The organism is Providencia sp. PROV202, assembly GCF_028479565.1.
GTDB classification, from domain to species: Bacteria; Pseudomonadota; Gammaproteobacteria; order Enterobacterales; family Enterobacteriaceae; genus Providencia; species Providencia zhijiangensis.
In genome coordinates this window covers 1-57,671 of sequence record NZ_JAMPNV010000008.1, presented here as the reverse complement: position 1 = coordinate 57,671, position 57,671 = coordinate 1, and the positions used below count along the sequence as shown (strand labels likewise).

36 protein-coding genes (1 of these 36 running past the window's edge) are annotated in these 57,671 nt (G+C 42.1%); 13 read left to right on the top strand and 23 right to left on the bottom strand.

The genetic code is table 11. The features are described 5' to 3' along the window. The 4 genes from copA to ybaK all read left to right on the top strand — a co-directional run. Positions 1 to 2,138: the 3' portion of a copper-exporting P-type ATPase CopA gene (gene copA, locus PR799_RS05085; RefSeq protein ID WP_272521400.1), read on the top strand. The gene continues 601 nt to the left of window position 1, outside the view; the window shows 2,138 of its 2,739 coding nt (coding positions 602–2,739); its start codon lies beyond the left edge, outside the window; the stop codon is at positions 2,136 to 2,138. Between the two features lie 144 nt (positions 2,139 to 2,282). Next, positions 2,283 to 2,855 carry an HdeD family acid-resistance protein gene (locus PR799_RS05080; protein ID WP_036952163.1) on the top strand — a complete coding sequence of 191 codons (573 nt, stop codon included), beginning with the start codon at positions 2,283 to 2,285 and terminating at the stop codon, positions 2,853 to 2,855. A 189-nt stretch (positions 2,856 to 3,044) separates the two neighbouring features. Beyond that, positions 3,045 to 3,851 carry a TraB/GumN family protein gene (locus PR799_RS05075; RefSeq protein ID WP_272521399.1) on the top strand — a complete coding sequence of 269 codons (807 nt, stop codon included), beginning with the start codon at positions 3,045 to 3,047 and terminating at the stop codon, positions 3,849 to 3,851. 35 nt (positions 3,852 to 3,886) lie between these two features. Beyond that, complete coding sequence (ybaK, locus tag PR799_RS05070) at positions 3,887 to 4,366, top strand: Cys-tRNA(Pro)/Cys-tRNA(Cys) deacylase YbaK (RefSeq protein WP_036952167.1); 480 nt, start codon at positions 3,887 to 3,889, stop codon at positions 4,364 to 4,366. A 46-nt stretch (positions 4,367 to 4,412) separates the two neighbouring features. On the opposite strand, the gene ushA is transcribed toward ybaK, so the two are convergent. After that, on the bottom strand, positions 4,413 to 6,083 hold the full coding sequence (gene ushA, locus PR799_RS05065; protein WP_154602445.1) for a bifunctional UDP-sugar hydrolase/5'-nucleotidase UshA: 1,671 nt from the start codon (positions 6,081 to 6,083) through the stop codon (positions 4,413 to 4,415). A 268-nt stretch (positions 6,084 to 6,351) separates the two neighbouring features. Here ushA and PR799_RS05060 point away from each other — a divergent pair, with 268 nt between their 5' ends. Next, positions 6,352 to 7,566, top strand: a complete 1,215-nt coding sequence (locus PR799_RS05060) for an MFS transporter (RefSeq protein ID WP_154627543.1) — start codon at positions 6,352 to 6,354, stop codon at positions 7,564 to 7,566. 296 nt (positions 7,567 to 7,862) lie between these two features. Next, complete coding sequence (gene ybaL, locus PR799_RS05055; RefSeq protein WP_272521398.1) at positions 7,863 to 9,611, top strand: YbaL family putative K(+) efflux transporter; 1,749 nt, start codon at positions 7,863 to 7,865, stop codon at positions 9,609 to 9,611. A gap of 74 nt (positions 9,612 to 9,685) precedes the next feature. On the opposite strand, the gene PR799_RS05050 is transcribed toward ybaL, so the two are convergent. From PR799_RS05050 to PR799_RS05035, 4 genes are all read right to left on the bottom strand, one after another. After that, a complete protein-coding gene (locus PR799_RS05050; protein ID WP_154627545.1) occupies positions 9,686 to 10,039 on the bottom strand; it encodes a DUF1937 family protein in 354 nt (117 codons plus the stop codon). 114 nt (positions 10,040 to 10,153) lie between these two features. Further along, on the bottom strand, positions 10,154 to 10,930 hold the full coding sequence (locus PR799_RS05045; protein ID WP_154602441.1) for a DeoR/GlpR family DNA-binding transcription regulator: 777 nt from the start codon (positions 10,928 to 10,930) through the stop codon (positions 10,154 to 10,156). 35 nt (positions 10,931 to 10,965) lie between these two features. Continuing rightward, positions 10,966 to 12,195, bottom strand: coding sequence for an NAD(P)/FAD-dependent oxidoreductase (locus PR799_RS05040; RefSeq protein ID WP_154627546.1), 1,230 nt, complete (start codon positions 12,193 to 12,195; stop codon positions 10,966 to 10,968). Next, the gene (locus PR799_RS05035; protein ID WP_154627547.1) at positions 12,192 to 13,592 is read right to left on the bottom strand and encodes an NAD(P)/FAD-dependent oxidoreductase; all 1,401 of its coding nucleotides are present in this window, start codon (positions 13,590 to 13,592) and stop codon (positions 12,192 to 12,194) included. Before PR799_RS05035 ends, PR799_RS05040 begins: the two co-directional genes overlap by 4 nt. A 242-nt stretch (positions 13,593 to 13,834) precedes the next feature. On the opposite strand from PR799_RS05035, the gene PR799_RS05030 reads away from it, so the two are divergent. Both PR799_RS05030 and eutH read left to right on the top strand, forming a co-directional pair. Then, complete coding sequence (locus PR799_RS05030) at positions 13,835 to 15,274, top strand: FGGY family carbohydrate kinase (RefSeq protein WP_154627548.1); 1,440 nt, start codon at positions 13,835 to 13,837, stop codon at positions 15,272 to 15,274. A gap of 35 nt (positions 15,275 to 15,309) precedes the next feature. Then, positions 15,310 to 16,560 (top strand): ethanolamine utilization protein EutH, encoded by a 1,251-nt coding sequence (gene eutH, locus PR799_RS05025; protein ID WP_036952538.1) that lies wholly within the window; start codon positions 15,310 to 15,312, stop codon positions 16,558 to 16,560. Positions 16,561 to 16,646: 86 nt separating this feature from the next. On the opposite strand, the gene PR799_RS05020 is transcribed toward eutH, so the two are convergent. The 9 genes from PR799_RS05020 to apt form a co-directional block, all read right to left on the bottom strand. Continuing rightward, on the bottom strand, positions 16,647 to 17,960 hold the full coding sequence (locus PR799_RS05020) for an inosine/guanosine kinase (protein ID WP_154627550.1): 1,314 nt from the start codon (positions 17,958 to 17,960) through the stop codon (positions 16,647 to 16,649). A 108-nt stretch (positions 17,961 to 18,068) separates the two neighbouring features. Further along, entirely contained in the window at positions 18,069 to 19,196 is a 1,128-nt protein-coding gene (wzz(fepE), locus tag PR799_RS05015; protein WP_272521397.1) for an LPS O-antigen length regulator Wzz(fepE), read from the bottom strand. Positions 19,197 to 19,307: 111 nt separating this feature from the next. Then, positions 19,308 to 20,282, bottom strand: coding sequence for a ferrochelatase (gene hemH / locus PR799_RS05010; RefSeq protein WP_272521396.1), 975 nt, complete (start codon positions 20,280 to 20,282; stop codon positions 19,308 to 19,310). A 302-nt stretch (positions 20,283 to 20,584) separates the two neighbouring features. Continuing rightward, positions 20,585 to 21,229: an adenylate kinase gene (gene adk / locus PR799_RS05005; RefSeq protein ID WP_036952549.1), complete on the bottom strand. Its 645-nt coding sequence runs from the start codon at positions 21,227 to 21,229 to the stop codon at positions 20,585 to 20,587. A 192-nt stretch (positions 21,230 to 21,421) separates the two neighbouring features. Continuing rightward, positions 21,422 to 23,296 carry a molecular chaperone HtpG gene (gene htpG / locus PR799_RS05000; protein WP_272521395.1) on the bottom strand — a complete coding sequence of 625 codons (1,875 nt, stop codon included), beginning with the start codon at positions 23,294 to 23,296 and terminating at the stop codon, positions 21,422 to 21,424. 317 nt (positions 23,297 to 23,613) lie between these two features. After that, positions 23,614 to 24,213, bottom strand: a complete 600-nt coding sequence (recR, locus tag PR799_RS04995; RefSeq protein ID WP_036952553.1) for a recombination mediator RecR — start codon at positions 24,211 to 24,213, stop codon at positions 23,614 to 23,616. Continuing rightward, a complete protein-coding gene (locus PR799_RS04990; protein WP_006659291.1) occupies positions 24,213 to 24,542 on the bottom strand; it encodes a YbaB/EbfC family nucleoid-associated protein in 330 nt (109 codons plus the stop codon). Before PR799_RS04990 ends, recR begins: the two co-directional genes overlap by 1 nt. A gap of 43 nt (positions 24,543 to 24,585) precedes the next feature. Further along, positions 24,586 to 26,532 (bottom strand): DNA polymerase III subunit gamma/tau, encoded by a 1,947-nt coding sequence (dnaX, locus tag PR799_RS04985; RefSeq protein WP_272521394.1) that lies wholly within the window; start codon positions 26,530 to 26,532, stop codon positions 24,586 to 24,588. Positions 26,533 to 26,650: 118 nt separating this feature from the next. Then, positions 26,651 to 27,202, bottom strand: coding sequence for an adenine phosphoribosyltransferase (gene apt, locus PR799_RS04980; RefSeq protein ID WP_036952557.1), 552 nt, complete (start codon positions 27,200 to 27,202; stop codon positions 26,651 to 26,653). Positions 27,203 to 27,345: 143 nt separating this feature from the next. On the opposite strand from apt, the gene priC reads away from it, so the two are divergent. Beyond that, positions 27,346 to 27,894 (top strand): primosomal replication protein PriC, encoded by a 549-nt coding sequence (gene priC / locus PR799_RS04975; RefSeq protein WP_154627555.1) that lies wholly within the window; start codon positions 27,346 to 27,348, stop codon positions 27,892 to 27,894. A 10-nt stretch (positions 27,895 to 27,904) separates the two neighbouring features. Further along, entirely contained in the window at positions 27,905 to 28,075 is a 171-nt protein-coding gene (locus PR799_RS04970; protein WP_154602431.1) for a DUF2496 domain-containing protein, read from the top strand. A 6-nt stretch (positions 28,076 to 28,081) separates the two neighbouring features. On the opposite strand, the gene mscK is transcribed toward PR799_RS04970, so the two are convergent. The 3 genes from mscK to acrR form a co-directional block, all read right to left on the bottom strand. Next, positions 28,082 to 31,477, bottom strand: coding sequence for a mechanosensitive channel MscK (mscK, locus tag PR799_RS04965; RefSeq protein ID WP_336298631.1), 3,396 nt, complete (start codon positions 31,475 to 31,477; stop codon positions 28,082 to 28,084). A 158-nt stretch (positions 31,478 to 31,635) separates the two neighbouring features. Beyond that, positions 31,636 to 31,989: a DsrE/DsrF/TusD sulfur relay family protein gene (locus PR799_RS04960; protein WP_006659297.1), complete on the bottom strand. Its 354-nt coding sequence runs from the start codon at positions 31,987 to 31,989 to the stop codon at positions 31,636 to 31,638. A gap of 12 nt (positions 31,990 to 32,001) precedes the next feature. Continuing rightward, positions 32,002 to 32,652, bottom strand: a complete 651-nt coding sequence (acrR, locus tag PR799_RS04955; RefSeq protein WP_132496735.1) for a multidrug efflux transporter transcriptional repressor AcrR — start codon at positions 32,650 to 32,652, stop codon at positions 32,002 to 32,004. A gap of 134 nt (positions 32,653 to 32,786) precedes the next feature. Between acrR and PR799_RS04950 the strand changes: the two genes are divergently transcribed. Further along, complete coding sequence (locus tag PR799_RS04950; protein WP_154627558.1) at positions 32,787 to 33,977, top strand: efflux RND transporter periplasmic adaptor subunit; 1,191 nt, start codon at positions 32,787 to 32,789, stop codon at positions 33,975 to 33,977. Between the two features lie 15 nt (positions 33,978 to 33,992). Next, complete coding sequence (locus PR799_RS04945) at positions 33,993 to 37,151, top strand: efflux RND transporter permease subunit (RefSeq protein ID WP_272521392.1); 3,159 nt, start codon at positions 33,993 to 33,995, stop codon at positions 37,149 to 37,151. Positions 37,152 to 37,233: 82 nt separating this feature from the next. Here PR799_RS04945 and PR799_RS04940 read toward each other — a convergent pair whose 3' ends face one another. After that, positions 37,234 to 43,545, bottom strand: coding sequence for a TcdA/TcdB pore-forming domain-containing protein (locus tag PR799_RS04940; protein WP_272521391.1), 6,312 nt, complete (start codon positions 43,543 to 43,545; stop codon positions 37,234 to 37,236). A gap of 274 nt (positions 43,546 to 43,819) precedes the next feature. On the opposite strand from PR799_RS04940, the gene PR799_RS04935 reads away from it, so the two are divergent. Beyond that, positions 43,820 to 44,446, top strand: a complete 627-nt coding sequence (locus tag PR799_RS04935; RefSeq protein WP_272521390.1) for a hypothetical protein — start codon at positions 43,820 to 43,822, stop codon at positions 44,444 to 44,446. Positions 44,447 to 44,534: 88 nt separating this feature from the next. Here PR799_RS04935 and PR799_RS04930 read toward each other — a convergent pair whose 3' ends face one another. From PR799_RS04930 to mazG, 5 genes are all read right to left on the bottom strand, one after another. Next, on the bottom strand, positions 44,535 to 45,920 hold the full coding sequence (locus tag PR799_RS04930) for an SLC13 family permease (RefSeq protein ID WP_272521389.1): 1,386 nt from the start codon (positions 45,918 to 45,920) through the stop codon (positions 44,535 to 44,537). Positions 45,921 to 46,289: 369 nt separating this feature from the next. Further along, complete coding sequence (locus PR799_RS04925; RefSeq protein ID WP_272521388.1) at positions 46,290 to 53,126, bottom strand: TcdA/TcdB pore-forming domain-containing protein; 6,837 nt, start codon at positions 53,124 to 53,126, stop codon at positions 46,290 to 46,292. A gap of 224 nt (positions 53,127 to 53,350) precedes the next feature. Continuing rightward, complete coding sequence (gene eno, locus PR799_RS04920; RefSeq protein WP_006659306.1) at positions 53,351 to 54,652, bottom strand: phosphopyruvate hydratase; 1,302 nt, start codon at positions 54,650 to 54,652, stop codon at positions 53,351 to 53,353. A gap of 64 nt (positions 54,653 to 54,716) precedes the next feature. Next, positions 54,717 to 56,354, bottom strand: a complete 1,638-nt coding sequence (gene pyrG, locus PR799_RS04915; RefSeq protein ID WP_154602423.1) for a glutamine hydrolyzing CTP synthase — start codon at positions 56,352 to 56,354, stop codon at positions 54,717 to 54,719. A 365-nt stretch (positions 56,355 to 56,719) separates the two neighbouring features. Further along, positions 56,720 to 57,514 carry a nucleoside triphosphate pyrophosphohydrolase gene (mazG, locus tag PR799_RS04910; RefSeq protein WP_154627564.1) on the bottom strand — a complete coding sequence of 265 codons (795 nt, stop codon included), beginning with the start codon at positions 57,512 to 57,514 and terminating at the stop codon, positions 56,720 to 56,722. Positions 57,515 to 57,671 lie beyond the last annotated feature (157 nt).

Here is a 57,671-nt window from a genome sequence, read left to right as displayed (position 1 = left end):
GTGTACCTGGCGTGGAAAACGCGCGAGTGAACTTAGCGGAACGCAGTGCGTTAGTCACCGGAACTGCGAAGCCCGATGACCTCGTTGAAGCGGTCGTAAAAGCAGGTTATGGCGCGGAAATCATCCAAGATGAAGCGAAGCGCCGTGAACGCCAGCAAGAAGTGGCGCAAGCCAATATGCGTCGCTTCCGTTGGCAATCTGCGCTAGCTCTTGCTTTAGGTGTGCCCGTGATGATTTGGGGAATGATCGGCGACAACATGATGTTAAGCGCTGATAACCACAACATTTGGCTCACTATCGGGGTCTTAACGCTGCTGGTGATGATTTTTGCAGGTGGGCATTTTTATCGCAGTGCATGGCAAAGCTTAAAAAATGGCAGCGCCACCATGGATACCTTGGTTGCCTTAGGTACTGGAGCGGCTTGGCTCTACTCCATCGTCGTCAATATTTGGCCTGAACTGTTCCCTGAGCAAGCTCGTCATCTTTATTACGAAGCTAGCGCCATGATCATTGGTCTGATTAACTTAGGTCATGCCCTTGAGCAGCGCGCACGCCAGCGTTCCTCCAAAGCCTTAGAGCGGCTGTTAGATTTAACACCACCAACGGCCCGCGTTGTCACCGAACAAGGGGAAGTCGATATGCCCCTCGCTCAAGTGAAACAAGGCATGGTTTTACGCTTAACCACTGGGGATCGTGTCCCTGTCGATGGCGAAATCATTGAAGGCGAAGTGTGGCTGGATGAAGCGATGCTAACGGGTGAGCCTATCCCGCAGCAAAAAAGCCGTGGCGATGCCGTGCACGCAGGAACTGTTGTGCAAGATGGTACCGTGTTATTCCGCGCTGCCGCTGTGGGTAGCCAAACCACGTTAGCGCGTATTATTCACTTAGTCCGCCAAGCGCAAAGCAGTAAACCGCAAATCGGGCAATTAGCGGACCGTATTTCGGCAGTGTTTGTCCCTGTTGTGGTAGCGATTGCAGTGATTTCAGGGGCAATTTGGTATTTCGTGGGCCCGGCGCCGCAAATTACCTACGCGCTGGTTATCACGACCACGGTACTCATTATTGCCTGCCCGTGTGCTTTAGGTCTTGCAACGCCAATGTCAATTATATCCGGTGTCGGTCGCGCTGCGGAGTTTGGGGTATTGGTGCGTGATGCCGATGCCTTACAGCAAGCGAGCGAACTAGATACTATCGTCTTTGACAAAACGGGCACCTTAACGGAAGGCATGCCGCAAGTTACCGACATCCACCTATTTAACGGCTTTAGCGAGTCACAAGCTCTGCAATTTGCGGCGTCCCTCGAAAGTGGTTCTAACCACCCACTAGCTCGAGCAATTGTTAGCCGAGCAAAAGGTCTGGATATTGTTGCCAATCAGCAATTTAGGACTTTGGCTGGATTAGGTGTCACCGCAGTTGTTGAGGGTAAAACAGTTTTACTCGGCAATCAAAAACTGCTGGCTGAAAACCAGATTGATACCCGTGAAATCGATGAAACGCTCCATCAACAAGCATCTCTTGGGGTTACGCCGGTGCTATTGGCGGTTGATGGTCAGATTGCAGCACTGCTGTCTATTCGCGACCCATTGCGTGAGGACAGTGTTAGCGCCCTCGCCCGTCTGCACAAACAAGGCTTCCGCTTAGTAATGTTAACCGGAGATAATCCAGTCACAGCCAAAGCAATCGCCAAAGAGGCAGGCATTGACGAAGTGATTGCGGGTGTGATGCCAGACGGAAAATCTGCGGCGATTGAAGCTTTGCAAGCCAAAGGCCATAAAGTGGCAATGGTGGGTGATGGTATCAACGATGCTCCCGCTCTCGCTCGTGCTGATGTCGGGATTGCCATGGGTGGCGGCAGTGATATTGCGATTGAAACTGCGTCAATTACCTTGATGCGCCAGAGCCTACATGGTGTTGCCGATGCAGTGTCTATCTCCAAAGGAACTCTGCGTAATATGAAACAGAACTTGTTTGGGGCCTTCGTGTATAACTCGCTAGGTATTCCGATTGCTGCCGGTATTTTATACCCAATTACTGGTACGTTATTGAACCCTGTTGTGGCAGGAGCCGCCATGGCGCTCTCTTCCATTACCGTCGTCAGCAACGCCAACCGTTTATTACGTTTCAAACCTGAAAAATAGCCGCATCAAGCCACCTTTATTCTTTAAAGGTGGCTTTTCCAACATTTTGACTCAACGCAATAAATCGCCCGAATACCTCAGTGACTTCATCATTCCTGTTCTATAATTAAGTGATTTTAATTATTTTCACTGTTTGAGGGTTCCATGTTAAATATTAATCGCGAAAAACTCACCAACTTAGCCAATGGTGATGTGAAAAAGCAACGTAATATTTTGGCGGTTCTCGCCGTGTTATTACTGCTAGGTGGTATCGCCTGTTTAGCTAATCCGGTTGCCTCTGGTATTGCCGTCAGTGCTATTGTGGGCGTGTTATTAATCTTAAGTGGCGTCGGTGCCATTGTGAGCATCCTGAGCACCACTATCTATACAGGTTGGTCTCGTCTCTTTGGATTTGTCATCGGGATTATTTACTGCATCGTCGGTTATGCTTTTATCAAAGAGCCTTTACAGGGCTTAATCGCCATGGCAATGGTGATTGCAGCGCTGTTTATTATTGGCGGGGTAATGCGCCTATATGCCGGTATCCAGCAAATTAAATCTGCGGGTGGTTGGATGCAGATTATTATCGGGGTTCTGGACTTCTTTATTGCTTACTTATTAATTGGCAATGGTCCGATTACCTCAATTGCGCTGTTAACCGCATTAATCGGTATCGAATTAATTTTCAGTGCGTTTGGTTTATTCTCTCTATTAAGCCTTTTAAAGCGCAAAGACTAATTTGCATAATGGCTCACGTAATATAATAAATAGCGCCTAATGATGAGGCGCTATTTTTTTATCTGCAATTCGTCTGCTTAGTAATAGACATTATTTTAGTAATAGACAATATCGTGCGGTGTAATTCGCAAATTCCCACAAGATTGTTTACTCTGTTTGTCTCAGTCGTTAAATCAGGATAAATATCAAATGGGAAAACTACTCGAAAACTTAAAGAGTTGGCTACATCGGGGAGTGGCACCGAATTATCCTTACCCTGCTGTTGATGTTCGCTTACCTAATAATATAAAGCTGCACATTGTTGGCAGTATTCATATGGGAACTGAAAATATGTTTCCCTTATCCGCAACCTTGCTCGATAAAATCAACCACGCAGATGGGCTGATTGTTGAGGCGGATATCACTCAAGCAAACTCCCCTTTTCCAACGTCTACAGCCTTGATAGCACCAATTTCACAGCGATTAACGGACGCCGAATTTTCCCTGTTTTTGCAGTACTGCCAAGAGATACGCCAACCCCCAACTCAATTTGACCACCTTCCCTCTTGGCAAGTCGCCCTGACCATGCAAGCCACCCAAGCGCAGTTATTGGGTTTACGAGGTCACTACGGGATTGACTACCAACTGATCCATAACTCGTTAGCCCAAAATAAGCCCATCATCGAGCTAGAAGGTGTAGACTCCCAAGTGCAATTACTTCTCGATTTACCCAATGATGGTTTGCCATTATTGCAAGATACCTTAATCCATTGGCGTGCCAATGCCCGCTCCTTGCAAACCATGATCAGCTGGTGGCTGGATTTTCAACCGGAAAATTGCGTTACATTACCCAATACCTTTAGCGAAGGGGTTTATAATGTGCTGATGACCCAGCGTAATCAGGAATGGGCGAGCAAGCTGAAAACCTTGCCTACGGGCAATTATGTTGTCGCCGTGGGGGCGCTGCATTTATTTGGTGAACAGAGCTTAATTGATTATTTACGAAACGATAATTGATAAAACCCAGTCATGAAAAAAGAAAAGGAATAATTATGACTCCGGCAGTTAAATTACTGGAAAAACAAAAAATTAAATTCACGCTACACCCCTATGATCACGATCCTAATGAGAGTAATTTTGGTGATGAAGCCGTCCAAAAATTAGGCTTAGATGCCAAGCAAGTCTTCAAAACCTTATTAGTCGCGCTTAATGGCGATCAAAAAACCTTAGCCGTGGCTGTCACTCCAGTCTCTGGGCAGCTCGATCTCAAATCTGTCGCCAAGGTATTTAAAGTCAAAAAAGTCGAAATGGCCGACCCGCAAATTGCCCAAAAAACTACGGGGTATTTGCTGGGTGGGATCAGCCCATTAGGTCAGAAAAAACGCCTTCCGACCGTAATTGATAGCCAAGCCCAAGAATTTACAACTATGTTTATTTCCGGCGGCAAGCGTGGTTTGGATTTAGAACTCGCCCCAAGCGATCTGGCGAGTGTACTAAATGCCAGCTTTGCGGATATTAAGAAAGAATCGTAAAAACAAAAAGCCCCAATCAAGGGGCTTTTTTCACACTCATTACCGACTATTTATTTTTATAAACAATCTCGCCTTTTGGCTCGTAATCAGCAGCTTTTAATGGGGAATGTTTCTCAATATAGCCTTTGAGCACTTCCGCATCCACAAAGCCAGTGTTCACGTAGTTTGGATGAGTATCGATAGCTGGATAACCATCGCCGCCAATCGCGTTAAAGTTTAATGTCGCCATACGGTAAGTTTTGTTCTTATCGACTGGTTTGCCATCAATCTTCACGTCGCTGATTGTGCCATCCGCATTCAGAGTCAGGCTCACATTATAGAACTGACCGTAAGCACCAGAATCAGGTTTCATGTTAGCGACCGCTTGCAGGTACGGCAGAACTTCTTCGCCTTTAAAGTCCACATACACTAATTCGTTAGCAAATGGCTGAACTTTCAGGACATCTTTATAGGTGATATCGCCGCTTTCGATGGAATCACGCACGCCACCGCCACTCATGATGGCAAAATCCGCCCCTGCACGCTCTTTTTGAGCCGCCAGCAGTAAGTGCCCCATATTGGTTTGCTCAAAGCGCACTTTATTACGGTCGCCCATCAGCTTGCCTTCCACTGAACCGACTTTCACGCCTAATTGCTGGTCACCTTTATCTTGATAAGGGGTTAGCAATTTTGTCATTTCAGGGTTATGTGCAATTTCCTGTGTGTAGTAGACGTAATCCGATGAACCGTCGTCTTTCTTCACTTTTTTCTTCAGGTTAATTGGGATCAGCTGATAGTGTTTTAAAGTGAATTTACCGTTTTTGAACTCAAAGTCGGCACGACCCACATATTTACCCCACTCATGAGCTTGGACAATCCAAGTACCATTTTGGTTGTCTGGCGCACACGGCGTTCCCGGCACATAGTCTTCTTGTTTGTAGTTTTTATTCTCTTGAGACATACAAACAGGGTCTTGTGAGTGACCACCCACTATCATATCTAAATAGCCAGCAGGTAAGCTGCGCGCCATTTCAACATCACCCGGTGCGTTAGAGCCATGTTTGCCGTCATCGTAATGCCCCATATGGGTTGCTGCGATAATAATGTCCGGTTTCTCAGTTGCGCGTAACTCTTCCACCACTTTTTTAGCTTCAGCGGCAGGAACACGGAATTCAACATCAGGGAAGTTTGCCGGATTACCGATTTTTGCCGTGTCATCTGTGGTTAAACCCAGAACTGCAATTTTCACGCCTTGCTTATCAAAAACCTGATAAGGCTTAAACAGACGTTTACCTGTGCTGGTTTGATAAATGTTGGCAGATAAGAATGGGAATGTTGCCCATTTTTCTTGCTGCTTCAGAACTTCTAGCGGGTTATCAAATTCGTGGTTACCAAGCGCCATCGCATCGTAGCCCACTAAATTCATCCCTTTAAAATCAGGCTCAGCATCTTGTAAGTCAGACTCTGGTACACCCGTATTAATATCCCCACCCGAGAGTAATAAAACGCTGCCGCCTTGCTTCGCAACTTCGTCACGAATTTCATCAACCACGGTTTTTTGTGCCGCTAAGCCATACTCACCTTTTTCATTGTGCCAAAAATGGCCATGGTGATCGTTAGTATGCAAAATAGTGATGTTGTAGGTTTTATCTTTTTCCCACGCATTTGCCATTGCTGCGGGTAGCAGCGCTAACGAGACAGTTAATGCGCATGCGGATGCCTTAAATGTCAGTTTCATACATTCTCCCTGCTGGTATAGAAATCTCTACCGATTACGTAGTTTGTTATGAGGTAATAAGCCATGTGTTAATAGACTCAGTCTTATAGCATAAAAATAACGGCAAGATCTGAGTGGCTATGCACAAACAGAACGCTGTTACAAAGAAATGAGATCTGGATCGACTAATATTTTCCATCAATTTACCTATGCCACTCATATTGCCATTTAAATAATTTCTATATTAGTTATATTGATTACAATTACGCAACAAACTAAAGTGACGATGATGAGCGAGCAAACAGCAGCGAATGGCGGCGCCAAACCCGCCAATAAAACGGGAAAAACCGTTTTCAGTATTTTGACGGCAATCAGTGTCTCCCACTTACTAAATGACATGATCCAGTCGCTAATATTAGCGATTTATCCCCTATTACAATCTGATTTTTCCCTAAGCTTCGCTCAAATTGGTATGATCACCCTCACTTACCAAGTCACGGCATCACTTTTACAGCCGATTATTGGCTATTACACAGATAAACACCCACAACCCTACTCTTTACCGATAGGCATGAGCTTTACCTTGTCGGGCTTACTGTTATTAGCGATGGCAGAAACCTTCCCAACCATATTGATAGCCGCTGCATTAGTGGGTACAGGCTCTTCTGTCTTCCACCCCGAATCGTCAAGAGTCGCGCGGATGGCATCCGGTGGACGCCATGGTTTAGCTCAATCCTTTTTCCAAGTGGGTGGTAACCTCGGCGCATCATTAGGCCCTCTACTCGCGGCACTGATTATTGAACCTTATGGCAAAGGCAACATCGGCTGGTTCTCGTTCGCAGCACTACTCGCCATTATTATTCTTTTGCAAGTTAGCAGTTGGTATAAACAGCAGCATCGCGCAGCAAAGAAAAAACCCGTTATTCACGGAGAAATTAAAGTACTGCCTCGCAAAGTGGTGATTGGCTCTCTCAGCGTTTTATTAGTTTTAATTTTCTCAAAATATTTCTATTTAGCGAGTATTAGCAGCTACTACACTTTCTATTTAATCGATAAGTTTGGTGTTTCGGTACAAAACGCCCAAATTCACCTGTTTGTATTTTTATTCGCCGTTGCGGCGGGTACCATGATTGGTGGCCCTATTGGCGATAAAATTGGACGCAAGTATGTTATCTGGTTTTCTATCCTTGGCGTTGCCCCATTTACGTTGATTTTACCTCACGCGTCACTCTTCTGGACCGGCGTCCTGACAGTGATCATCGGGATGATTTTAGCTTCAGCATTCTCGGCTATTCTAGTGTACGCACAAGAATTGATCCCAGGTAAAACGGGGATGGTTTCAGGGCTATTCTTTGGTTTAGCCTTTGGTATGGGAGGCGTTGGTGCTGCTGTCTTGGGTCATATTGCAGACCAAACCAGTATTGAGCAAGTTTATCAATATTGTGCCTTTCTACCATTATTGGGTATTTTTACTGTGTTATTACCAAATATAAACAATAAATAGCCTTATTACCTTATTTTATCCATACTTATGTTTTTATAAGTATGGATAACACTTCCTTTATTTTACAAAAGACTTCCATAAAAACGACTAAAATAAAAAGCTTGTAACGATTTAGCCCTATCAGCTCGATTTTTTTTTAGAAACCAGCCAATTTTTTAAAGAAATTTGTTTTCAAAACCGCTAAAATAGATGAACACGCAATTTGTATTTCAAAATGGTGATTAACGTCATCAACATTTTGAAAGCCAAAGGCATGTACCCACCTTTCTATTCATAAACAAACCAGAGGAGACTTAATGGAGCATTCAACGCCCTTAATTACAACCATTGTTGGTGGTCTCGCCCTTGCATATATATTAGGCATGCTCGCGCAGCGCTTAAAAATTTCGCCACTTGTCGGTTATCTTGCCGCGGGTGTGTTAGCGGGTCCTTTTACCCCCGGTTTTGTTGCAGACACCACCCTAGCCCCTGAACTCGCTGAAATTGGGGTTATTCTTTTGATGTTTGGTGTTGGTCTACATTTCTCATTAAAAGATTTATTAGCCGTAAAATCGATTGCCATCCCCGGCGCCATCGCTCAAATAGCCGTCGCGACTTTATTAGGCCTTGGCTTATCGATGTTATTCGGTTGGGGCGTATTTACGGGAATTGTCTTCGGTCTGTGTCTCTCAACCGCCAGTACCGTTGTATTACTACGCGCACTTGAAGAGCGACAACTGATTGAAAGCCAACGCGGGCAAATCGCTATTGGCTGGCTGATCGTTGAAGACTTAGCCATGGTTCTCGCCTTGGTACTGTTACCTGCTGCCGCAGGGATCATGGATAGCAATGAAGCCAGTTTTGGCGAATTAGCCATGAGCCTTGGATGGACAATAGGTAAAGTCATTGCCTTTATTGTCATTATGATTGTCATCGGGCGAAAAGTTATCCCATGGATTTTATCTCGCACGGCATCAACAGGTTCCCGTGAACTGTTTACGCTTGCGGTTTTAGCGCTTGCATTAGGTATCGCCTATGCTGCTGTCGCGATTTTTGACGCTTCCTTCGCACTAGGTGCATTCTTCGCAGGCATGGTGCTAAATGAATCAGAGCTGAGCCATCGTGCGGCTCAGGATACTTTACCGTTACGTGATGCATTTGCGGTACTGTTCTTCGTGTCTGTCGGGATGTTATTCGACCCTGTGGTTCTCATTGAGCAACCGTTAGGGATCCTCGCTGTTCTCGGTATCATTATCATTGGTAAATCCGCCGCCGCGCTGGTGCTCGTACGAATGTTTGGGCACTCACGCCGTACCGCATTAACCATTTCTGTCAGTTTGGCACAAATTGGTGAGTTTGCCTTTATTTTGGCCGGTATGGGTCTAGCACTCGGAGTCATGGATAAAGACGCGCAAAACTTGGTATTAGCCGGTGCGATTGTCTCTATCATGTTAAACCCAGTGTTATTCAGCCTATTGGATAAATATCTGGAAAAAACCGAGACCATCGAAGAACAGCTTCTGGAAGAAACACTGGAAGAAGAGACTCAGATCCCTGTGGATATTTGTGGTCATGCAGTGATAGTTGGTTACGGTCGTGTTGGCGGCATGCTGGCTGATAAACTGCGTCGTCGTGAAATCCCATTGGTTGTGATTGAAGATACCCGTGCACGCTTTGAAGAGCTGGCTGAAAATGGTTTCTGTGCCATCTTAGGTAATGGTGCAAGTAAAGATATCCTAAGTCTGGCCCGTATTGAATGTGCAAAATCCCTGTTACTGACCATTCCAAACGGTTATGAAGCAGGTGAAATTGTGGCTACCGCCAAAGAGCTGAACCCGAATATCACCGTGGTCGTACGCGCCCACTATGATGATGAAGTCAGCTTTATTAGAGAGCGCGGTGCAGACCACATTATTATTGGTGAACATGAGATTGCAAAATCTATCACCACGTTAATGTGCAATGATGTGGCCGAATTTGGTTGCTCTATCCCGGATGATAAGGATAAAGATAATCACAACTCAGAGGGTAAAAATTTGGATGAATATCTAAAACCGAGCCACTAAGTTCATTATCAATTAAGTTTATTTTTAATTGAAAACAAAAAAGCCGTAACTGATTAACGTTACGGCTTTTTTTATTATGAATTCAGCATTTGTTCCGCAAATTCACTGTCAGTCCACACGGGTAAACCTTTATCTTTGAAGAATTGAATTTCTGCGGCAACACCACTGCTTTTTTCCCATCCCGCCAGCGTCAGAACAATCAAACCATCACAGCGCTTTAAAAACGCCATATCAATCTCTGACCATGCCACTTTTTGCCCTTGAGAGGCTAAGTACTGGTTGATTGGATGAGTCATAGTAATTTGGCTATAAGTTGCAATTCCTTTAAGCGCTAATTCCGCGGCATATTGGGTACAAGCTTGGAAACGCATTTCCACAACATTACTATCAGAATCAGAGTATGGGCACGCAATAAAATAGAGTTTCATTTTAATTCCTAGTGTCGTATTTAACGAATTTTAAGCAAAGTAATCCTATGAAAAATAAATGAATTATTTTCCATAGGGTATAAATTAAATGAGTAATACTTTGATTTTTATGGCTTACAGAATATCTGCAATAATAATTTTGGTTTTCGGGCGCTTTTTATTTTCAGCTAATTTAAAGTCTTTAGTGGTAGTAATGAGATAATCGATATTCTCCCATCCTGCCACAAAATTAATCGCATGCTTATGGGCTTTTGTTCCATCAGCTAACACCATCAGCTTATCGCTATTTTCCTGCATTTTTTGCGCAATGGCTGCCTCATCAACGTGTTGATCCATTACACCATGCTGAGGATGAAAAGCACCAGCGCCGATAACCGCATAATCCGCGAAAAATTCCGTAATATTCTTTAATGCGATTGCGCCTAAGCAGGCATTTTGTGCCGCATTAAATTGCCCACCAATCAAAATCGTTTCGATGGTCGGGTTTTCCTGCAATGTGCTCGCTAACAACGGTGAGTTTGTTATCACCGTAATATTATCAATCGACTTAATGCGTTGGCTAAACTCAAAGGTCGTCGTACCAAAATCAATAAACAGTGTGTCTCCGGGCTTAATTAATTCCGCTGCTTTTGCTGCTATCGCTTTCTTTTCATCAACAGCAGCTTGCGCTCGTTCTGTAAAATTACGCTCAAATTTGGACTGAATATTGACAGCCCCACCGTGAACTTTCTTCAATAATTTTTGAGTTTCAAGCTTGCTCAGATCACGGCGGATAGTTTCTTGCGCCACATTAAAATGCGTTGCAAGCTCCTGTACATACACCTGACCTTGAGTCGATAACATCTCAATGATGGTTTGGTGTCGTACTTTTGAGGAGCGTCCCTCACACATAGTTTAATCCTTCTGACCATTTAACATTTCCAGCACTATACAACAGTGACAGTAATTTCAGTAGCACTCGCTTGGATTTTTGTTAAATCGATATTTTTCAGCAAAATACGACGTGTCGGTAAGCAGCGACGACGTTTTTCATACAGCACGGTATTACCCGCCATCACACGGATTGTTCCCGTTATTGCCGTGTTGACTTGAATGTTGAAATCCACATTTTTCGCCGTATTTTCGGACATATTAATACATGCAGGTACCGTAAAACGAATTGGCTCAGCAAACCGAACAGGCAATCTATTTCCTTGCTGTACATCCATTTGATGATGATTAGCTAATAAATCATCCGCAATATACCCGCCGGTGATCACCCCTTCTTGATAGCACTGATCCCCCATATCCGCAGGATGCAGCATGTTACCCGCCGCGTAATAGCTGCCATCCGAACAGCGGCTACGCTGGTCAGTGACGGGTTTGCCTGTATTGGCCTCAAAATTCAGGTGGCTTTTACGAATTAGCGTATTTTCACCCACAAAGCCCCCTGTGAAAATCACAGAGTCGCACTCAATTTTGCGTATTTGTCCTGCGGTTTCCACCATCACATATTCCACGCGCTCTAATCCACCAATTTCCGTAATTTTGCTATTCACATACACTGGAGTTCCCATGGCTTTAGCAAACAATGAGGCAGGTTTGAATGCCAGAATTCGTTCGCCGCTTTCAATCATGGCTTTGGCTTTTACGCCCGCATTTTTTAATGTCCATAATGCGGAGAAACTGACTAACTCACTGCCAACGATCACTGGGTTCAAACACGGTTTTTGCCCTTTTAAATAGACAAATTGCTGCAGTGCACCCGCAGTTAAAATACCTTGAGGACGTAAGCCTGACACCAATCGAGGATGACGTGGCGTTTCTCGAACGCCTGTGGCAATCAAAATACGCTTACCGCGCATTTCAACCACCCCATCTGGTGTTGTGACTGTTAAAGTGCCATTAGGTTGTAATTGCGTCACAGTGCAACGCGTTAGTATTGGTGTATCGCCCAAGTCTTTAACAATTTTTTCCGCAAACTGGTTGCCTTTCATTGGGCGTTTGAATACTAACAAACCGAAAGTGGGATGTTGGCAATGACGTGGGACACCACCCGCGTGGGCTTCACGCTCTAAAATCGCAATATTGTGAATACCACGGCGACGCAATGTTTGTGCTGCCGCGATACCTGCCGGCCCTGAGCCAATAATGATCACATCGTAATTTAAGCTCATTTCACTGCCTCCACCGCTAAGGTATTATCAAAGCGGTCGTTAATAATTTCAGCGACCTGACTACTACAATAAAAACCGTTGCAACGCCCCATCATGACGCGAGTTCGACGACGAAGTGCGCCTAAACATTCTGGTGGAATGTCAGAATCAAACGCGGCTTCAATTTCTCGTTGAGTCACTAATTCACAGTGGCACACAATGCCACCATTATTTTTGCATTGGTAATCACGCTCATCATATTCAGAGAGCATCGGCATCTTAGGCCAAATTAATTCAGTTGGCGGTGATAGCTCAAATAATGCATCAAAATTCTCTTGGTAAAGTTTCCCTAAGTGATTGGCGACCCCCAACGCAGCCGTTAAGCCCGTTGAGCGAATTCCCCCAGCACAAATCCACTGCCTTTCGGGGTAATCATTAATTCGGTAATATTTTTCTTCCGTGGCAGGACGTAATCCCGCATAGGTGGCCGTCACACTGTAATTATGCAGTGATGGCAACATGCGTGAGCCCTGGTCGATTAAATCTTGCAAAACCTCTTGCTTCACTTCCGCTTTCCAGCGGTCTTGCTGTTCTTCCGCTGTGGGACCTAACAGTAAATTGCCGAAAATGGTTTTCGATAGCAGAACACCTTTAGTAATCGCTGTGGGTACAGGCAAAATGATCGCATTGATATCGGCCGCCGCCGCTTTGTCGTATACCAAAAACTGACCTTTACGCGGTTTAATCTCAAATGGAGATGGGTGGCAAATCGATTCCACGATATCCCCATTAATCCCAGCACAGTTAATCACTAATCGGGCAGAAAACTCACCTTTTGATGTGGATAATGTCCAAATTCCCCCATTTAGCTCACCCGCAGTCACTTCACAATGGAATTGATATTCAGCTCCGTGCTTCACGGCTTGAGTTAAATACGCCAGTGGCGTGCTCCATGGATCAATTACCGATTCACCTGGAACCTCAACCGCTGCCAGAGCGCCTTCCGCCAAATGGGGTTCTCGACGATAAAGCTCTTCTTTATCTATCATGCCCACATCCATGACGTTGTTAGTGTGTGCTTGCTCTACAATGCCCGGCAACTTATTGAGCTGCTCTTCGTTCCAAGCCACGACTAACGCGCCAGTTTTGAGTAACGGCAAATTCATTTTTTCTCTAATATCAATGAATTCCTGATACCCATCTTGCATGCATTCCAATTCTAATGTCCCTGGTGTGGCATCAAAACCGGTATGTAACAACGCGCTATTTGCTTTGCTTGCTCCTGATAAAATATCGCCACCACGCTCTAACAGCAGTGTTTTAGCGCCCATCAATGTGAATTTTCGGGTCACTGCACAGCCAATGACACCCCCACCGATGACAATGACATCCCACATTTTTTTATTATTAGCATTCATGGCTGAAATCCTTAATATAAAACTTGGACACATAAAACCACACAATTCCCACAATCTCAATAAACAAAACAACAAAAATCACAATAACACCCCAAATACTTCTCACATTGTTATCTTATTGTGACAGTTCTCACATTCACAGAAGTTATTGTGAGTTTTTTGTGGATTTTATTTCCGATTAAACGATAGTAAGCAAAAAAACAAACCTATTTACAACATTTATAACACTGGGAAATTCAGCGATGCTCAATCAACGTTATGCCGCTATCGATCAGGGAACAACGGGAACCCGGGTCGTCGTCTTTGAAGAAGGCGGCCATTACCATTCCCCGATGAGTATTCCACACAAGCAAATCACCTTAAACAGTGGTTGGGTTGAGCACGATCCTGAAGAGATCCTAACAAACATCATCAAGTGTCTGAATAGTTGTGAAGTCGTTGATGCTATTGGTATTTGTCACCAAGGCGAAAGTATTGTTGCGTGGGATGCTCAGACTAAGCGCCCCCTTTATAACGCAATTGTTTGGCAAGATCTGCGTACTGAAAAAACCATCCAACAACTTAAAGATGCGGGACTTGAGCCGCTTGTCCAAGCAAAGTCGGGACTGCCCTTAGATCCTTATTTCTCGGCCAGTAAAATGGGGTGGATTTTGGAGAATGTGGTGGGGGCCAAATCCCTTGCGGATAAAAACCGCCTACGCATAGGCACTATGGATGCATTTTTCCTTGATCGTTTATGCGATGTTTTCGTGACGGATTATAACTCCGCATCACGTACCTCTTTACTCAACATTCATACGCTAGAGTGGGATCCACAGCTGTGTGAGATTTTTGGTGTACCAATCCACTGCTTGCCACCACTGCGCGACAATATTGGTGACTTTGGCGCCGTCAATCTCGACGGGCATCTCACGCCAGTCACCGCGATTATTGTCGACCAATTTGCAGGAACCTTTGGTCATGGTTGTCGCCAAAAAGGGGATGCCAAAATTACCTTTGGTACTGGCGCATTTTTGCAAGCCTTGACGGGAAGCGATATCCCACAAACTCATCAAAGCGGATTATTACCCACACTTTGCTGGAAATTTCCAGGAGAAGCCCCTGTTTTTGGTTTAGATGGTGGCGTGTATAACGCCGCCTCAGCAATCAACTGGGCACGTAAAATCGGTCTATTTGAGGATTTTGATGAGCTTTCAGATTTTCGCGATGAATCCGCGATTAAACGTGGCTTAGCATTTGTGCCTGCGCTCTCAGGTTTAGGTTGCCCTTATTGGGATCGCAGCGCTGCTGGCCTATGGGCAGGACTCTCATTAGATACCGATAAGAAAGATATGATGCAGTCAGTCTTAGAAGGAATAGCCGCCCGCTCCGCCGAAGTTATTTTCGCAATGGAGAAAATCTCTCCATTAGGTCAGTCCATTTCAGTCGATGGAGGGTTATCGTCAAATCAGTACTTTAAGCAGTTTTTAGCTAATTTATTACAAAAAAATATTGAAGCACCAGCAAATCGTGAAGTCACAGCACTCGGGGCTGCCTTGCTTGCTCGTAAAGGTTTGGGAATAAGCCATGAAATGGCGATACGACGCAATACTAGCGTCACACGCCCTGATGGAACCAACATGCAAGGCGTAATGGAACAGTATCGCGACATTATTGCCCGTTCTCGCCAGCTCAGAAATTAATTCTTCCAACAATAAAAAAGAAAGGAAACCCTACTATGGCCGAATTCGGAAACTATATTATCTACTTAATCATGTGCGGTGCCGTGATTGGTGCCGTTGCATCGATTGTCAGGCCTGCCAGCGACCTCGGAAAAGAGTTTGTAAACGGTATTTTTTCTATTGGTCCCGTGTTTCTCGCTCAAGCTGGGATCATGGCAGCCGTTCCACTACTTTCACAATTAATATCTTACATCTTAGGGCCAGTATTTAGCTCAGTAGGCTCAGATGTCTCCATTGCAGCGCTGTCTATTATCGCTGTGGATATGGGCGGATATCAGTTAGCCGATGCCTTAACCACGAATCGTGATATGTGGATCACCGCGATGTTGATCGGTTATACCTCTGGTGCAACCATTGTTTATCTGATCCCTGTTGGTTTAACGATGTTGAACCGTAAAGATCACAAATATTTAGCCTTAGGGGCAATGGCAGGATTGATCTCAATCCCATTCGGGGTACTGGCTTCATTGCTGTTGATCACACTCAATAATATCCCGGTTCGCGATATTATTTCGACGAACTCCCCCGCCACGCATCAACTCACCCTTGATTTCTTGACGATGCTGCAATATTTAATGCCGCTATTCGTTTTCTGTTTCTTGCTGGCAGCGGGCTTAAAATATCGTCCAATGCTAATGGTTACAGGCTTTTTGATCTTCGGTAAGATCATGGATGCATTCGTAAAATTAGTATTAGCCTTCTCCATTGTGGAACATTTTACAGGCGTATTTAGTAAAGTCTTTGGGGCTTGGGGATTCGATCCGTTATTTGCCGATCAAAATGAGTTATTCCGTGCGATCGAGATTGCAGGTTATATCGGGATCATGCTCGCAGGTACATTCCCTATCTGCTACCTGTTCCAACGCTACTGCAAACCGTTAGTCAGCGCACTCAGCCGTCGATTAAAGCTGAGCGATACGGGTTCACTGGGTTTCATCATGGTGATGGCAAATATCATTGCAACTTACCACTTATTCAAAGAAATGCGTGCAAGGGATAAAGTATTGTGCGTGGCCTTTGGAGTCTGTGCTCAAGCGACAATTGGCGACCACTTAGCCTTTACCGCAAACTTCCAACCAACATTGGTGCTACCAATCCTGTTAGGTAAATTAGTGGGTGGTTTCTTAGCGGTATTTATTGCGATTAAAATCTCTGTTCCACAAGCTATGCGCTATGAACAAGAAGATGAAAAAGCCGTTGAGGCGGTTAAAGCTGAGCACCCTGCGGGGATCGCCAAAGAAGCTTAATAGTTCTCATCATGATAAAAACAAAAACACCTCATTCGAGGTGTTTTTTATTTCTGTGTTATTTATTTCTAACTACCAACGTCAAGTTAGCGATCCCAATAGGACTCTTCTAAGCTATCTTCTTTTTCTGGTAGCCCGCGAGTTAAGCGCGGTGAATGCTGAGAAAGCACTTGATAACTCACACGGTTCGCATACTTACACACCTGCGCCAGTGAGGAGTATGTGAGATATTGGCGTTCGTGCTTACTGGAATTCGGCACATTTGAACGGTGATAAGAGTTAGCCGTAATATCATGCAGTAACGCAGATAACGCCCCATCACCCGCGCCATTGGTGTTCATGATTTTTTCTGGACCGCCCATATAAGGTTCAATATGAGAGAAAATTCGACGAGGTTGTTTGCAATCTTGCATACGCATCGCACGGCTAAATTCATACAGGTTAAATTCAGCAATAGCTCCCGGCAGTAATGGATGCTGCGTTTTACGTTTATATTCTTCTTCCGTAAAGCCAGCCATATACAGCCCTGAAGGCCCCGCTGTACATAAAACAAGGTCAACCCAATCCAATGCCATATTGGATGCCAATAGAGGATCGCTAAAGCCAGTTAATTCCAAGGCCTCATCTTCGTTCATGGCGACCACTGAGACATTTTCTTTAAGGAAATCACGCCAGAATTGTGGATCTTGAGCGATAACAAACTTGGTTCCCAATGTCAGTACCACGGGAACATTATGTTTTTTCGCATAATGGATAGCTTGCATCGTCGCATCCGGCATGGTTTCCCCCGGCTTACAACGCACTAAATAAGCCGTTAATACCAGCGCTGATGCGCCTGCAATAATCTCTTCAGGAATGCTATCGGGGTGTAAGCGGTTCATATGCCCTGGGCTAATAGCAAACGTACGTTCACCGTTATCAGTGACAAGCGTAAAACAGCGCCCGATAGGGCCATCTACCCCTTGTAAGTAGTTTAGATCCATACGGCTTGAAGTATGGCAAAGGTAGCGATAAGCATAACTACCAATCTGAATATTGTTGCACATCGTGCCCAATAAGACGGAGCGGTCATCGGCTAAGACAGAGTAATTGTGGAGCGTATTCCCTATTGTACCGCCTGCAAACTCATGGGTGATTAGCTTCTTATCGGTGAGCTCTTTGTAGAGCGCTTCAGCCGCATCATCTTCGATGACTAAAGAGTGACCTTTACTTAATTGATAACGTTCAATAAATTCATCATCAATTTTGGCTTCAATATCGACGAGTGTTTGGTCGATACCCACAATATACGATTTGCAGTTTTCATCATCAGAGAGCATCTCTTTCATCGGTTGTAAAAGAGGATCTCTGAGAGAGACGGGAAAGTAATGTTTAGATTTACGTTGACCGGGGAATTTCATATTGGGAACATTAAAAAAGGAACATTTCCGTATTCTAACACGATAAAACAAAACCGGCACCCTTCGATAAAAAGGTGCCGGTTAGGTATTTATAACGCTTTAGAGTGATTACTTACGGCGAGTATTTTGCTGATTATAGTTACGGTATAGGTCACGACCTAGCACAAACGCACAGCTCATAATAAAGCCAAGAATAGCGCCTAATGCGACAATCAGCATCGATTTAGGTGAATCTTTCGCAATCGGTAAATCTGGAGTCATGATAAATCTGACGGGTTCAAACTCTAACTCAGTGGTCGTCAATGAGTTTAAATTATCAATGTACACTTGCGCATTTTGCAGTTTCTCACTGATTAACGCTAAATCACGGTTTTTTAATTCGATGCCCAGTTTCTCTTCCAACGCTTCAGAACCTAATGCAATTGGGTAATCAGGGTCATCATTGATGGCAACAGAGTCCCTTGCGATTGGACGTGCAATTCCAGCGGCTTTCGCAATAGTAATAGCACGTTTTAAACGCTCAATTTTGACATCATAAGCAATCTGGATTTTGTTAGTATCTTGTTTTAATGCTTCAACACTATAAATCAGTTGGCGTGCAATCGCATTATCCACATCCGTTTTCATTTTTTTACGGACTTGGCTCGCCGTATAACGAATATACCCATCCATTAAATCTTGGGCTTCAACCGCTGTTGGTGCGGTAAATGACAGAACGACGTCGCTATCGTCGCTGTCTTTTTCTTTACCGTTATATTTCAATTTAATCGAATCCGCGATGATGCGATTCACTAAACGTTGAACCTCAAGCGGATCGTTTTTATTATCGAGTTTCTCGAGCTGTGTTTTAAAATAATCGGTGCTTTTAACGTAGGCTTCTTGGTTAACTTTAGAACGGTATTGAACGATAAATTCGTTATAAATACGCTGAGAACCCAAGTCAATTTCCATGCCTAATGCATTTAAGCGCGCTGAAAATTCATTAACTTCTTTTACCTCTTCAGACGTTGGCGGAATAATAACCGCTTCACTCGTCCACTTCTGAGGTAACATTTTGACAACCCCAATACTCAATGCGGTAACAATGACTGTTGCTATAATAATCAATAATTTATTCTTGAACAGAACCGCTACCAGCGCCATGAGATCGATCTCATCATTGTGCTGCAATTTATATTGCGGATCTTGCTCTAGCTGTTTTTTTAATTCTGGAGATAAATTGGTTTTTTCAGTCATGTTAATTCCAAACAACGCACTCTAAATTGAACCATTGAATATTGAGGTCATAATTATAGTCAAAATTTAAGTTTTGGATATAACCATTAACCTTCTTTATGAAATTACCTATCAAATCACTCTTTCTAAGTGATTTTTCAGAATTAACTGAATCATATTGATGCTGATATCGCTGTCATTCAGTGCAGGAATATAACGATATTGCTCACCACCATTATGTAAGAAAAATTCTTTATTTTGTTCGCTAATTTCTTCTAAGGTTTCTAAACAGTCCACCGAAAAACCAGGGCAAACCACTTGAACTGACTTAACCCCCTCTGACGGTAACTTTTTCATCGTCTGATCCGTGTATGGGCTTAACCACGGTTCACGACCAAATCGAGATTGGTAAGTCATTAACACTCGGTCACTTGGAAATTTCAGGGCCTGCTTTAATAATTCTGTGGTTTGCTCACACTCTTTATCATAAATATCCCCTGAATCGCAGTAACGCTGCGGGATACCGTGGAAAGAGAGGATCAACCTATCCGGCTCACCATGTTCCGTAAAACTGGCTTCAATAGATTCCGCTAAGGCTTGAATATACGCTGGGTGCGTCGCATAGCTACGAATAAACTGCACTGACGGGATAGTCCGCATAGGTTTAAAAGCACGTGTGATAGCTTCATAAACGGCGGCGGTAGTGGTGCATGAATATTGCGGATACAGCGGTAAAACCACTAATTCCGTCACATCTTGTGCAATCAAGTTGTCGATAGCACTCTTTATTGACGGCGAGCCATAAGTCATTCCCAGCTCAATCGGCGTATTAGGAAAAAATGCAGATAATTTTTCTTTCTGGCGCTGTGAATAAACCAATAATGGCGAACCTTCATCCATCCAAATTGAGCCATAAAGTTTTGCCACTTTGGAAGCGCGGATTGGCAAAATAGCACCATGTAAAATAGGTTTCCAAATCAATGGTGAAACATCGATAACACGCGGGTCAGTTAAGAATTCAGCTAAATAGCGTTTAACGGCTGCTGTTGTTGGGGCATCGGGCGTTCCCAAATTTACCAATAGAATTCCATATTTTTTTTCTAACATTAGAACAGCTCCTAATTGATAATTATTCCCAACAATAACAGGTTTTAATAACTAATTTTGCCAACTTGTGGCACAAAAAGAAAGGCAGCGATTAACGCTGCCTCAGTCCATTTCCAAACCCACTAGGTTTGGAAATGGCTTTTTTGGGTTGTAAAATTAACAAGGAAAATCAATTTAGTGATTTTCGGCTGATAACACAAAGCAGGAAAAACCACGCTTTTATCCTGCTTTGTCAACAACCTCAGGCAGCGTTTTTGCGCTGCCTTGTTTATTTGAATCTATTTAGATTACGCTCAGAAAAATTAGCCTAAAATTTTTGCTAACTCTGCGCTCACTTCAGTCACTTTGCGAGTACCGTCTAACTTGAAGTACTGAGTGCTGCTCGCTTTCGCTTCATTTTGATAGTAAGCGATTAATGGCGCTGTCAGTGCATGATATTCAACCAAACGTTTACGAACCGTGTCTTCTTGGTCGTCTTTACGGATAGTTAATTCATCGCCAGTTACGTCATCTTTGTTTTCAACTTTAGGTGGGTTGAAAGTGACGTGGTATACGCGACCTGATGGTGCGTGAACACGGCGACCAATGATACGCTCAACAATGATTTCGTCAGGAACATCGAATTCTAAAACGTAATCAACGTTGATGCCTGCTTCTTTCATTGCATCCGCTTGAGGAATGGTACGCGGGAACCCATCCAACAAGAAGCCATTGCGACAGTCATCTTGTTTGATGCGCTCTTTCACTAATGCGATAACCAGTTCATCAGTCACTAATTTGCCGTTATCCATCAGCTCTTTAGCTTGTAAACCTAATTCGCTCCCTGATTTTACAGCGGCACGTAACATGTCGCCAGTTGAAATCTGAGGGATCCCAAACTTCTCCATAATAAATTGAGCTTGAGTGCCCTTACCAGCGCCTGGAGCGCCAAGCAGAATGATACGCATTGCGTAAACCCCTTGCTATTTAGTTTTTTATAATTTGAAAAGAAAACGCTCTACCATACCATTAGCATGGCATCTGACTCAAGAAGACACGTAAACGTTTTCCCATTTATCTTTTTTCGCAAAAGAAAAAAACCACGCAAAAAATCGCTTTTTTACGTGGTTTATGTTCGAAAACGAAAACACCTTAATGGACTACTTTAAAAGTAATTCGTTGATTTTTTTAATGAATAAGTTTGGATCTTCCAGCGTACCGCGTTCTGCCAGCAAGGCTTGGTCGAGTAGTACATCCACCCAATCTGCAAACACGCTTTCATCTTCCACTTCAGACGCTTTTTTCACCAATGCATGGCTCGGGTTCAGCTCGAAGTTATATTTCACTTCTGGCGCCGCTTGACCCGCAGCCGCGAATAATTTCGCCATTTGGGTACTCATTTCGTCCGCATCGGTGGTCACAATGGCTGGTGTATCGGTTAAACGATGAGTCAGTTTCACCTCTTTCACACGGTCACCCAAGAAGGTTTTTACGCGCTCAACAAATGGCTCTAACTGCTTCTCGGCTTCTTCTTGCTCAGCCTTGTTTTCATCCGCTAACTTGTCTAACGATTCATCAGCTTTGCTCACAGATTGGAACTGTTTGCCATCAAACTCAGAGAGGTAGTTCATCATCCATTCGTCAATGCGATCAGATAACAGCAGAACCTCAATGCCTTTCTTACGGAACAGCTCTAAATGCGGGCTGCTTTTCGCGGCAGCGTAGCTATCGGCAGTAATAAAGTAAATCTTATCCTGACCTTCCACCATGCGGCTTACGTAATCTTCCAGCGAAACATTTTGTACGCTACTGTCGTTATGGGTGGTTGCAAAGCGCAGCAGTTTTGCAATCGCCTCACCGTTGCCCATATCTTCCGCAGGACCTTCTTTCATAACCAGACCGAATTGCTGCCAGAAAGTTTGGTATTTCTCTGCGTCATTTTTCGCCAGTTTTTCCAGTGTTTGCAGAACACGTTTTGTCAGTGCGCTGCGTAAGTTACGCGTCAATGCGCTATCTTGCAGAATTTCACGGGAAACGTTCAACGGTAAATCGTTGGAATCCAATACCCCACGAACGAAGCGCAGGTAATTAGGCATAAACTGCTCAGCATCATCCATAATAAAGACGCGTTGAACATACAGTTTTAAACCGTGGCGCTGGTCGCGGTTCCACAAATCAAATGGGGCTTGAGATGGAATATACAGCAGACTGGTATATTCCTGTTTCCCTTCCACACGGTTATGTGCCCACGTTAACGGATCTGCGTAGTCGTGGGAGATATGCTTGTAGAACTCAATATATTCTTCGTCTGAAATTTCAGATTTGCTGCGCGTCCACAGTGCTTTCGCTTGGTTGATTTTTTCCCAAGTAACGGTGCCGTCTTCTTCGTTTTTCTCTTCGATTTCAACAGGCAGAGCAATATGGTCAGAATACTTGCTGATAACAGAACGTAAACGCCAGTTATCTAGAAACTCTTTTTCATCATCACGTAAATGCAGGGTAATTTCGGTTCCGCGATCGGCTTTTTCGATATCTGCGATAGTGTATTCACCTTCGCCAGCAGATTCCCAGAATACCCCTTCGCTCGCATCAGCACCCGCTGCGCGGCTGCGTACGGTGACTTTATCGGCAACGATAAATGCGGAGTAGAAGCCCACACCGAATTGGCCGATCATTTGGCTATCTTTGACTTGGTCACTGCCTAATGATTCTAAGAATGATTTGGTGCCTGATTTAGCGATAGTACCTAAGTTTTCAATGACTTCTTCACGGCTCATACCGATGCCATTGTCACTGATAGTTAGAGTACCTTTGTCTTTGTCTGCGCTAATACGCACACGCAGTTCGCCATCATTCTCATACAGTTCAGGCTTAGATAATGCACGAAAACGCAGTTTATCCGCCGCATCGGATGCGTTGGAAATGAGCTCACGCAGAAAAATTTCTTTGTTTGAGTAAAGAGAGTGGATCATCAACTGTAGCAGTTGTTTGACTTCTGATTGAAACCCACGAGTTTCTTGTCCTTTCATACTCATTAATCGCCTCTATATCATCAATCTAATAGTTAGTTTTGACTTATCGATGGAAACTAATTTGGGGACAAAAAAATAGAATTCAACCACTAACCACAAATTAGCAGCCAAATTAATATGAACGAAAGGAAATTATGGAAGGCTACGAGAGTTTTGGTTTGAGGGTTTTGCTTTTATAAGGTAGCTACCTACCTTCCTCTAAATAGTTCAAAGTTGTAGGTAGGCGGCAAGCAAGCTTATCCCTAGGAGCATACTGAAGTATGTGACTAGGGTGAGGTTGTGCAGCCAACACCCCTACAATTTGAAATATGACGAGGATGCTACAACTTCGAGCGGCCTGACAACGAATGAGAAAGCGTCGTGCTATCAACCATCTCTAACTCCCCGCCGACAGGCACCCCATGCGCAATCCGGCTCGCCGCCACCCCATACTGCGCGCACATCTGCCCAATATAGTTTGCCGTCGCCTCCCCCTCTACTGTCGGGTTGGTCGCCAAAATCACTTCAGTGATGTTTTCCGATGCCAGTCGCTCTTCGAGCCTATCTAGCCCGATATCCATCGGTCCAATGCCATCTAATGGTGACAGATGCCCCATGAGTACGAAATAGCGACCTGAGAATTGACCAGTTTGCTCGATAGCGTAAATATCTGCGGGGCTTTCCACCACGCAAATCAGCCCATTTTGCTGACGGCGCGGGTTATCGCAGATATTGCAGGTGTCTTGCTCAGTAAATGTGCGGCAATCGCGGCAATGCCCGATTTCGGACATTGCACGAGTCAGAGACTGAGCCAAACGCATTCCGCCACTACGGTCACGTTGCAGAAGTTGGAAAGCCATTCGCTGCGCTGACTTGGGTCCCACACCGGGGAGACAGCGCAGCGCTTCCATCAATGATTCAAGAAGCGGACTCGTTTGCATTAGAATGGCATCTTAAAGCCTGGTGGCAGTTGCATACCGCTAGATACGCTAGCCATTTTTTCTTTTTGCGTTTCTTCGATACGACGAGCTGCGTCGTTGAATGCCGCAGCAATCAAGTCTTCCAGCATATCTTTGTCGTCTTCTAACAGGCTAGGATCGATTTCAACACGACGGCAGTTATGTGAACCGTTGATGGTCACTTTGACTAAGCCAGCACCAGATTCGCCAGTAGCTTCGAGTTGAGCGATTTCTTCCTGAACTTTCTGCATTTTATCTTGCATTTGCTGGGCCTGTTTCATCAGGTTACCCAATCCACCTTTACCAAACATAGTTTTCTCTCACAACTGAGGCTACAGATTCGCAACTGTAGCGTTAAACGGGGCGAATACTCTCTTCATCCAATTGCGCATCAAACATGGCGCGCAATTTTTGAATTGTTTTATCCGCAATAATAGACTGACGGGCTTGCGCCAGTTTCTCTTCATAAATCGCCTGACGCCATTCCAGCGGCGTTTTCACCGCCGTATTATCATCGTGAACGATTTTCAGTTCAACAGGGCGACCATAATGTTCACTCAACGCGTCTTGCAACGCTTTTAGGGCGTTAGGTTTATCAAGATGGCGTTGAGCGGAGCGCAAGTGCAATACAATTTGCGACTCGTCCAATTCTTCTTTATATGAATTCAAAGCCAATTGTTCAACTAGCTTCGGAATATTTAATTGCGCGATTTCCCCCGACCAACTATCACGCTCGCGCCCTTCTTCGGTGATTTTTATTGCTAATTCAGGGGTTTTTTCATATTCCAACGCCTCTTTGATTTCCGTTGGCGTTGTCACTGTGTCTTTTGCATCAAGAACTTCACCATTTTGCGGCTTCCACTGGTAAGGCTTCGGCTTCGCAGGCTTGGTCTTCTGTGACGCTTTTTCCATCACATTTTGCTGATGTTTGCTGGTTACCGCGGCCAGCCGTTCAAGTGCTGAAACCGCCGGCTTAGCCCTTTCGGACGTCACCGGATGAGTCTTTTTTGGACTCGGATCCTCACTTTGTGGCGTTTGTAGTGCCTGTCTGGCTTTTAATAGCTGCAATGTTGGGCTATTTTCCGGTAAGTTCTCTGCGCTCGCAGGCTGCGGGGCTGGGCGTCTTACCGTTGATGGTGCTGGCTCTGGCTGAAAAGTGGAAGCCGACGCGTTTGAAACTAATTTCGGCGGCAATTCCACTTCTTCAATAATGCTCTTTGGGTGGAAGGCTAGCGCTCTTAGTAGAGCCATTTCCACGCCCATACGTCTTTCTGGCGCGAATGTCAGTTCTTTGCGCCCCATCAGCAAGGTTTGGTAGAAAAGTTGAAGATCCGCTGGAGAAATTAATCGAGCCACTTGTCTTAGACGCCCTTCCGTCGATGACGGATCGGTTTCTTGTTCCGCAGGCAGTAGTTGGATCATCGCAATGCGATGAAGCTGAGAGAGAATTTCAACCAGTAAGTTTTCCCAATCAGCTCCACGGGAAGCCGCTTGCTCGACTTGGGCCATCACACCAAGACCATCGGCACGAACTAAAGCTTCAATAATGGCGAGCGGTTGCTCATCATCTAAGGTACCCAGCATTTGGCTCACCACATCCGCAGTGACCTTACCTTGCCCCATGGCAATTGCTTGGTCAGTCAAGCTCAATGCATCACGCAAACTACCGTCTGCGGCGCGGGCAATCAACTGACGAGCGCGAGTATCGTGCTCAATATTTTCCGCGTTTAGGATCAACTCAAGCTGTTCACTGATTTGTGGAACATCCAACGCTTTTAGATGGAACTGTAAGCAGCGGGATAAAATCGTGACAGGCAGTTTTTGTGGATCGGTCGTTGCCAGTAAAAATTTGACGTGTTCCGGTGGTTCTTCCAGTGTTTTAAGCAACGCATTAAAACTGTGGCGCGACAACATGTGAACTTCGTCAATAAGATAGACTTTAAAGCGACCACGCGCTGGTGCATACTGGACGTTATCCAGTAATTCTCGCGTATCTTCAACTTTAGTGCGTGATGCCGCGTCAATCTCAATCAGGTCAACAAATCGCCCCTGTTCAATTTCCAAACAGTTGGCGCATTTTCCGCAAGGTGTTGCCGTGATCCCCGTTTCGCAGTTTAACCCTTTGGCAAACAAGCGGGCGATCGTGGTTTTCCCGACGCCGCGGGTACCCGAGAAAAGATAAGCGTGATGAAGCCGTTGGTGCTCAAGCCCATTAGCAAGTGCTGTCAACACATGCTGCTGACCAACAACGTCTGAAAATTTTTGGGGGCGCCACTTACGGGCAAGTACCTGATAGCTCATGGATTCCACTGTTATTCAACATGGGACATTGATAAATATAATAATAGTACCATGCTACCACAGCCTCAACCCATTGGGCGAGACCGCAGTAAAAATAGTAAGAAGAGTGCGGAGCAGATTAGTGACCTGGGAACTCAACAAGACTATAGGAAGTAACGCCTTCTTTTGCTAAACGCTCAACACCGCCTAAATCTGGCAGTCCAATAACGAAAGCAGCATCCACCACTTTTGCGCCTAGCTGTTTGATCATTTTCACGGTCGCTTCGACAGTACCACCGGTTGCTAATAGGTCATCCACCACCAGTACGTTGTCTTGTGCGGTAATGCTGTCTTTGTGGATTTCCAGTGTGTCGGTGCCGTATTCCAGATCATACGTCATACTTAAAACTTCACGCGGTAATTTGCCTTTTTTACGTACAGGCACAAAACCTACGCCTAAGCGTAATGCAACAGGAGCGCCGAACAGGAAACCACGGGCTTCAGTACCAACAATTTTGGTCACACCTTTGTTTTGATAATGCTCAACCAGCATATCGATTGTCGCTTGATAAGCCGCCGGGTCATTTAACAGTGTGGTAATATCACGAAACAGTACACCCTCTTTTGGATAGTTAGGGATAGTCGCGATACTTTCTTTAATTAATTGCAGTTGTTGCTCTTTAGCGGTCATAATAAAAACCAATATAGTAAATACGAAAGGGTAGAATCTATGCAAACTACCATAAAAATGCAATAAGAAGCCGTCTATTTGCTGTAAGTTTTATTGTTGGATATCAATATTCCGCCACTTTTCACATTTATTGAGAATAAAAAATGAAAACACAGGCTCTGTTAGAGGCATTGAAAAAGCAGATTGATGAGTTAGCTGAGCGCGTCGCCCCCATCAAAGACCATGAGTTTTCACACTCCCGATTTGATATGCAGCTATTTAGCCATAAATCCACCAAACTGGGTGATTGCCAGAAAGAGCTCAATACCTTGTATCAGCAATTGTGTAATAGCGTTTTGCTAAACCATACCCAGCAAGTGAACTTTTTAACCGAAAAAATCGTGCATCAAATGCAGGCTATTTCCCGCGAACTCTCCACTCAAGGATTACGGGAAAAAGAAGATTCTTTTCGGACGAAAAAGGAACAGGTTGATTTATATGAACGTTTATCACAACATCAAGATTATGAACGCCGTTTGCAGGCTATGGTGAGCGAAAAAGAGCTCTATTTAAGTGGCTTAACTGACTCACATTTACAGCACCAGTGCCAAAAAGAGCTCGCCGCATTAGCCGGGCGCTTATACCGTTGTAGACAAGCATTAATGCGTATTGAAAAAGCCATCGAGCACCAAGAAAACCAATTTTTTGATTAGAGGATCGTGAATGGAAACACTGGACACTGCACCACTCGAAACCCAGCTCGCGGTAGATTTAATTTACTTGTTAGAATCGGCTGAAGTCGATACCCACACCGTCCTGAAAGCATTAGAGATAGTTAAGCAGGATTACCTCAACAAACAGGCCGCCGAAGCAGCCTGTCAGAATGGCAATTAACGCAGGTTATTTTTCATCGCCATTTTTATCATTATCTTTGTCTTTGATAATCTTTGTCACTTCCTGCACTTCATCACCCTGATTGTTATGCAAATGCACTTCCAATTGATTGAAAGCGATATTGATATCATTTTCACGACATAACCGGTCAATTTCACGGTTCACTTCATCACTGGTGATGGTACGCTCACCGATCTGGCGTACATAAAAACGTAATTCGTGATCTAATGTGCTAGCACCAAAACTTAAGAAGTATGCCGCTGGCGCTGGGTCCGTCATCACTTTGCTGTTAGAGGTTGCCGCTTGCAGTAATACGCGTTTCACTTTTTCCAGATCTGAGCCATACGCAACACCTAAAGAGACCGTAATTCGAGTAACCGTGTCTGAGAGCGACCAGTTGATCAAACGCTCCGTCACGAATGCCTTGTTCGGGATGATCACCTCTTTGCGATCGAAATCCACAATGGTTGTCGCACGAATACGGATTTTACTGATAGTTCCCGAGTAAGTCCCGATGGTGACGGTATCCCCAATGCGAATCGGTCTTTCGAACAGTAAAATAATCCCCGAAACGAAGTTCGCAAAAATTTCCTGTAAACCAAAACCAAGACCAACGGTTAAGGCAGCGGCTAACCATTGCAACTGATTCCATGTCACCCCAATCATCCCAAGGGAAGCAATCGCCCCGATACTGACAATCACATAGGTCAACATGGTGGTGATGGCATAGGTGGAACCTTGGCGCAGTTTGAGGCGCGATAACACCAACACTTCCAATAACCCAGGTAAGTTGCGCGTCATGATCCACGCCACCACCACGATGACTACGGCTAAAATCAGGTTGGCCAAAGTCACATGCTGCATGATATTCGCCCCTTCCGCTGATGTTGCGGTATAGCTCCAGAGTTGGACACTATCGAGGAAGGAGAAAATCGTAATAAAATCAGACCAAATAGCGTAAAACGCAAATGCAAAGATAATAAACAGCACCATTGTCGTTAAGCGCAGAGACTGCTGGCTAATCAACTCAATGGTCATTGGCGGCTCTTTGATAGGCTCGTTTTCGGTCTCTTCTTGCTGTTTTGACTGCGCTCGACGCTCAAGCGCACGCTTATACGCCAGTTTTCTCGCGCCTAAACTTAAGCCTCGCAAGCAAACATTATACGTAATGTACCAAAGCACCAGCAGGTACAAGCTATCTAACCAACGGTTGGCTAAACGGAGTGTGGTGTAATAGTAACCCGCAATCATCAAACCGATTAAAATTAGCGGTGAGAATGTCAGTAACGTGATCAAAATCGAGCGCGTTAAGTGGCTACCTGTTTCCTTCCAAACCTGCTTACAGAACGGAATGGTAAAAATACACAATAATAATAAACAGATAGAAACCACAAGCTGCCCAATCACATCCTCAGACACCTTCAGCGGGTTAATCATTCCATAGGTGGAAAAGAAGATAAGCGGGATCAGCGGTACCGATAAACGCACCATGCGACGGCGCATGCGCTGGGCATTTTCATGCTCAATATTAAAGTGTTTCTCTGCAATACCTTGAGGTTTTAATACCCTGAACGTTAATTCAAATAGCGCCCAGAAAATCGCGAGTTGCAAGAAATAAGACCAAATAAACTCCCCTTGCAGGTTACCGGTTTTTAAGAACCAGTAACCAATGGCGATAACCACTAATGAAATTGGGATGGTTTGCAGCAACGTGAGTAACAGAGCCAACGGTGTATTCAATACGCTGTCGTTACGCAGGCTGGATAAACGTAAATCAATATCATGTAGACGCTGAGTGATTTTCCGGTTCAACCAGATAAAGATTAGTGCCGCCAATAACAACGGAATCGTCACCCACAGCGAGCTCAGCAAGCCTTTTTTCAGGCTCGATAATGAAAAATCAAAATCGAGGTGAGTTAGTTGATTTTTGGCCGCTTCTGGGAACGCTTTTAACCACTCAATATCCATTGGTTTATTACTGTTTACCCAGAAAATCTGCTGAGCCAAAGTATGCTCAAGCGAGCTAACTACACTCAATAATTGGTTTTGATCCAGTTGCAAATTAATGGCTTGGGAAATTTGCCCGCCTAATTGTAAATTCAATTCATCCAATAATTCACGGCGAACATCCAGGATTTTTACCAGCGCCGCTTTATCTTCTGGGGTAAACAAGCGGGCATTTTCTTGCTCTCCGACTTTAACCGCTTGCTCATGCTCTAGATTATTAATGTAATCCGTAGGTTGGTATAACGCATCACGCTGCTGGTTTATATCAAACTGCTCCAAACGTAGGTCGGCGATGGTGACAGGCAAATTTTTGGTGAGAATATCCGCGGGTAAATCAATTTGTTGCTGAAAAAGAATTCGTGATAGCAGCAAGCTTCCGCGTAATACGTTGATTTGCTCTTTTAAGTTTCGTTCTGATTGAGTGGCGCGTTCTAACCAAGTTTTTACTCGGATGCCATTTTGCACCATTTTGTTGCCGTCTTGAGTCACTTCAATCAAGCGGTTGCTCAGCTTGTTATTGATCTCCACCTCTTTTTGAATAATCGGATTTTGCTGCACCGCATCATCCGTAGAGGTATTTTGTGCTTCACGTACTGTCGATTGAGAATCACTGAGACGCACTTTGCTGATAGCGTCTTGGATCACCTGAATTCGGGCATCGAGTTGCTCAATGTACGCCGCCGTGTAATCACGCTGTTTCTGCAAAACATCTTGGAGTTGCGTATTAGCTTGGAGAACACGCTTTTGAAATTCGTTTTGCTGCTGTAGAAGGTATTGCTCAAGTTGCAGCATATTCACTTGTGTGGTGCGCAGCTTGCTGGAGTCTGTCAATGTGCTGTTAAGCTCGTTGCGAATTTCTTGCAGTCTTCGAGCATTGTCCAACATGATAGCTTGGGCGCGCTCCGGTTGAGTTTGCAAACCGATCAGTTGGCTGTTGTATGTGGCGAGATCATTTTGCTCAGCTTGCAAATTATCCAAATGGGTTGCCAACATGGACTCTAATTGTTGCAGGCTGCTATTTTCAATTTGGTGCTGAAAGTTAATATCAGGATTTTCATTCTGATTTTTTATTTGTAATAAACCCTGAACCGCTTTTTTTGACTCTTCACCGGAGTGACTTAATTTTTTTTGCAGTTCATCTGAACGCTGATCGAGTTTTTCTAGTTCATCATAATAATTTAATGACTTTTCCAAATCGGCGATAGCGAGTTTATCTTCTTGCCCTGCATTGTTTTTTTTATTTAGCGAATTGAGCTCTGTTTTTATCTCGTTTTTGCTGGGAAGGTTACTCATTGTTGCTGCGGAAATTTGAAAAGAGAAAAAGGTGATGGCAAATGCCAAAAATATTCTAATTGAATATAACCACGCTTTTCTGTATTGCATTAGTGGGCCCATGATATCTCGCTGTGATCCTACTATTATCTAGCACTTAAATTGTTTAGTTCTAATATACTTAGACCTAATATACTGAGTTCTAACTTGCTATTTGAGCTGCAATTTTGACAAACCGCAGCCCAATTCTCAAAAAGCTTTTTTAATCTATGGCGATAAAATTAAAAGGTGAGAACTTTTTCAGCGGCTAATGTCCATGCAGCTAAATCCACCAGCGTCCCAATTTCAACACCATCAATTAATGGCAGCTCACTGATACCTCGAGCATCAGTGCAGGTTTTGCATAATTTAACAGGGACATTTTGCGCGGTTAAAATTTCTAGCATTTGCTGAAGGTTATACCCTTCTTTCGGTTTTTGCGCTGTGATCCCGGCAGTAACTGCATCAGACATTAAGAAAATTTTTAGGTCGGTTTGCGGATGTTGCTCTTTTAGCGTGATGGCTAAGCGCAGAGAGTTAAACAACATTTCACTTCCGTATGGCGCGCCATTCGCAATGATCAAAATGGATGACATGGTTTTCTCCGATTATTCGTTTGGCGTTGGTTTGACTCGCAGTGAGACGCTATTTTTAAGCGTTTCTAATAAAGTATCAACTAACGTCGTGGTATGTGCGTCTATCATAAAACGCTCTGGCTGTAATAACCAGTTTTCGAGTAATCCCGACATCAGTGCACGGATCATAACCGCGCTACACGCTAAATCTAAATCTGCTGGAAGTTGTCCCGCGTCCACACAATCACGTAAATTTTTAATAATCCGCTGTTCACTTGCGAGATAGTTTTCACGCTTAAAATCAACGACAGATGCCATTTCTCCGACTAATTCGCATTTTAAGAAAAAGATTTCCATTAACGCGCGATTTTTAGGAGTACTAATAAAATCGGTAAGAATATATATTAGCAATTCTCTTAGTATTAAAAGTGGATCATTGGTATATTTCGAACGATAATAATCCTCAGCTTGAGTAATTTGATTATCGCTAAATTCACAGGCTTGATGGAACAGATCCACCTTATTCTTAAAATGCCAATATATAGCACCCCGGGTAACACCCGCAGCTTTGGCTATATCGGCTAATGATGTGGCTGTTACTCCTCGTTCAGAAAATGTTTTGATGGCTGCATCTAATATTTCCTGACGGGTTTCTTCAGCCTGTTGTTTAGTTTTTCGTGCCATTGACGCCCGTTTTTATCGAAAGCTGATTTACATACATTAGTGTATGTTTGTACTATAGCATAGTGATAAATCATATAATTTGCTTTTTTTCTTAATTTTGTTTTGAACTCATATCGATTAATTGAGGTTAACTTATGCGAAAAAACAGAGGGGTGTTACCTCTGGCTCTGTTGGTCCTTTCAGGCGGCTTAGCGTTATCTGGTTGTAACGAAGAACAGAAAGGTGGCGGTGAACGCCCGGCGCCTGATGTAGGAATTGTTACGCTGAAAGCTGAACCTCTGACCATTAAGACCGAACTTCCTGGCCGTACATCTGCATTTCGTATTGCAGAGGTTCGCCCACAAGTAAGTGGCATCATCCTAAAACGTAACTACAAAGAAGGTAGCGATGTTGAGGCTGGCGTATCGTTGTATCAAATCGATCCGGCACCTTTCCAAGCAACGTACAATAGTGCTAAAGCAGAATTAGCTAAAGCGCAAGCAAATGCTAATCTCGCCGCATTAACTGTTAAACGTTATAAGCCACTGCTTGGTACCAACTACATTAGTCAACAAGAATACGACCAAGCGAATTCAACCTATGCACAGTCTCTAGCTGCGGTAAAAGCAGCGGAAGCAGCCGTTGAAACCGCACGTATTAATCTGAATTACACGAAAGTGACATCGCCAATTAGTGGGCGTACGGGTAAATCCAATGTCACGGAAGGTGCATTAGTTTCTGCGGGTCAAACAACTGAACTAATGCGCGTTCAACAATTAGATCCAATCTACGTGGATGTGACGCAGTCGAGTGAGGATTTCTTACGCTTAAAAAATGAAATCGAACAGGGTGCACTGCAAAAAGAGCCAGGCAAAGCGCCAGTTAGCTTAGTGATTAATGGCGGGCAAGAATACGCACAGAAAGGACAATTAGAGTTTTCTGACGTTACTGTTGATGAAACCACAGGTTCCATCACGATGCGTGCCGTATTCCCTAACCCGAACAAAGAGCTGATGCCAGGTATGTTTGTTCGCGCTATTTTAGAAGATGGTGTGAAAGAAAACGCGATTTTAGTCCCACAACAAGGTGTTGCACGTACTCCGCAAGGTGATGCGCAAGTGATGGTTGTTGGCGCTGAAAACAAAGTTGAAGTGCGTAAAGTGAAAGCTGCACAAGCGATTGGCAACAACTGGTTAGTCACTGATGGCGTGAAAGATGGCGACCGTGTCATTGTGATTGGCTTACAGAAAATCAAGCCAGGTATGGTTGTTGTGCCGAAGCAAGCAAACTTAGAAACTCAATCCATTGTAGACACTCAGGCAAAACCTGAAACCGCGTCTAAATAAGGGAGCTATTGATTAATGCCTAAGTTTTTTATAGATAGACCAATTTTTGCATGGGTAATCGCGATTATCACCATGCTTGCAGGTCTGCTGGCAATTATCAAGTTACCTGTCGCTCAGTATCCGACGATTGCACCGCCGGCTGTTTCCATTTCAGCTAACTACCCTGGTGCAGATGCATCAACGGTACAAAATACGGTGACCCAAGTTATCGAACAGAACATGAACGGTATCGATAATTTGGTGTATATGTCGTCAACCAGTGATTCATCAGGTTCAGCAAGCATCACGCTGACTTTTGAAGCAGGTACTGATGGCGATATCGCCCAAGTACAGGTACAGAATAAGCTGCAATTGGCAATGCCACTTTTACCTCAAGAAGTACAGCAACAAGGTATTAGTGTCGATAAGTCCACTAGCTCATTCTTAATGGTTGCAGGCTTTATTTCTAAAGACGGTTCAATGGGTCAATACGACATTGCCGACTACGTAGGTTCAAATATTAAGGACCCACTGAGTCGTGTTAATGGTGTTGGTGAAACCCAGCTGTTTGGTACCCAATATGCAATGCGTATTTGGTTAAAACCAGAGCAACTCGTTAAGTACAACATGGCAACTTCGGATGTCATTAATGCAATTCGTGTACAAAACAACCAAGTTGCCGCCGGTCAGTTAGGGGGAACACCTCCTGTTGCCGGTCAGCGTTTGAACGTATCTATTATTGCTCAAACCCGTTTAAGTAACGTAGAAGAGTTTTCGAACATTTTATTACGTGTGAACCAAGACGGTTCCCAAGTTCGTTTGAAAGATGTCGCTACCGTTCAACTCGGTGCGGAAAACTACAGTACCGTTGCGCGCTTTAACGGTATGCCAGCAGCAGGTATCGGTATTAAATTGGCAACTGGCGCTAACGCACTGGATACGGCGAATAACGTCCGTGCAGCCTTAGCTGAGATGGAACCGTTCTTCCCTGAAGGGTTAGAAGTCGTTTACCCATACGATACAACGCCATTCGTTAAGATTTCGATTAACGAGGTAGTTAAAACGCTAGTTGAAGCGATCATGCTGGTTGTTGTGGTTATGTATCTGTTCTTACAGAACATCCGTGCAACATTGATCCCAACTATCGCCGTACCGGTGGTTCTGTTAGGTACCTTTGCTATCTTGTCGGCCTTTGGCTACTCGATAAACACCTTAACCATGTTTGCGATGGTACTTGCCATCGGTCTTCTCGTGGATGACGCCATCGTTGTTGTTGAAAACGTTGAACGTGTAATGCAAGAAGAAGGTCTGCCACCAAAAGAGGCGACCAAAAAATCCATGGGCCAAATTCAAGGTGCTCTGGTCGGTATTGCAATGGTGCTGTCTGCGGTATTTATCCCAATGGCCTTCTTCGGTGGGTCTACAGGGGCAATTTACCGTCAGTTCTCTATCACCATCGTTTCATCGATGCTGCTATCGGTATTAGTGGCGATGATCCTGACCCCTGCACTGTGTGCAACTATGTTGAAGCCAATTGAAAAAGGCAGCCATGGTTCCACGAAAGGGTTCTTTGGATGGTTTAACCGCGTATTTGAAAAGCAAGCTCACCATTACACAGACAGCGTAAGCCGTATGTTGAATGGCACGGGTCGTTACCTTGTGATCTACGTGATACTGGTTGTGGGCATGGCATTTATGTTTGTTCGTCTGCCATCGTCATTCTTGCCAGCAGAAGACCAAGGGGTGTTCTTATCCATGGTGCAGTTACCGCCAGGATCAACTCAAGAACAAACCGAAGTCATCTTGGATGAAGTCAGTAATTACTTCAGAGTAGATGAAGGTAAAAACGTTGAGTCTGTCTTTACCGTTGGTGGCTTCAGCTTTGCAGGTGCAGGACAAAACATGGGTCTGGCGTTCGTCGTTCTTAAGAACTGGGATGAACGTAAAGGGAAAGAAAACCATGTGGATGCGATTGTTGCACGTGCAAACGCAGCACTATCCCAAAAACAAGGCGCCTTCATTTATGCCTTTAACTTACCCGCAATTGTTGAGTTAGGGACATCAAACGGCTTTGACTTTGAGCTGGTCGATAAAGGTGGCTTAGGTCATGAAAAACTGATGGCAGCACGTAATCAGTTACTCGGACTTGCTGCACAGCACCCTGAAATTTTGCAAGGTGTACGACCAAATGGTCAAGATGATACCTCACAGTATCGAATCTATATTGACCAACAAAAAGCACAGGCACAAGGTGTTGCTATCAGTGATATCAACGCAACCCTCAGCTCCGTGTTTGGTGGTTCATACGTTAACGACTTTATCGACCGCGGTCGTGTGAAGAAAGTTTACGTACAAGGTGACGCGGAAAGCCGTATGTTGCCGTCAGATATCAGCAACCTGTATGTTCGTAATAACCAAGGGAAAATGGTACCGTTCTCAGCGTTCTTGGACGAATCCAAAGACCCATGGAAATTCGGTTCACCACGTTTAGAGCGTTATAACGGTGTTCCAGCAATGAACATTCAAGGTCAAGCAACAGAAGGTCAAAGTACCGGTGCTGCGATGTTGATGATGGAAAAACTGACCACAGAAAACCTACCTGCGGGTATCGGTTATGAGTGGACAGGTATGTCGTACCAAGAGCGTTTGTCTGGTAACCAGGCACCTGCCCTGTATGCGATTTCCCTGATTGTTGTATTCCTGTGTCTGGCTGCACTGTATGAAAGCTGGTCTGTACCGTTCTCAGTTATGTTAGTGGTGCCACTTGGGGTTATCGGTGCGTTACTCTTCACCTCCGTCCGAGGCTTAGATAACGACGTTTACTTCAAGGTAGGGCTGTTAACCACCATTGGGTTATCGGCGAAGAACGCAATCTTGATTGTTGAATTCGCCAAAGACTTGATGGAGAAAGAAGGTAAAGGATTGATTGAAGCAACATTAGATGCCGTTAAAATGCGTCTAAGACCAATCCTGATGACATCATTGGCATTTATGCTGGGTGTTATCCCTCTGGTATTCAGTAATGGTGCAGGTTCTGCGGCACAGAACTCCGTCGGTACAGGTGTACTCGGTGGTATGTTCGCAGCAACATCATTGGCTATCTTCTTTGTTCCGGTATTCTTTGTGGTGATCCGTCGCCGCTTTGCAAAGGCACCAGAACACGTTGATAACAACCAGCCACCAGCAGCTCATTAATCACTAATGAGTTAAAAAAGACCCCCAATAGTTATCCAACTATTGGGGGTTTCTTCATTTATATGACAACGATTGACGTCATCTAGTGTATTTTAGACTGCAGCGTACTGATTGGTATTATGTCTGAGCTTGATATACTCCGCCCTAATTTTTCATTCGGCTGATAACTCATATTATGTGGACGTGTTATCTGACTGCAACTCTCAGCTAAATATGCCAGATCTGCATTGCATTGCGGCTTCTCTTCAAAATAACTTGATAAATACATGGCACCACGGTGAAACGTAACCTCGTTTGCAAGCTCACTAATATTGAAAACGCCATCGCCAAAATGAATCATCAAATGCTGGTGAGCTAATGAGTTTGTACCATAAACATTATGTAATACTAATGAAGTCTGATTAATGGAATCCGTGAGAATTAAATCATCATTAAGTCGATTAACAAAAATGGAATTACCCTCAATTTTTATCGGCAATACAAGATGATCTATTTCGCCATCCTGTGATTGGTTATCGATAATAATGACTTGATGATTTTGCCAATCCTCTATTTTCAAGTGATAAGTATCTTTACCTTCCCCACCACTGAGAATCAATGTCTGCACGTCTTTTAGCTGTGTTGGCGCGAGAATATCATCATTATTGGTTCCTTTAATAATGAATGATGAGCCTAACGGTTCATTCTTCGACAACGAGTGAAAAATAAGTTGCCCCTCACTAGAAGACAACATTAGCCCATTCCCTATTTTTCGTACATTTTCAAGAGAAACATCTGGATATAATTCAATGAGTTTTGGTAAATTTTCGGAGGGCTTTAAAGACTGATTGTCATCAAACATATCCGCTAACAGTGCACTCGAAATTGCGGTTTGTTGATATAGTTTTTTGGTTTTTGTATCAAAAATAACCCCACTACCCTCACTCGAATCAAAATCTAAAAAATGTAATGTATCCTCAGATGGTAAGGACTCACTAACAATGACTTTTCCTTTAAAATACCATGCGGATAAAGGTTGCTTGCCATCTTTTCCTTTCAAACCAAACAGTGTGATTGGATTAGGTTCATTAATAAAATCGTTTAAATTACGCCAATTAAATGATTCATCTTCAAACCAGGTTTTATTTATCGCAATGATATCCGCACTGCCATTAGCATTAAGCTGTTTTACTACTCCATTTTTGTGAATAACGAATAGATTTCCGTTCCAATCAAAAACCGTGTCTATTTCACTAAAACTTAATCGCTTAGCGGTTGGATTTTTAAGATCAATATCTTTTTGCCCTAACCCTTCTTGGCGAAAAATGGTCTCGGACTCTTTACTATAAAAGAAAAAAACTTCCCCGCCATTCTCATCGAATAGGCTACCGACCAATATCAGATCGGTTGGTGGTTTCCAATTCCACGTGTCGGTAAGCGGATCAAACTGATTAAAACAAGCTCCAACTATTTTTATTAATGTTGGCTCTGTGTTTGCGAACCTAAATCTCCCTTCAATATTTAACAGTGTCGATTTATCTGTAAAACCCATATAAGCAGGATCTAATACATGACTGAAAGGCTCTCCATTCGCCAGCCTGCGATTCATAGAGTCTAATTCTTCAGGGTTAGTCGAAATCCAATACATTGTCTGAGATATATTTTCTATCATCTTTTGATCATAATCATCAGGTCTGGCTAAGTTAGGTTTTATGATTACCCCATCACTTGTACGTAGCCAATAAATACTCTGGAAGCCTAAATAATTAGTATTTTTTATCATCACAATTGAGGCTAGTTTTGGCGATAATTTGACTGGAGAGACAATTGTAGGTAATGTATTTTTATTATTCTGATTCAATCTAATATAGTTTTCATTAACTAAATAATCGTGATTTAAGAAATACTTTTGTTTTTCAGATGGAATAATAACGTCGAGCTTATTCAGCCTCCCCATTAAGATGGAATCATCAGAAATACTCACTAACTCTAGTTGGTTTTTCACTAAATGATAAACCACATTCACGTCACTCCCATTTTTTCTATTCGTTAATTCAACAATAACTGAATTATTTTTTATTGAAATTCGCTCAATATTTGCATCGTTACCTAAAAATCTATGAAATTCAAAACTAGCATACAAATCACCATTATTAACATGAGTTGACCATATGACACTTTCATTTTTAGAATAAAAATAGGCGATATCTTCAATAGTCGCGATTAAAATTGCAGATTGATTTTCTTTATTTAATGAGTTGGTATATAACATGTGTTTAGCGGCAACATCATAGAACGCCCTTCCAACATCATTCCCACTAACCGAATAATCATCAATAATAATATATTGTTTATGCAACTCATTTTTTTCTGCTAGCTCATTAAGAAAAGAGTCAATAGAGTGTGTCTTTGAGTTCCACTGTTTTCCATTTAAGCGAACAATATCTATTGTTTTATTCTTAAAGTTGACTTCCCTAATCTCATGTTTGCTATTAATAATTTGAATTACACTAGATGCAGCAGTGCCATCAATATAAATAACAGAATTACCAATTTGGATATTATCATCATTAACGTTAATTACCTGATCTTTATGATCATCAATACTACTTGTATCGATAATCCACGTGGATTTATCCACCGAGAATGGCGATTGCGTTAGCCTTAAAGAAGCACCATGGTTCATTGAAATCTGATATTCCCCTCCATTCCCTGTAATAATATGCTCTATATAGCCATGCCACGATTTAGGCATATTAGGAACAATTAAATGTTTATTCCTTGAATCTAAAATAATCGAAATAGGTGTAAAAACATATTCTGGTGTTAATTCTGATATGACATACTCTAGACCACAATAAAGATAGTCAAAATAAAACTGGTAATTTTCTTCCATTTTTCTAAGCACTGAGAAACCATAATCACCACGGGTTGTACTACCAAAAAAAGAAGTATATTTGTAACTTAGATAACATTGAGGAACTACGGGTAACACAATAGTATTTGACTTATTGGGATAAAATATCACTTCATCTTGTGAAATACCCACTGCTTCTCGAATATTAATCGCTTCATCTTTATTTATATCTGCTCGTGGACTTGATTGAAAATCACTTAAAGTACTATGCTTGAAAACCCATGTTCTTTCTTCGCCACGATAAATATATTGGCTACCAAGCTTAAAGTTTGCATTTAAAAAATTAATGTCTTTAATCACAATGCCTTCTGTAGGCATTAATAATTTTTTTTCTTCATCATAATAAATAGCTGCATTCTGATAATGCTCTTTATATCGACCAAAAATAACACCAACCTCTATTGCTTCCTGTGCATGATGCTCATTAATTTTGACTAACTCAGTAATACCAATCCCTAAACCCGCTAAAGGCACGGCTAACGGCATAGCAACACCAGCAACGGTTTCAGCCCCTAATAGCGAAGCTCCATATCCCACAGCGCTTGCACTTAACGCTGCTGAATCAAACGCCAACTGAGTACCGATGACCGTTCTCTGTTGTTCATTCTCTGCATTCGCGAGTTCATAAATGTCAAACCCGACCATAGCCCCCTGAAAAACAGTACCCATCTCTTCATTAGCGGTACGTAAAATCGATGATGAAAAACTATTCATCTCGGTTTTAATGATTTCTGCGCCTTCTTTCCAAAGTGCACTCGCCAATCGACTGGCTCGTGATATATCGTTCGCAGCCCCATGAACCATCATGGTATAACTCACATAAGCGTGAATTTTCAATGCGGTACCTAGGTTAGATGGATTTCCTGAAGCCACTGATTGGCGATTACGATTTCCAGCCCATTCAATCAGAGCCTTAATCCCCATCGCAGAATTCAGTCCATCAACATGTTCAGCTTCAGTCCCCCCTCCTATGATATCCTCATGCTGTAGCGCTAAATCCTTAAACGCATAGTGCTGGCTAAAAGAGTCGATTGATTCACTAAAATATTCTTTAAATTCAAAAAATGTTTTGTCATCAGTTTCAATCCAACGAGCCTCCTCCTCATCGCCTTTATGAACGAACTGAATTTTATATCGCCCATCCTCTAATCGCTCGGTACTCGTAAGAACAGGTAGCCAATATTCATCTAACGGGTGTTTTTGAGTGATTTTATCTAGTGATGACTCTAAACGGCTACCCCATCGCTCTGCGTTTAAAATATTCAAAGATGATTTGATTTGCCTATCTTTTGCTAATAAATTTTGGTTCTCTATGAAAGCTCTTGTTTCTTGACGTCGTGGGATGACCTCAGATAACTCAGTTGAAGAGACTAAATCTTCCACTCTTATTCCTGTACCAATATTCACATTTGCCATTTGCTCAGTATCAATAGAGACGAGATCAAATACAGGCTCAGATTTCTCCATTAAGGCATCATACTTATATGCCATTTTCTCTTTAATCAAAAAAGCATCTAAACACTTAGAAAATTTTTTAGGGTTATCAAAAATATAAAGCCCAAAGTTAGGATCATAAAAACAGTAGCGTACCTCACCATTATGAACTTTTTTTCCTATTAACATTGAATGACTTTGAGTATTTAAGGCATACATCTGAGTCCCATTAGATTCAATGACTCGTTTTTTTATATCCTTTAAATTAAGTAAACCAATTGAATAAGATGCACCTACAGCTTCCGTATTAAAATGTAAATTTTGCAGTGATGTTTTCAATAAGATTGCGTTTTTTTCTTCCGGTGATGCTGCGGCAATAAACAGCTTATTGAAAAGCGCGTTGGCACCGTTAACATCATCATGTTGAGCTAATGCAACAGACATCGCTCTCACTAATGGATAACAACGACCTCCTTCATGATCGCCCATTAATGGTAAATAAAAATCTTGAGGAGCAAGGCGTTGATAAATACTTCCACCATTTTGGAATAAGGTATTTGTTTTTAGCGTGTGGTTTAAAATATTTGCCACATATTCCGACTGTTCTTTAATCTGAATGTATTGAGACAATGCGCCACGCTCTTTAACACTTAATTCTCCATGAATATAAAGCGCTCGCATTTTTGATGCTGACATTTCATCATGAAAACCAGTGATGCTTAATTCTTTATAATTTTTAACACCTTGATTGAAATCACCATGACCATTCCATATATCATTATTTAATAGAACTGTGTATTTTTCTCTATTACTTACAGATTCGGATTGAATACCTGATTTAATACTTTGTTCATCTATTTTAAGAACTGCATCTTTCCCATGATGGTTTTTAATTTGCAACCATAACCAACTACGTTCGACAGATAAGCTTTCAGATAAAACCACATCATATTTTTGTTTATAAAATTCTTTTAAGCGTCCATTCAATTCAATTATTTCTTTTAACTCATCTATTTTAACTTCATCTTCATCTGTTAGAGCAACATTATTCGAAAGTATGACTTTATTCTGTAATTCAAAAATTTCATTTCTCGCAATTTCTATTTTTATATCTAATTTTTCCTTCTCAATATTGATATGTTTTTTAATTTTATCTTGTAAACTCAACCAAGAACGAATCGCTGGATGCTTCAATGAAAAATCACCACTCTCATAAATACCATCTTTAGTATTTTCCGTATCAATATTAAAATCCTGTGCAATACCAACTAACTTTTTATGTACATCACTACGGTATCGATTGAATTTATCTAAACGTGATTGATAAAATGCTTCATCCGGATATAGCAAGATAACGGGTTCATCTTGTATTCGGCGTTGTGGAGTAGGAATGCCATTCACCGCCTCATATTGTTGGCGCTGTAAAATTAATGCCCACCGACCTTCATGAAACTTCATATAAACCATTGCAAGACCTTCATCAGCACCGGCAACTTGGTAATCTTGAAAATCAAATGCCATAACCACATTGTCATAGAGCACTGAACTATTTACTCTTCCATCATGGTACACTCGATATGTTGTATCATTATGTTTTGTAACGATAACTGAGCATCCCGTTAAAGAGCCAGTGAAAAGAAAATTGTTTTCAGCTGCCTGTATAGGGATATCAATATAAGCTGGTTTTATATTTGATTGATTAGCGCCGTTATAACCTAAAAAGTAAGCATTCACCGTTAACTCTGGGTCAAGATGTGAAGCACTGGATATAGGATTAATAGCATAAGTATTCGGTGATTTTTGCGTGAATTTGACTAAACCTTGTGAGGGTAATTTCCCCATATGAGTCATTTCATCAGCGCTAATCGTATTGGCATGAGAAAACACTATCGTATTTTCCTTAAATAGCTTGATATCACGACTTGCTGGCGTATCTTTAGTTGATGAGCCCCACCACAAAGGGGATTTTAACGCCAGATCGCGTAATGCTTGAGATATCACTCTAGGGTTAATACTATTTTTTTTAGAAAAAAAAACAGGTGAATAATAAAAATCACTTTTCATTTCTATAACTCCATTTATTTAATGATAAAATCCTGAATAATTTAAAATATGATTATTTCACATCAACTTTAAATTAATAACAAAAAACATCTATGGTTTTAATTTTAAGATTAAATATAGAATGAAAATAATTCATTGGCATTGAAAAACAAAAAATTTATATATAATTAAATTTTTTAATAGTTCATTTTCATTTTTTGATAGCTTCAGAATAGAAAATTAGCGTTATAGTCATTCTCGTTAAGGACATTTAATAGCAAGGAACTTATAACAGATGACTCATACAATAATGCTAACTAGACCCTTTCTGCTCAGTCGGAATATTCGTTCAACAACGGCTATTGAGCATCATTTTTTCTTGAGCAATGAAAACCATGGTCAGCGGAGTTTGACCATCCAAATCGCCAAGATGATATGGGCGAAAGTCACCCAAATGGAGGGACGCTCTCCAAAACAACGAGTCATCAAGCTAGTTAATTCAAATTCATCTAGCCAATCCTCATCATCCTCATCTTTTCCATTAGCAAAGCCTGTCTTGTTTGCTAATCGCTTCAATCACCAAAACGCCCCTTTTATCACTTCTTCAAAACAACACAACTTCAATCCATCAAACACCATTTTTACTCCCCTTCATGACGGTATTTTGAGTGCAGGTCGTTATACGAAAATCGAGACTTTTCATCAACAAGCACACCATCTTGTGACAGACAAGGACGTCACGACTTTCGGTAATACCCGCCCTCTTGAAAGCCATCAAACATTATGCAAAGTATGCACTCTTTGCCTGCAAAATATAATTGATATTAAAGGATTCACTCAAACCAGAAATTCCTCACTGCGTGGAAATAGTGAGATTTCAATATTCAGATCAGGAGCCTTTCAGCTAGGGAAGAACCAATAGATGCTTGTCATATCAACAGCATCAGAAATAAAAAACGGCCTCATTCTCTGAGGCCGTACTATTTATTTGTCGAGTTTTCTGGTTGCTATTACAGCCAGAAGAACCAAGCAAATAGAGAGATGACAATGATACATGCCACGTTCAATACAGCACCCACACGTACCATTTCAATTTGTCGAATATAACCCGAGCCAAACACAATCGCATTCGGTGGTGTCGCGACAGGTAACATAAAGGCACAAGATGCACCGATACCGATAATCATGGTTAACGCCATGACTGGCATACCTAATGCTTCCGCAACTGTTGCAAAGATTGGAACCAACAGTGCTGCACTGGCTGTATTACTGGTAAATTCCGTCAGGATGATAATAAAGGTTGTCACCGCAAGAATGATCACAAACCAATGGCTTTCACCAAATGTCATTTGCATCCAGTCTGCCATGATTTTACTTGCGCCAGATGAGCTTAAAATTGCGCTTAGTGTCAAACCACCACCAAACAGCATTAATACGCCCCATTCGGTATTTTTTTGGATTTGTGACCAGCTCGCCACGCCCGTAATACCAATTAATACTGCCGCGCTCAATGCGATGATGGTATCTAAATCTTTCACACCACCTAAAGCTTCGCTGATAAATGTACTGGTGATCCAGCAAACAACCGCTAGCAAGAAAATGCCCATTGCGGTAATACGTTTACCATTCCATTCCACTTTTTCTAATTCAATATCAAAACGGTGTTTTAAGTTCGGACGAAGCATCATATACATCAGAACAAACATCATTGGCAGTAAAACGACCATGATTGGAATACCGTATTTCATCCATGATAAGAAATCTAAACCAAGCGCAGAAGCGGCAATCGCATTCGGCGGGCTACCGACAATCGTTCCTAAACCACCAATACTGGCACTATAAGCCACCCCCAATAACACAAATACAAATGTATTGCGCTCATGGCGAACATCAAGGTTAGAAAGAATACCTAAAACCAGCGGTAACATCATTGCTGCAGTTGCCGTGTTGCTGATCCACATAGATAACCCTGCGGTCACCCCGAACAGCAAAATTACTGCAACCGATAAACGCCCACGAGCAGCCATCAACAAGCGGTTAGCTATTAGGCGGTCAAGACCTTGAATATGCAGTGCAGTTGCTAACGCAAATCCACCAAAGAACAAAAAGATAATTGGGTTAGCGAAAGCTTTTAATGCATCCCCGGTTCCCATTAATCCCAGCCCAACCGCCAGTAAAGGAATACATAATGCCGTGATAGTGACGTGAATAGCCTCTGTTAACCAAAGCACGCCGACGAAGACCATTAAAGCCAGTCCTGCATTTGCTTTGTCATCAAAAGGCAAAAATTTCAACAGTAAAAGTAAAACTACAATATCAACCGCTAGGATAATCCAACCACGCTTATTTGAAGGGGTTGGAGAAGCCGATGGTGTCAAAGATTCGGAAGCATCCATGTTAACTCCATAGCTCGGAAGCAATTTAAGTTTTCGAGTAATTTTTGTTAATCGTTTTTTAAGAGGAGTAAAATATAGAGTTAATTGAATGAGATGAAAATGTAGATAGCCCAAAATTGCGATCTGCACCCCGCAATTTACTCACTTTATGGTGAAAATCGTAAAAATCTCACTGCTAATTCACAAAAATGGCAATTAATTACTTAAGACAATGCATAGGTAAGAATGACTAACTGCGACGTTCCTCTATAAACTCCCCTCACCAGAAATATATAACAATTTGATAGTTCAGATAAATAATCCCATTTCTATTTTGTGAGCTGTAAGCCAGCTGACTATGTAATTCAGGCTGGCTTACATTTTTATGAGTTATCCTTGGGATGAATGGCCTAACAAACCATTATGCAATGTCATGTTCGGTAACCACTGGGTATCCATTCTAGGCATTCCTAATGAATCTTTTTGTGCAAAACCTGCAGCCTGTTCCGACAACAACGAAAAATGAACATCACTTTCAATACGCTGATAATCCTTAAGCTCAATATGCGTTTCTGCCAGATCAATCGCTAAATTCAATGAGTGATTCTGAATGAATTGTTCCAATGTTACGCCTTGCGTTTGATTGACAAAACGTAACTGTAAATGCTGATGAGCTTGTTTTTGATCACCAAAAACTTGCCTCAACACTAAAGTGGTATTTTGGCTCATATCGGTGATAATTAAATCATCATCGTGCTGGCTCATCACCAATTCATCACTCTCCGAGACAGGTAAAATTAGCGTATCTAACTGAGAATCAAGCGCATGATTATCGATAATAATAGAGTGGTAATACGCCCATGCTTCTTTCGAAATCCTGTAAGTATCCTGCCCATCTCCAGCACTCAGCACGATGTTTTCCACATTCTGAATGATTGCGGGCGATAATCTATCATTTTGCTTGCCACCACGAATAATCAATGAAGAACTGATATGAGTGCTTTGTGATTGGTTTTCATTCGCTAAAATATCGACATACAGAATTTCACCGCTTTTTGCAAACATTAACAAGCCATTACCAACATTTTTCACACTCGAGAACTGCAAACTCGGGTAAACATCAACAACGTTTGGTAATGCAGACTCATCAAGAAGCTCTCGCCCTTGTCCAAATGCGGAAGATAATTGATTCTCCATCGCAAATGGCTGGCGATACAATTTTTGAGTGGTCGGATCGAAAATCAACGCCCCTGAATTATCCGCATCTAAACCTAAAAGCTGGATATTATTTTCTAATGATAATTCATGAGCAATAATCACTTTTCCATTTATAGACCAAGCAGGAATTACTTTCTGGGTGCTTCCTTTATTTAGCCCTATCAATGTTATTGTGTTACAGCAATAGTGATCCCCCAATTCTTTCCACCAATTTGCACGATCTTTGAACCAATTTTCAGTTAATGCGGATGGATGGTATTTTCCTTTATCATCAATTTGACAAACAACACCATCAATATTAGATATAAATAAATTACCTTGCCAAAAGACAGCATTTTGTAAGCCATGCGGGGTATTTAAAAGCCATGCCGTTGGTTTCGTGACATTTAAAATATCCTGCCCTGGACCTTCTTGACGATACAGTTCTTTATTTTTATGGCTGTAAAAATAAAAAATTTCCGTTCCTTTGTCATCAAATAAGCTTCCCATTAATGCCAAATCAGGTGGAATAGCCCAATGGCTCTGATGTAACCGGATATTGGTCGGCGTTTCTCCATAACCAAGAGAGGAGGACAAATTGGGCTTAATGAGTAGGCTGTCACTCACTCTTAACCAATAACGATGCAAAACTTGATTACTATCTACACCTGAAATAGCCACTACTTGTCCTAAATCGGCTTCAATCTGTACAGCTTGTTTATCGTTAGTTTTGTAAGTACTACTTAACATATAATTTCGTAGGAACGTCTGAGGTGATATCCCTGAAAACTGGGTAGGAGTTTGAGCTAAGCGCTCTAATAATGTTGAATCTGCATCGAAGCTAATTAATTTAATAATATTTTTCTCGATTTGAAAATTAACGACCTCATTGGTATCAGTATATCTGCATGAAAAATAAATATGCCCATCACCTTTCCACAATTGTAAGATTTCAAACGGTCGGTTATTTGGATTTTCTAATTGATATTCAGAACTGATAGCGCCAGTCGCAATATCCACTTCCCATATTTGCTTTTGTGTTGGTAAGTAGAAATATGCAATATCGTCTACCACTGTACTTAGAATAGCGTACTGTTTATTAGTATCAAGAGTATCGATAAAAATATAGCGCTGATTGCTTACATCATAGAATGCACGCCCCACATCCTTACCGTTGTACTGGTGATTAGCGATAACAATAAATTGCCCATGTGCTTTATGCTGCTCTGCATAATGATTCAAATGTTGTTCTAGATCTTTTTCATCGCCTTGCCATAATTTTTCATCTTCGCTTAAAATCGTTGACTGAGACGATGACAAATCAATTTTCTGCACTTCTTTATATTTATTAACGACGATGATTTGGCCTTGTATACTGTCAACATCAACATCGATTTTAATATCACCAACAATTAATTGATTATTCTGTATTTTGATCGCGCTATTTTCCAGTTGGCTGGCATCTATAATCCATTTCGAATTTTGATTATTCTGCACATCATCCGTTAATTTGATACGAATCCCATGATTTAAGCTAAGTTTATACGTTCCGCCATTGCCTTTTATTTTATATTCAATTTTCCCATGCCATTCCCTCGCTAATTGAGGAACAATTAATGTACGATTTTTTTCATCTAAAATCACATCAATTGGGGTATCCACATATTCATGGAAAATCTGTGTAATCGTATTTTCGCTAGGGAATATATAGAAATCATAATCAAAATTATCCTTCTGCTCTAATCGACGAATGACATCAAAACCACTATCGTGGCGCGATGTACAACCGGGCCATAAATTATAACTGTATTTAATATAAGACTTAGGAATAACAGGCAGCATGAGAGTATCGGCATCAAAAAAATCCAATTTATGTATCGCTAATGGATAACCAATACCTTGGCGGATATTTATAGCTTGCTCTCGGTCTTTAACCATCGTTGGGAAGTTCCCTGCCCAAAATATATAGTTATGGCGTCCACCACCCGAAGAGCTTGAACTTGTTCGATAAATATATTGGCTATCAAATTGAATCTGGTTAGTTCTTAAGTTAAGCGAATTAAATACAGCGCCAAATTTAGGAAGCAGTAACTTTTTATCTACCATAAAATCGTAGCCATTACCGTTATAAGCGCTATCCAACTTAGAAAAATAGAGACCGACGGTTTTTGCATCTTCGCCGATAATCGCAAAATTGCGTGCTAAACCAATAAATCCGATCCCAATCCCTGCCACAAGAACACTTGCACCACCTAATGCGGTTGCCGCCCCCGCATACCCGGCAGCACCTACCCCTATTCCACCTGAGACTGCGGCCAAACTTGCAGAATCAAAAGCGAGTTGAGTACCAAATATAATGCGTTCAGGATCACTTTCCGCATTTGATAATTCATAAATATCAAACCCCACTAGCGCCCCACTAAAAATGACCGCCAACCCCTCATTCGCTGTTTTTGCCATTGATGAAAAGAAACTGTTCATCTCCGTTACGGTGATTTCACGTCCTGTTTTTAAACCGATTTTAATAATTTTATTGATTTTCGCCATATCATTGGCGGCGCCATATGCCATCATAGAATAATTAACATAGGTATGAATTTTTAGCGCTAACAATAAATTCGGTGAGTTTTCTCTCTCTGAAGCTTCATTACGGCTTTTATTTTCTATCCACTGAATAATCGATTGGACAGCAATGCCCACATTCAAGCCATCAACTGAGTTAGCATCAGCCTCATTAAGTTGTGCTTTTATTTTATCTTCTTCAAAACGATAATATTTACTGAATAACCTCATTTGCTCGAGAGAATATTGGTGAAACTCCATAAATGTTTTGTCCATAGTCTCAACCCAGTGGGTAAGATCCGGATTTTCAATATGGATAAATTTAATTCGATATAGGTTATCTGATGTTTGCTCCACACTTGAAAACAGTGGAACCCATTTTTCATTAAGCTGTTTTTCTGCTGAGAGTTTTAGTGTGGCATCATTAATTTTCTCCCCCCACTGCTGAGCATCTAATATCGTTAATGAAGCTTTCAATCTCGTATCTTCAATAATTTCTTTTTGTTTAAAAATCAATGCGTCGACTTTTTTCCCCCTATCCCTTAAATCAGATAATTCCTCTTCGCTACTTAAATCATTAACCGTTAGATAGTTACCAATAGGTACTTTTGCCATTTCATCTGTATTAATAAAGACCACTTCAAATGCAGGTTTATTCTCAACTTCATAGGCTGAATAGTAATCGGCCATTTTCTTTTCCTTAAAAAATTTGTTTAAAGATGAAAATAGTCGCTTACTGTTTTTAAATGAGAAAAGACCAAAATTAGGATCATAAAAATAATAAGTACTTTGTTCGCCACTGACAGTTTTACCCACTAACATTGAGTGGCTTTTACTATTGATAGCGAACATCATGGTTTCAGACTTTAATTCCAACAGAGTTTGGATCTTTTTCAGCTCCATAATCCCATGAGAAAAGGAGGCTTCTACCGCTTCCACATTGGAATGTAATCTTTTCAGAGAATCTTGCAATAAAAGTGCATCACGGCCCTCAGGATTGGCTGCGGCAATATATAGTTTACCTATGAGTTTATCCGCACCTAGGTGTCCTTCTCGCGCTAATCCCACAGACATACCTCTTACCAATGGATAGCAGCGCCCACCTGATTCACTTCTCACTAATGATAAATAAAAATCTTGAGGAATTAATCGATTCGTTTTACTACCAGATTCAGCGAAGAATTCACTAATTTTTCCAGTTTGAGTCAGTACGTTGGTAATATATTCTGCGTACATGGTTTCTTGAATGACACGATACAGTGCACCTCGTTCTCTCGCTGTATACTCGTTTGTTACATACATTTTTTTCAATAATTGTGAAGGTATTTTATCATTCACATCCTGTATGTTAATTTCTTTATATTGCTTAATTCCCTTACTAAACTCAGTTTTAAACCGCATATTTCGTGTTAATTTGTGCAGATAAATTAAATTTTCATACCGTTCATTAATTGTTAAATGATAAGCATAAGGTGAGTTTATTCCCATATTAGGATCAAATTCTTTAATTTTAACCACTGCGTTCATACCTTGGTTTTCTTTAATACGTTGCCATAACCAACTGTATTCCACTTCACGCAAATGATAAAAAAGCTCGCCATATTGTTTATTCTGCATTGAGACAATAGTTTTATTCATTTCAATGGCATTTTCTATTTTCTTTTTTTCTGCTATATCCGTTACACCAATTAAACTTTCCTCTAGTAACCGGCGATTTTTTTTTAACTCTTGAATTTTAGTATCTAATTTTTGTTTGACTTGGCTACCAATATCCAGCCACGTTTTTAATGATGAATGTTTTTCAAAGGGCTCAGTCAGTGGTTCTGAAGTGAGTACTTCTTCATTTGGAATATCACCAATTTTCACATTGGCTTTTTTGGCCAGCATTTTTAATTCACTATGAAGTCTCTCCCTAACATTTTCAAAGCGCAGCTTTCTATCGGAAAGATTATAGTCCCCCGCCTTTTGGACTCTAACCATATTTTTTTCTGCACTGAGGGCGATTCGATTGCGTTGGGGTTGAACAATCAATTTCCACTCATCACCATTAAAATGCATAAATGCGCTAGCTTTACTAATATTTTGCTCGACTATCGTGTAGTCCCGCGCATCAACAGCCATCACAACATTATCATAAAGTAATGAAGCATCAGCACGGTTATCACGATAAACACGGTAGTTTTCGTGGTCTAATTCAATCACCACAACCGACTCGCCACGCAATAACCCTGTGAATAAAAACGCTTTCTCCGGATGATTCTTAGGAATATCCACATATTCGACGCGTTTGCTTTCTTTATTTCGCACCTTTGAATCTAAAAGATAGCAATCTATTATGTAACGCTGATTTTGTTCATCACTGGCGTCCACATATTCAACTTGATAACCTTTACCAAAATTTTTACTGAATAATATTTTACCTTCCGTGGGTATTTGCAAAATAGAGTTAAGTATTTTGGTATTAATATTGTAGTCACGGGCAAATTCAACTGGGTTTTGCTTAAATTTTTCAATATCTATACTAGGCTGATTATCTGAATTCGTGCCGCCGCCAGTAATCGAAATGTCAAAATACGTTTCCTTAACAGACTGAGACAACAAAGCGGGCTGTTCCACATCGTAGCCTTGTATCCTTAATTCTTTTGAAAGGCTTTGTTCTAACGGTTTATCTGAAATCAGTGATGAAACAATCCCTTTAGATATCATTTCAGATCTTGATTCACCATGACTACTGGATTGCCCTTCAAGGGTTTCTGAATAAGAAAAGCCTTTATCAACACGATACATTCCCATCGGAACGTGCTCAATCATCGCATCTTCGGGTAATAATGCTTTTAGTTGCTGGCTAATCTCGGTGGCACTTTGTAGGTTCGCTTCAGAAAAATAAATCACCGCTTGATCAGTTATTCGTCCTAATTTTTTAGGGCCCATGATCTTCGCTTGCATCACTTTCTTATGGGGATCATTCTCATAAAGCTGCATTAATGCCTTGGCTAAGTCTGAGAAATATTCTTTCTTCACATTAACTGTTAATCGAGACATTAACATTGAGCGGCTATTATATCGCTCACGATAATTCTTCGGTAATACTCGATATGCAGAACCATCTAACAATTCATCATCATTTAACAATGAAAAATTATTATCATTTTGCCCCTGAACTTTAACTTCAATATGCGTATTTTCTGAGAAATGTTTTTTAAAATCGGCTAAGAATTGTTTCTGCTCAATGATATTTAAGCCTTCGATACCCGAAGGAATAGTGCGACTATAATTAATATAGGTAACATCAGTAATTTTCTCTTCTAATGCCGCTTTTAGATTTGACAGGGATTCATTCCATGCACCATTTTGCTGATAACCTAACTTTATTGTAGCAACGCACTTCATTAAATCTGCATTTTTTTTTACATATGCATATACTTGTTTTGCTGCGGTAAATAGCGAGTCATGGCTATCCTTCCCCATAATAATTTCCTTATTTAATATTCATGTTAATTATCCAAGCAATCACTATTTGATTGCGGCTCTATTAGTAGCATAAAAATTAAAAAGGACGAGATGGAGTTATTCCGCATTATCTATAAGGCTTAAATACTTTCAAAACTATTTATCTAGCACATTTATTTCAGGCAAAAAAAAATGGGTCGATTTCTCGACCCATTCTAGGCGTTAATTTCAGCGAATATAAATTACGCTTGGCCTTTAACTTCTTTCAGACCGTTGAATGGTGCGCTGTTACCCAGAGCTTCTTCAATACGGATCAGTTGGTTGTATTTAGCAACACGGTCAGAACGGCTCATAGAACCAGTCTTAATTTGACCTGCTGCAGTACCAACCGCTAAATCAGCGATAGTTGCATCTTCAGTTTCACCTGAACGGTGAGAGATAACGGCAGTGTAGCCAGCATCTTTCGCCATTTTAATCGCAGCTAATGTTTCAGTCAGAGAACCGATTTGGTTGAATTTGATCAGGATTGAGTTAGCGATGCCTTTCTCGATACCTTCTTTTAAGATCTTAGTGTTAGTTACGAATAAATCGTCACCAACTAATTGGATTTTGTCACCAAGAACTTTAGTTTGGTATGCGAAACCATCCCAGTCAGATTCGTTTAAACCATCTTCGATAGAAACGATTGGGTATTGTTTAGTCAGTTCTTCTAAGTAGTGAGTGAACTCTTGTGAAGTGAAGGTTTTACCTTCGCCTTTCAGCTCGTAGTTACCCGTTTCTTTGTTGTAGAACTCAGAAGCTGCACAGTCCATCGCCAGAGTCACATCTTTACCCAGAACGTAGCCCGCTTGCTCAACCGCTTCTTTGATAGCAGCAAGTGCAGCAGCGTTAGATTCTAAGTTAGGTGCATAACCACCTTCATCACCAACAGCCGTGTTCATACCTTTAGATTTCAGTACTTTTGCTAAGTGATGGAAAATTTCAGAACCCATACGTACCGCTTCTTTCAGTGTCGGTGCGCCAACTGGTTGGATCATGAATTCTTGGATATCAACGTTGTTATCTGCGTGCTCACCACCATTGATGATGTTCATCATTGGCAGAGGCATAGAGTATTGACCGTGAGTACCATTCAGATCAGAAATATGCTCATACAGAGGCATACCTTTTGCCGCAGCAGCTGCTTTTGCGTTTGCTAAAGAAACTGCCAGAATTGCGTTTGCACCGAATTTAGATTTGTTTTCAGTACCATCTAAGTCAATCATGATTTTATCGATATTTGCTTGATCTTTAGCATCTTTACCGATAACTGCTTGAGCGATTGGACCGTTAACAGCGGCAACAGCTTTCAGAACACCTTTACCCAGAAAACGTGATTTATCACCATCACGCAGTTCCAGTGCTTCACGAGAACCTGTAGATGCGCCTGATGGAGCCGCAGCTAAACCAACAAAACCACCTTCTAAATGTACTTCAGCTTCAACAGTTGGGTTACCACGAGAATCAATGATTTCACGACCGATCACTTTAACAATTTTGGACATTAGGTTTTCCTCAGTACAAGTTAAATTTCGGGAAGTTGGCGAAAATTGCCGACTTCCCCGTATCTTATTTCAACTCACCTTTCTGGTACTTACCAGCGGCTTTAACAAAACCTGCAAACAACGGATGACCATCTCTTGGGGTCGAAGTGAATTCAGGGTGGAACTGGCAAGCCACAAACCATGGGTGGTTTGGATTTTCAATGATTTCAACCAGTTTATTATCCACAGAACGACCTGCAATGTTCAGACCCGCATCTTCGATACGTTTCAACAGCAGATTGTTCACTTCGTAACGGTGGCGGTGACGCTCAACAATCGTTTCTGCGCCGTACATACCGCGCACTAAGCTGCCATCGGTTAAATGACATTGCTGACCACCAACACGCATTGTACCGCCAAGGTCGCTCTCTTCAGAACGCACTTCAACGTTGCCATCTTCGTCACGCCATTCAGTAATCAGCGCAACAACTGGGAATTTGCAATCTGCATCAAATTCAGTGGAGTTCGCGTCTTTCATATTCGCAACATTACGTGCGAACTCAATCAGCGCCACTTGCATTCCCAAACAAATACCTAAATAAGGGATTTTATTCTCACGCGCATATTGTGCCGTCAGAATTTTTCCTTCAATACCACGAGAACCGAACCCGCCTGGTACTAAAATCGCATCCAGACCTTTGAGCAGCTCAACCCCACGGGTTTCAATATCTTGAGAATCAATTAACTTAATATTGACCGTTAAACGATTTTTCAAACCTGCATGTTTCAGTGCTTCGATAACTGACTTATATGCATCTGGTAATTCAACATATTTACCCACCATACCAATGGTAACTTCACCTGCTGGATTGGCTTCTTCGTAAATAACTTGTTCCCACTCAGATAAATCAGCTTCTTTGCATTCAAGACGGAAGCGGTTACAGATGTATTCATCTAAACCTTGCGCTTTCAGCATGCCAGGGATTTTATAGATTGAATCTGCGTCTTTCAGAGAGATAACCGCTTTTTCTGGAACATTACAGAATAGGGCAATCTTCGCGCGCTCATTCGCAGGAATAACGCGATCTGAACGGCAGATCAGCACATCAGGCTGAATACCAATTGACAGTAACTCTTTCACAGAATGCTGTGTTGGTTTTGTTTTCACTTCGCCCGCAGCCGCTAAGTATGGCACTAACGTTAAGTGCATATACAGTGTGCGCTCACGGCCCACTTCCGCAGCCATTTGACGAATAGCTTCTAGGAATGGCAGAGACTCGATATCACCGACTGTACCGCCGATTTCGACTAATACAACATCATGACCTTCACCACCACGGATGATGCGATCTTTGATTTCATTAGTGATATGAGGAATAACTTGGATGGTCGCGCCTAAGTAGTCGCCACGACGCTCTTTGCGCAGGACTTCAGAATAAACACGTCCAGTCGTAAAGTTGTTGCGACGTGTCATTTTGGTACGAATAAAACGCTCATAATGACCTAAATCCAAGTCAGTTTCAGCGCCGTCTTCTGTAACGAAAACTTCCCCGTGTTGGGTTGGGCTCATTGTGCCTGGATCTACGTTAATGTAGGGATCCAGTTTCATAATGGTCACATTGAGTCCACGGGCTTCGAGTATAGCCGCCAAGGAGGCTGCGGCAATGCCTTTACCCAGAGAGGATACGACCCCGCCGGTCACAAAAATATAATTAGTTTTCATGCTGAACCTGAACGTTTAGGTTTAAAAGATGATGGATATAACAGGACGGGAAAACAGTATACCCGAACCTTAAATCTCCTACAAATGTTCTAAGCGCAATAAGGCTAGTTTTCATTAATACCTTAAATAAATCAGCAAGTTAAAAATAAAAATATTTATCGTTTGATAAATAGTCACTTTCTAGGGTGCTATTCAACTGTTTTGCAAGATTAACACATTTTTGTGTAAATGCTAAATCCTTTCAGCTTAATCTATCACTGAAAAAACATCATTTTGCCGATTGTTTGATTTTGAATAACTATTTCAATCCGTGACTATCATTATCGACGAACATTCTTTGCAAAAATCTAGCTGTCTAGATTGGGTCATTCATCTAATTTGATAGACGCCCACAATGTTTCCATCTCATCAAGTGTAGCAGTTTCTGTCGATTTGCCAGTTTTTGCTAATCGTCTTTCGATTTCACGAAAACGGCGCTCAAACTTACTGCACGCTTTTTGTAAGGCAAGCTCAGGTTTGTGTCCTAAATGGCGAGATAGATTGACGGTCGCAAATAATAAATCGCCAATTTCTTCTTCAAGATGCTGTTCATCCACGACTGCTTGAGTGGCCTCTTCCATCACTTCCGCTAACTCTTCAGTGACTTTGCCAGCTACAGGACCCAGCGTATCCCAATCAAAGCCTACTGAGGCACAACGTTTTTGAATTTTATAGGCTTTCATTAAGGCAGGAAGTGCATTCGGGATATCATCCAACACTGAGTATTGGTCTTTCTCTGCACGCTCTTTGGCTTTGCGTTGTTCCCAACCTGCAATGGCTTCTTGGCTGCTGAGTTGGTTATTTTCGTCGAAAATATGAGGATGGCGACGTTCAAGTTTGTCGCTGACGGCTTGGCAAATATCATCAAAATCAAATAGATTTTGCTCTTGTGCCATTTGCGCGTAGAACACCACTTGAAAGAGGAGATCCCCCAACTCGCCTTTTAAGTCGGTAAAATCTTCTCGTTCAATCGCATCTAGAACTTCATAGGTTTCTTCAAGGGTATAAGGGGCAATGGTCTTAAACGTTTGCTGCGTATCCCACGGACAGCCATTTTGCGGGTCACGCAAACGCGCCATAATAGTGAGTAACCGTTCAATTTGTTTATTGCCCTGCTGCATATTTAACCCTTATCAAAAAATAATTACATGGTGATTTAATGAGGGTTATACCTTAACCAAATTAAATTGAATACGCTAAATCTTTCAAGCTTTTGTTATAGCAGCTGTCAAAAAGTATTTTCAAAATAGTTCGTGTTGTAGGTAGGCGGCAATTGAG

Excerpts from the sequence above, each read along its gene's own strand:
- PR799_RS05080 (WP_036952163.1), top strand. The coding sequence starts at position 2,283 with ATGTTAAATATTAATCGCGAAAAACTCACCAACTTAGCCAATGGTGAT.
- PR799_RS05075 (WP_272521399.1), top strand. The coding sequence starts at position 3,045 with ATGGGAAAACTACTCGAAAACTTAAAGAGTTGGCTACATCGGGGAGTG.
- ybaK (WP_036952167.1), top strand. The coding sequence starts at position 3,887 with ATGACTCCGGCAGTTAAATTACTGGAAAAACAAAAAATTAAATTCACG.
- ushA (WP_154602445.1), bottom strand. The coding sequence starts at position 6,083 with ATGAAACTGACATTTAAGGCATCCGCATGCGCATTAACTGTCTCGTTA.
- PR799_RS05060 (WP_154627543.1), top strand. The coding sequence starts at position 6,352 with ATGAGCGAGCAAACAGCAGCGAATGGCGGCGCCAAACCCGCCAATAAA.
- ybaL (WP_272521398.1), top strand. The coding sequence starts at position 7,863 with ATGGAGCATTCAACGCCCTTAATTACAACCATTGTTGGTGGTCTCGCC.
- PR799_RS05050 (WP_154627545.1), bottom strand. The coding sequence starts at position 10,039 with ATGAAACTCTATTTTATTGCGTGCCCATACTCTGATTCTGATAGTAAT.
- PR799_RS05045 (WP_154602441.1), bottom strand. The coding sequence starts at position 10,930 with ATGTGTGAGGGACGCTCCTCAAAAGTACGACACCAAACCATCATTGAG.
- PR799_RS05040 (WP_154627546.1), bottom strand. The coding sequence starts at position 12,195 with ATGAGCTTAAATTACGATGTGATCATTATTGGCTCAGGGCCGGCAGGT.
- PR799_RS05035 (WP_154627547.1), bottom strand. The coding sequence starts at position 13,592 with ATGAATGCTAATAATAAAAAAATGTGGGATGTCATTGTCATCGGTGGG.
- PR799_RS05030 (WP_154627548.1), top strand. The coding sequence starts at position 13,835 with ATGCTCAATCAACGTTATGCCGCTATCGATCAGGGAACAACGGGAACC.
- eutH (WP_036952538.1), top strand. The coding sequence starts at position 15,310 with ATGGCCGAATTCGGAAACTATATTATCTACTTAATCATGTGCGGTGCC.
- PR799_RS05020 (WP_154627550.1), bottom strand. The coding sequence starts at position 17,960 with ATGAAATTCCCCGGTCAACGTAAATCTAAACATTACTTTCCCGTCTCT.
- hemH (WP_272521396.1), bottom strand. The coding sequence starts at position 20,282 with ATGTTAGAAAAAAAATATGGAATTCTATTGGTAAATTTGGGAACGCCC.
- adk (WP_036952549.1), bottom strand. The coding sequence starts at position 21,229 with ATGCGTATCATTCTGCTTGGCGCTCCAGGCGCTGGTAAGGGCACTCAA.
- htpG (WP_272521395.1), bottom strand. The coding sequence starts at position 23,296 with ATGAGTATGAAAGGACAAGAAACTCGTGGGTTTCAATCAGAAGTCAAA.
- recR (WP_036952553.1), bottom strand. The coding sequence starts at position 24,213 with ATGCAAACGAGTCCGCTTCTTGAATCATTGATGGAAGCGCTGCGCTGT.
- PR799_RS04990 (WP_006659291.1), bottom strand. The coding sequence starts at position 24,542 with ATGTTTGGTAAAGGTGGATTGGGTAACCTGATGAAACAGGCCCAGCAA.
- dnaX (WP_272521394.1), bottom strand. The coding sequence starts at position 26,532 with ATGAGCTATCAGGTACTTGCCCGTAAGTGGCGCCCCCAAAAATTTTCA.
- apt (WP_036952557.1), bottom strand. The coding sequence starts at position 27,202 with ATGACCGCTAAAGAGCAACAACTGCAATTAATTAAAGAAAGTATCGCG.
- priC (WP_154627555.1), top strand. The coding sequence starts at position 27,346 with ATGAAAACACAGGCTCTGTTAGAGGCATTGAAAAAGCAGATTGATGAG.
- PR799_RS04970 (WP_154602431.1), top strand. The coding sequence starts at position 27,905 with ATGGAAACACTGGACACTGCACCACTCGAAACCCAGCTCGCGGTAGAT.
- mscK (WP_336298631.1), bottom strand. The coding sequence starts at position 31,477 with ATGGGCCCACTAATGCAATACAGAAAAGCGTGGTTATATTCAATTAGA.
- PR799_RS04960 (WP_006659297.1), bottom strand. The coding sequence starts at position 31,989 with ATGTCATCCATTTTGATCATTGCGAATGGCGCGCCATACGGAAGTGAA.
- acrR (WP_132496735.1), bottom strand. The coding sequence starts at position 32,652 with ATGGCACGAAAAACTAAACAACAGGCTGAAGAAACCCGTCAGGAAATA.
- PR799_RS04950 (WP_154627558.1), top strand. The coding sequence starts at position 32,787 with ATGCGAAAAAACAGAGGGGTGTTACCTCTGGCTCTGTTGGTCCTTTCA.
- PR799_RS04945 (WP_272521392.1), top strand. The coding sequence starts at position 33,993 with ATGCCTAAGTTTTTTATAGATAGACCAATTTTTGCATGGGTAATCGCG.
- PR799_RS04940 (WP_272521391.1), bottom strand. The coding sequence starts at position 43,545 with ATGAAAAGTGATTTTTATTATTCACCTGTTTTTTTTTCTAAAAAAAAT.
- PR799_RS04935 (WP_272521390.1), top strand. The coding sequence starts at position 43,820 with ATGACTCATACAATAATGCTAACTAGACCCTTTCTGCTCAGTCGGAAT.
- PR799_RS04930 (WP_272521389.1), bottom strand. The coding sequence starts at position 45,920 with ATGGATGCTTCCGAATCTTTGACACCATCGGCTTCTCCAACCCCTTCA.
- PR799_RS04925 (WP_272521388.1), bottom strand. The coding sequence starts at position 53,126 with ATGGGGAAGGATAGCCATGACTCGCTATTTACCGCAGCAAAACAAGTA.
- eno (WP_006659306.1), bottom strand. The coding sequence starts at position 54,652 with ATGTCCAAAATTGTTAAAGTGATCGGTCGTGAAATCATTGATTCTCGT.
- pyrG (WP_154602423.1), bottom strand. The coding sequence starts at position 56,354 with ATGAAAACTAATTATATTTTTGTGACCGGCGGGGTCGTATCCTCTCTG.
- mazG (WP_154627564.1), bottom strand. The coding sequence starts at position 57,514 with ATGCAGCAGGGCAATAAACAAATTGAACGGTTACTCACTATTATGGCG.